This window comes from Pontibacter flavimaris (genome assembly GCF_001907195.1).
In the GTDB taxonomy this organism is placed as follows: domain Bacteria; phylum Bacteroidota; class Bacteroidia; order Cytophagales; family Hymenobacteraceae; genus Pontibacter; species Pontibacter flavimaris.
Genome location: NZ_LVWA01000002.1, coordinates 57,507 through 115,177, shown reverse-complemented (window position 1 = coordinate 115,177; position 57,671 = coordinate 57,507). Strand labels below are relative to the sequence as shown.

Sequence of the window (57,671 nt, the reverse complement as noted above, 5' to 3'; positions counted from 1 at the left end):
TTCGAGAAGTTGTCGTCCACTTTTTCGGGCTGGTAGTGGCCGGAACTGAGGCCCTGCATCAGGGCCTTGATCAGGATCTCGTTCTTACCCTCGGGTGTGCTGCCGTTTTTGTAAAGTATGAAGGAGCCCGTCACGAGGATGACGGCCAGTACCGACAGTATGATTTTAAAGCGAGTTGTCAAAGATATCATCTATTTATTACGTTGAACTACAGGTTAGATTGCAAAAGTGATGCCGCATACGTGCTTTGGCATGGTTAAGAGTGTAATGTAGGGGAAAAAAAACTTTTATCATAGCTGCTTAAGGCGTCATTCCACACCAGAGGCTGCCTTTAAGGATACTATACGTGGCGCGGCGGCTGATATCATAACTGCCGGACGGCTTTTTTCGTTTCCGTAAGTATAAACCAAAATGTAACAGCTATGAATAACAACGAAAGAGCCATTGATGTTTTACAGGAACTGAATCAGTTCGTGAACGACAGGATAGAGGGCTACAAGCATGCCGCAGAACTCACGAAAGACCCGGCGCACCAGTCTTACTACAAGGACCTGATGAACCAGAGCCGCCAGTTCTCCAGCGAGATCAACAGCACCATCAGCCAGATGGGCGGCAACACCCAAAACAGCACCACCGCGAAAGGCAAGCTCTACCGTGGCTGGATGGATGTGAAGAACACCATCGCCGGCAACGACGAGGAGGAAGTGATCAAGTCGAACATCACAGGCGAGGAGTGGGCCCAGAAAGCCTACAACGATGCCCTGGACCACAGGGCGGAGCTGCCGCAGAACGTGGTGCAGATGGTAGAGAAGCAAAAGCAAGCCTCCATGGCCACCTACGAGCGCCTGCGCCAGATGGACAGAGCCGCCGACTAAAGTATAAAGCGAAGTATAGGAGAGGGTTGCCAGCCAATGGCAACCCTTTTTGCTTTAGAAAGTATGGCAGGATGGTTGCTGAACATGGAAGGGAAAAGAAACGACATGAAGAACATACTTATTTTCGGCGACAGCCTGACAGCCGGCTATGGTTTGCCCGCCGCGAGCGCGTACCCCAGCCTGCTACAGGAGCAGCTGCGGCAGGAGGGGTATACGGACTATAAGGTTTTAAACGGCGGCCTCAGCGGCGACACCACGGCCGGAGGCGTGCACCGCATAGACCGCTGGCTGCACCAGCCCATCGACATCTTTATACTTGCCCTGGGCGCCAACGATGGCCTGCGCGGCATCCCCGCCCGCGAAACCAGCCAGAACCTGCAGGAGATCATCTACAAGGTGCGCCAGAAGTACCCGGAGGTGAAGATCATACTTTCGGGGATGGAGATACCGGACATTGTGCCGGGGCGTTACGCGGCAGAGTTCCGGAAGCTGTTCAGGGAGCTGGCGCTGCAGCATAACACCCACTTTATACCCTTTCTGCTGGAGGGCGTGGCCGGTAACCGCCTCCTCAACCTGCCCGACGGGGTGCACCCAAATGCGCAGGGGCAGAAGCTGCTGGCCCGGCACACCTGGACCAAACTGAAGGAGTTGCTGTGAAAAGTATAAATCGGATGCGGCCGGGGATTCTGTTTCCCCGGCCGCATCCGATTTATACTTTATAAGTGTGAAGTATACTTAGTTATCCAGGTTCAGGCCCGTGTCGCGGCGCTTGAGCTCCACTTCCTGGCCTTTGGCCTGCTCGTACTGCGCACGCAGCTCTTTGAGGGTATTGCGGGCCCATACCGAGAAAGCGGAGGCGTCGGTTTCGTCCACATCCTTCAAGCCGTCGTCGAATTCATCTATGGCATCCTGCTGGGCTTTTGTCAGCCGGTTCCAGTACTCCTCGTTAAAGTTCTCAGCCTCGCGCAGTTTGGTCAGGTGCTCGTTGTCCTCGTCCTCCAGTTGCTGTGGCAGGGTAACGTTATACTGCTGCGAAAGCTCCTGCAACTCCTCCTGCTTCGTCGTGTACCAATCCACCAGATTCTGGCCATAGGTCTTTACGGCGTCTGAGGTGCCCTGCGCGGCTGCCAGCTTGCCCAACTCTACCTGCAGCATGTTGTTGCGGGCCGCAAACTGCATCAGCTCCTGCTTGTCCTCCGTGAGGGTGGAGTCAGTGCCGGCTACCGTGGCTGTCTCGGTGGAGGTGGTGTCGGCGGTGGTGGTGGTTTCTTCGCCGGATCCTGAGCCGCAGGAGGCAAACATAAAGGCGCCTGCTGCGCACCAGATGGCTATCAAAGTGTTTCTCATAGTTCTTTATATTAGGATATGATATTGTTATACCCTAAGCATACGAAACTATGGTAAATTGTTTTCTGCGCGGGTGCTGTCCTGCAGGGCAAGTATGCTGTTAAGCGTGGGGATAGAGAGCGGCTTGGTGATGAAGCCGACCACCACTTCATACTTGCGGGCGCGCTGCAGCAGGTCCTGCTCGTCGTAGGAGGTGAACATGGAGATAAACGTTTTGTGGCGCGCGTTGTACCCCAGGGCATAGTAGCGGTCCAGAAAATCGAAGCCATCCATGGAGGGCATGCTGATGTCCAGCAGGATGAGGTCGGGGAAAGGGGTTTCCTCCATGGTTTCGGCGGCACGCAGAAAATCGAGCGCCTCCGGAACGCTTTGGCAGGTGGACACTAAGCTGCTCACATCGGCATCCTCTAAAATAATCTGGGAGAACAAACTGTTGATCTGGTCATCGTCTATAATCAGGATGTGTTTTAGCTTATACATAAGGGTTCTTCTGCTTATAGGGTGTAGCCGTGTGCGCTCGCTTCAGTTCTTGGTCAGAGGCACAACATTAGGCGTGCCAAGCTTTCTGCGTTATTGTGTTATAACGACATTCTTCGAACGTACTGTATACGATGCGGACTGAATAAACTCTTTTAATTCCAACTTATACTCAAGGATAGGCATTTTATACTTGAAAGTAAACTACTTTGTACGGGCAATAGTAACTAATATTATTTATATAAAATATATAATATTATATATTGTTTTTGCATTTGATGGGTGGGAGAACGCAAAAGCGCCGGGTGCCGCCTCTACTTGGCAGCGCCCGGCGCTTATTATATGCGAAGTGCAATTATCTATTAATAATAGATATGCTCGCCTCTGTTGCTCTGGAAGTGTGTCTCAAAGTAGCGGGCATCCTCCGGGCTGTGCGGCTTAAAGCCCAGTACAATGTTACCCTCTTTCACGCCCGTCTCATATACCTTGGCTCTCTCCTCAGGTATACCGGCTCCGATCAGCGCACCGATCAGGCCACCTGTCAGGCCACCGGCACCAGCGCCTGCCAGGCCAGCTGCCAACGGACCAGCCACTACCAGGCCAAGGCCCGGAATCGCCACGGAGGTACCAATGGCAGCCACGGCACCTATAATGGCACCCAGGGTACCACCAATGGCCGAACCGGCACCAGTGCCCTCCAGCGACTTGTTACCAAGCTCTGTCGTGTGGTCCTTGTCCTCTCCGGCGAAGTGGCGCTTTCTGCCCTCCTCGGACATCACCACGTTTATCTCGTCTTTATCATAGCCGCGCGCACGCAGTTCGTCATAAGCGCGCTCGGCACTCTCTCTGTCTCTAAACATTGCGGTTAGCATGCCCGCTTTATCTGTTCTGTTTACCATAGCTTTTTTAGTTTTGGTTTATTTGTTCAAGTAATGCCGGCAGGTGCTTTACAGCTTTTGCCGGCGTGGTTATTTCTAACGGGTAAGCGTTGCCTATAGTTACGGCTTTGAATTTTAACCGGTTTTACTGCCCCGTGTTTTACGGAAGTACAAGGCGCTGCCGCCGGGCCTCCTAGCGCGGGGGCAAGGTAGAATCCATAGGCTTGACGAGGCGGTCCACCACGTGCATGACACCGTTGGAGGCCTTGACATCGGCTCTTACAACGGTGGCGCCGCCAAGTATAATGCCGGTGCTATCCGAGGCACTTACCGTTATAAACTCTCCGCCGCCGGTTTCGATGCGTTGTGTGTTTTTAAAGCTGGCAGAGAGCACCTCGCTGGTTAGCATGTGGGCCTGCAGCACCTTGATGAGCCGGGCCTTGTTCTCTGGCTTCATCAGGTTGTTCAGCGAGTCCTGTGGCCAGTTGGTGAATGCCTGGTTCGTGGGGGCAAGCAGCGTCAGGGGTTTTCCCGTCTTCAGCCCATCGGTTAGTTCCGCCTGGTCCAGCAGGGTGGAGAAGGTGGAGAGGTTCGGGTCCATTGCCGTCAGCTCGGCCAGCGTGTACTGTGCGGTGTTTCCCGCATCAGCAAACATCCGGCTATAATCAATCGCTGTCGTATCCGGCTCTGCCTCGGCTGCCGCCTGGCCTGCCATAGCTTCCATTTGGCTCATGGCTACCTCGCTATCTGTGCTTGCGGTGGTTGCTGCCGGGGCGCAGCCAGTAAGGCCGGCTGCTATCAGGATGTTGGCTAGTAATATATTTCTCATGGTTGATGCTCTTGTAAGGAAAAGTTGTGTACGCGCTATGCTTGGCGCATGATACCTGTAAATAAAGAAAGCTCTCTTATAGTATAAGAGAGCCTCCAGTAGGGGTAGTATGCTTCGGCAGGATTAGAACCCGATGGCGGAGTTTTCCTGCACGTCGCTGGGAAGTATAACACTGTCGATCACGTGGATCATACCGTTAGAAGCTTCAATGTTGGATTTTACAAGTTGTGCGCCGCCGATGCGGATGTCCGTGTTGTTCACACCCACCTCAACCGGGATATGGGAGTTCTCACCCACCTCTATAATTGAGTTATTCTCGAATTGCGAAGACGCTACTTTGTTCGGCAGCACGTGGGCCTGCAGTACTGATTTTAGAATGGCTTGATTATCAGACAGAACAAGTGCCTCCAGTTTGTCTTTCCCGAGTTTGGCGAAAGCCTCGTTTGTTGGGGCAAGCAGCGTAAACTCATCCAGACGATCCAGGTCGGCTTTAAATCCGGACTGCTCTACCAGCGTTACAAACGTGGAAAGGTTCGGCTCCATCTTGGCCAGCTCAAACGCATCATACTGCTCGGTGTCCTCCACGCTCTCGAACATCTGGTCGATATCGGTGGGGTCCTCCAGTGATAAAGTAGTCACGTCGAGCGTGGCTATAGGGGTCACTGCCACAACAGACTCTTCTATCACTACTGCGTCAGGGTCGTCACCGGCCATGGTCTGTGTCTCGCTCATGGTCATGTCATCATCCATGGCGGTGGTGTCGTTCATTGCATCGTTAGAACTCGCGCAGCCAAAACCAAACAGCATGGTGGCGGCAAGAGCCATAGGTATAATCATTCTCTTTTTCATAGCTTTCTTTTTATTTAATGATAGTTGCTCACTAATGGAGTAAAACTTACAACTATAATAATATAACTGGAAAGCGTTGAAAATGTTGAGGTTGTGGTTTTGTTTTTAGGCGCTTATACTTAGCTGATTTGCAGCTGTGCCAAAAGGTTTCAGCCTTTTACTAACTAATTATATACCTTCACTATAAATATATACTCTTTTAGTTTTTTGAGCTGCTGCGGCCTGCTTTGGGCAGAAAGTGCATTATTTTTGGGCAGGGTAAGAGGCTGCACCTGGCCGGCGTTTGCCAGTTCCTCAATCAGCTGCAGCAGGTAAGCCGACTTAATGGCGAAGGCAGCGCCTTCCTGCCCGGCTTGCTTGCCACTGATCACCCCGATCAGGTTGCCCTTGTCGTCCAGCAGCGGGCCGCCGCTGTTGCCCGGGTTAAGTGGAATGGAGATCTGATAGGCGGTGGTATCGCCTTCGAAGCCCGAGGCCGAGCTCAGCGAGCCCTCGCCAAACACAATGTCCTCGCGCGGGTAGCCAAGCGTGAACACGCGCTCGCCCAGGTCGCTCTCCGTGTCTTTGAAAGTATAAGGCAGCTTGCCGAAACCCTCAAAGCTTTCATCTGCTATTTTTAGGATGGAAAGGTCGTGTATCTCGTCGCGGTAAATTTCGCTCACTTTATACTTCAGGCCGGACTTATTCTCGATCATAATGGAATCAGCGCCCTCCACCACGTGCGAGCTTGTCACGACATACCCATCGGCGGAGATGGCGAAGCCGGTGCCACTAAAGGCAGCCGGGCGCGGGGCCACAGGCTTGCTGGCGTCGTTTATACCGTTCATGAGAGCAGTCTGGGCTTTCTTCAGGCGCTCCACCTCGCGGCGCAGCTCCACGTAACGGGCCGTTTGCTGCTTTACCGGCGCCTTCATCTGCTGCACGCTCCAGAGTGTGCCGAAAACCGATAGCAGCGAGACACTGGCGGCCACGGCAATTGTCTGCTTCTGGCGATTCCAGTATACTTTCCAGGGGTTCGGGGTAGTGGCCTGCCCTCCGGCCTCCATCTCACTGTGGATGAGGTTAAGCTGCTGGCGCAGGTGCTGGCGCTTGCCATAGCCTTTCAGTGCCTGCAGCATGTGCCGGTGCTCGCGTACCTGCTCTGCCAGGCGTACGTCGGCGTGCAGCAAGGCCTCAAAGCCAGCCTTTTCCTCAGCGGCCATCTGCCCGTTCAGGTAGCGTTCAATCTCTTCGTATGCGCGGTACTCTAACATCTTAGTCTTCTCCCAGAATAGTGTTCACCTGCTTATACTTCAGGTTTATAGGTAGCAAAAAATATCTTCTTCAGGCGTTGCAGGCATTTATACTTCTGGTTCTTGGCCGTATCGGTGTTGGTGTAGCCAAACTTGTCGGTAATGTCCTGCATGTTCTGCATGCGTATGTAGTAATCCTCGATCAGGCTGCGGCAGGGCTCCCCGAGCTGCTCCAGAGCATCGCCCATCACCCCGAACTGCCTTTCCTGCTCCTCGTGTTGCAGGGTGTCCTCCTCCACGGGCACAAAGCTGTCAGTCTCGTCGAGCCTGGTGGCGTAGCGGCCCTTCTCCGCCAGGCGCTTCAGCCAGAGCCTCCGGCACACCGAGTACAGGTAAGTCTTGATCTGGCAGGTCAGTTCCAGGCTGTTGTCCCTTGTCTTCTCATAAAACACGATGACGCCCTCCTGGTAAATGTCCTTGGCCTCGTCCTCGGTTCCGCTGTTGCTCAAAATAAAGTGAGAGATCATCGGGAAATATAGTTTGTACAGGTGGGCCAGCGCCCTTTCGTCGCTGCGCCGGATGCCTTCTATCACCGCCTCATCCGTCTCATACAAACGCTTCTTCATTCCAGTCAAATTTTAATACGCTAAGGGACGTTTTGTAACCCGCCGAAAAAATAATTTTAAAAATTTCAGAAAGCAGGGTTACCTCTGCCGGTTTTGGGTATGAAGTTCAAATCGAAACCAAAACACTTAATCACAAACACAAAAATGAAAAATTTATTCACTTTCGCTATCGTAGCCCTTGCTATTTCTTTCACTGCCTGCACTAACGAAGAAGCCACTACTGAGACTGAAGTTGTAGAGACTGAGGCTGTAGAGGAGACTCCAGTTGTTGAGGAAGAAGTAGTAGTAGAAGATTCTGCTGCTGTTGAGGCTGACTCTACTGTAATCGAGTAGTTGTAGCAGGAACGACGGCGAAAAGCTTATAGTTCTGAAACACACACCGGGCCTTGTGCATCTTGCGCAAGGCCCGGTGCTTTTTCAGGCCAGCTACTGCATGCTTCTCCTTGTTAAGCAGGAAGGCCGGCTAGGGTATAGCCGGCCTTCCTGCTTTTATTTCCTCGCCCTCTTGCGGCGCTCTATCTCGCTTTTGATCAGGCTGAACTCACGGCTGCTCTGGCCGGCTATGGCGGTGTTCTCGTTGGCGCGGCGCAGCAGGTAAGGCATCACCTCCACCACCGGGCCGTAGGGCACATACTTGGCCACGTTATACCCGGCCTTCGCCAAGTTGTAGGAAAGGTTATCGCTCATGCCATAGAGTTGGGCAAAGTATACGCGCGGGTCGTTGGGAGCGATGCTGTGCTCCTCCATCAGCTCCATCAGCAGGTAGCAGCTGGCCTCGTTGTGCGTGCCGTTGCAGAAGGCAATACGGTCGATGTGGTCCGCGCAGAAGCGCAGGCCGTTATCGAAGAGCTCATCGGTGGCTTCCTTTGTCGGGTTGATCGGGCTCGGGTACCCTTCCAGCTCGGCGCGCTTGCGCTCTTTCTCCATGTAGGCGCCGCGCACCAGTTTGGCACCCAGGAAGTAGCCGCCCTTAAGGGCATTCTCGTGGTCGCGCCGGAGCACCTCCAGCCTGTCGTGGCGGTACATCTGGTAAGTGTTGTAAATGTTGGCCTTCTCCCTGTTGTAGCGCTCCATCATCTCGTAGGTCAGGTTGTCGATGGTGTCCTGTATCCAGCTCTCCTCGGCGTCGATGAACACGCGCACGTCACGCTCGTAGCAATGCCGGCAAATGGCGTTCACGCGGTCGCGGCCACGCTCAAAGGCGGCGCGCTCATTGGCGGAAAGCTCCTGCTGCTTCTGCACCTTCTCCAGTAAATTGATGTCGATCAGGCCGGTGATCTTGAACACCGAGAACGGGATGTGCTTGTTGCGGTGCGCCTTTTCGATGGTGTGCAGCAGCTCGTCGCGGGTGGCGTCGAAGCTTTTCTCATCACCCTCACCCTCCACAGAGTAATCCAGAATGGTGCCGATGTTATACTTGCCCAACTCCTGTATGGCGCGCTCCGACTCCTCAATGGTTTCGCCGCCGCAGAAGTGGTTGAAGATGGTTGGCTTGACGATGAATTTTACCGGCAGGTGCAGGTTCAGGGCAGTGGTGAGCAGTGCGCCTCCGGCCTTCACAAAGGTGTTGCTGTTCATCGCCTTAAACAGCAGGTACATCTTATATAGTTCAGCGTCGGATTTGGATGAGAAAGCGACCGCTGTATCGTCAAAAGAGACTTTGGAAATCAGGTTCATGTAAGGTTGAAATTTGCGGTGCAAAGATAGTGCTTCGGGCCTAGTACACAACCATAAACACCGGCTGCGTTCGCTAAATTTATACGTTGCCGGAAGTATAAAACATGGTCGCCGTTTTGCTGTTTAACTAGGAAGGCATTGGCATGCGGGCGCGTCAGGTTAGTTTATACTTTAACGGGTGCCTTTTTGCACCGCAACGGCTACCTTTGTAACGATACATACGCTTGATGAAGTTTAATCCGACACAGTCTTTTTTCACGGAGCTGCGGGGAGGCCAGGGGCTCCCGCTGGTCATTGCCGGCCCGTGCAGCGCCGAGAGCGAGGAGCAGGTGTTGCAAACGGGCAGGGCGCTGCAGCAGCACATCCACTTATTCCGGGCCGGTATCTGGAAGCCGCGCACGCGTCCGGGTAGCTTTGAGGGCGTGGGCACGCAGGGCTTGGCCTGGCTGAATCGCGTGAAGCACGAACTGGGCATGAAGGTAGCCACCGAGGTAGCCACCGCCCGCCACGTGGAAGAGGCGCTGAGGCAGGAGATAGATGTGCTCTGGATCGGGGCCCGCACCACCGTGAACCCCTTTGCCGTGCAGGAAATCGCCGATGCGCTGCGGGGGGTAAACGTGCCGGTGATGGTGAAGAATCCCGTGAACCCGGACCTGGCACTATGGATCGGGGCCATCGAGCGGATTTACCATGCCGGGGTGACGGACCTGGCTGCTATTCACCGTGGCTTTTCGGCTTATCAGGAAACAAAGTATCGGAACATGCCGGTGTGGCAGATCCCGATCGAGCTGAAAGCCCGTTACCAGAACCTGCCGCTCATCGTGGACCCCAGCCACATTGGCGGTAAGCGCGAGCTGATCTTGCCGGTGTCGCAGAAGGCGCTGGACCTGGGCTACGACGGCGTGATGATAGAGACGCACCTGAACCCCGAAAAGGCCCTGAGCGACGCGGAGCAGCAGGTAACCCCCGGCGCTCTGAAAGCCATACTTGCCAAGCTGCAGGTGCGTAAAACAACCTATGATGATGCTGAGCTGGTGAACCGGGCCGAGGAACTGCGCCTGCAGATCGACGCCGCCGACCACGACATCATCGCTGCGCTGGCGCGCCGTATGGCGCTGGTGGAGCAGATTGGCGCGTACAAAAAGCAGAACAACGTGCAGGTGCTGCAGCTGGAGCGCTGGAAGGAGATCTTCCGGAGCCGCGGCGAGTGGGCCGAGGATGCCGGCCTTAACCCAGGCTTCATTGAGGAGCTCTACCAACTGATCCACGTGGAATCCATCCGCAAACAAACCCGGATTTTAGATGGGGTTTAACGCCGGAGTTGCTATATTGCCCGCTTGCGAATGTTTAAGCGTTAAATTGTGAAGTGGCCGGATGGTTAAATGATTGCCCGCTGCACGGGGATTTATACTTTCTAACCCTTCAACTCTTTAACTCCTAAACGCTCTAACCCCCAAACTCCCAGAGATGACCGAATCCATACATATCGGCAAGGATGCGCTGCAACAGTTGCCGGAACTGCTGAAGAACCGTGCTTTTAGTAAGGTGGTGGTGCTGGTGGATGAAAATACACTGCCTCACTGCTATTCCATACTCAAGCCATACTTGCCCGCGCACGACCTGATCCAGATAAAAAGCGGAGAGGAGCACAAGACCCTGCAGACCTGCGAATACATCTGGCAGCGCATGACCGAGCTAAACCTGGACCGCTGGTCGGTACTGGTGAACCTGGGCGGCGGCGTGATCGGCGACATGGGCGGCTTCTGCGCGGCTGTGTTTAAGCGCGGCATTTTCTTCGTGCAGGTGCCCACCACGCTGCTGGCGCAGGTAGACGCCAGCGTGGGCGGCAAAACCGGCATCGACTTCCACGGACTCAAAAACCATATCGGGGTATACCAGGAGCCGCAGGCGGTGTTTATTAACCCAGCTTTTCTGCAGACGCTGCCGCAGCGCGAGCTCAAGTCCGGTTATGCCGAGATCATCAAACACTGGCTTATTGCCGATAAGGAAGCCTTTCTGGAGCAGCGCCACATCGGCCTGTTCACCGAGGATTGGGAGGGCCTGATCCGCCACTCGGTAAGTATAAAATCCAGGGTAGTGGAGCAGGACCCGCTGGAGGGAGGCCTGCGCAAGATCCTGAACTTTGGCCATACGGTGGGCCACGCTGTGGAAAGCTTCCTGCTGGAGCAGCCGGGGCGGGCGCTGCTGCACGGCGAGGCCGTGGCGGTGGGCATGCTCTGCGAAGCCTGGATCAGCCGCAAACGTGAGCTGCTCTCCTCTGAGGAGCTGGATAAGATCGAGACCTTCCTGGCGACCATTTACGAGAAAGTGCCGCTCACGGAGCAGGACATCCAACATATAGCCCAACTGGCGTTGCAGGATAAAAAGAACACCCGCTCCACTATCAACTGCACCCTGCTGCAGGGCATCGGCAAAGCCGTGTACGACCAGCCCATCACGGTGCAGGAAATTGTTGAATCATTACGCTACTATACCTTACTATGAGCCAAAGCCTCACCCTGAGCCACCCTACCGGTAAACTGGCCGGAAGTATAAAACTGCCTGCCTCCAAAAGCGAAGCCAACCGCGCCCTGATTATTGCGGCGCTGTCGGGGCAGGAATCGCAATTGCATAACCTTTCCGAAGCCAACGACACCCAACTGCTCCAGCGCCTGCTGCAGAGCGATGCGGCAACCATAGATGCCGAAGATGCCGGCACGGTGATGCGTTTTCTGACTGCTTACTACGCCGTAACCGGCCAGCAGAAGCTGCTCACTGGCACTGACCGCATGTGCCAGCGCCCTATCAAAGTGCTGGTAGAGGCCCTGCGCGAGCTGGGAGCAAGTATAGCCTACGTAGGAGAGGAAGGATATCCACCCTTGAGAATTGGTGGGTTTAAGGGCAGTGGCCAGAAGCACCTGAAAGTGCGTAGCGACATCAGCAGCCAGTATATTTCCGCGCTGCTCATGATTGCGCCTTTGCTGCCTGAAGGGCTGGAACTGGAATTAGAAGGCAAGATCGGCTCCCGACCTTATATTGAGATGACGCTCTCGCTCATGCAGCACTTTGGCGTAACAGCTGATTTTACGGACAACACCATCACCGTGAAGCCGCAAAAGTATAAAGCCGCGGAGTTTACCGTGGAGTCCGACTGGTCGGCAGCCAGCTACTGGTACAGCCTGGTTGCGCTGGCGCAGGAAGCGGACATCACGCTGCTGGGTCTGAAAGAAAAGTCATTCCAGGGCGACCGTGCCATTGCCGACATCATGTACCGGTTGGGTGTGTATACTGAGTTTACCTCAGAAGGCGTGCGATTGCTGAAAAAAGAGCACGAGCGCCACATCTCCCTCGACTTCTCCGACTGCCCGGACCTGGCGCAGACCGTGGTGGCGCTCTGTGCCGGCATCGGTGTAACGGTGGATATGACCGGTCTGGAGAGCCTGCGCATCAAGGAAACGGACCGCATACAGGCCCTGCAGCTTGAGGTGCTGAGCCTGAATTCCTCCCTGCAGGAGATCACGCCGGGTGTGTTCGCGCTAAAGCCGGGTATCCTGCAGCACAAAGAGCTCACGTTCCGTACTTATCAGGACCACCGCATGGCCATGGCCTTTGCGCCGCTGGCCCTGCTGCAGCCTGTTACCATACAAGAGCCGAGCGTGGTGCGCAAATCGTACCCCAGGTTTTGGGAGGATCTGCAAAAAGTGGGCTTCGAGGTGAAGTATAACTAACGTATAACTTATGCCGGAACGGAAACTGTACGGGGATGCTAAACTTATAGAGGCGCTCTTGAGCCAAATGCAACTCATGGAAGAGGCGGCAGGTGGCTGGGCGGCTGTGTATAAGGATCCCGCTTCGGGCAGGTTCTGGATGAAGTGCTACACCACGGCCGGCGAGCAAAGTGGCGGAGGCTATCAGCTGCTCATCCGGCTTCCGCTGCCTTCTACAGAGGAACTTATCGGGGCAGCCATACTTTCCCCGCACGAAGACGAGGCTGTGGCCGCCATCATGCGCCTGCTGGAAGAAGAAGCGGTAGAGCAGAAAGACTTCCGGGAGCAGCTGCTGGAGCGGCTCGAAGGCCTGGATCTGGCAAGTATAAACGCCGATCAAAAGAAGCGGCTCCGGGAAATCATCACCCTCACCTCGCTGGCAGATCCGATGAACAGGCGGGAGGTATTCGGAAAAACAGCCGGGCAGTTAGAGGCGGACGTGGCCTACTTTGGGGCTATCTCAGAGCGGGCGCGGCAGCTGTTGCAAAAATTATAGAAAGTATAGGCGCGGGGTTAGTTCTGCTGATTGATCAGGTTCACAATTACTTTTATCATCGTTTCTTTCTCCGATGGATCGCTCTCAGCTATCAGCAGCGTCAGGGCTACCAGGGCGTTATCGGCAATACGTTTGCGGCCTTCCGTATCATAGAGCAATTGATTTTTCTCCATGAACCACACGAACAGGAAGGCAGCTATCCGTTTATTTCCGTCCGAAAAGGAGTGGTTCTTCACGACAAAGTATAGCAGGTTGGCCGCCTTTTCCTCTGTAGAAGGGTATAAATCCTCCCCGCCAAAAGACTGGTAAATGGTGTTGATCGAGCTCTGGAAGCTCTGGTCTTTCTCACGCCCGAATAGCTCAGAACCGCCGAATTTTTCCTTCAGCGTTCGGATAGCTGCCATGGCGCTTTCATAGGTGATCCTGAAGAGCTCCTGCCGGTGCGTACCGGTGATGGTCAGGCGTTGGTGGTCATAATCATCCAGCACATCCAGGGCATACGTATAGTCGCTGATGACCTGCAGTAAGCCAGCGCTTTCGTCGCCTGTTAGTTCCTTCCGCTGAATTACATTCTGCAGCAGCTTCACCGTTTGCTTCAGGTCGTTATACTTCTGAGCCTGCTCCATGAGGCGCTTCTCATTCAACGTATAGCCCTCTACCAAATGTCTGCGCAGCACGTTGGTGGCCCAAATCCTGAACTGCGTACCACGTTTGGAGTTAACTCTGTACCCCACCGAGATAATAACATCAAGGTTATAGTAGTCTACTTGGTAAGTTTTGCCATCCGATGCAGTTGTTGCAAAATTTGCAACAACTGCATCACGGATTAGCTCTTCTGACTGAAAAATGTTCTTTAGATGCCGTGATACGACGGACTTGTCTCTTCCAAATAGTTCAGAAAGCTGGTTCAGCGTCAGCCATACCGTTTCCTGCTGCAGGGTAACATCAATAGCGGCCTGACCAGCCTCTGTCTCATAGATGAATATTTCACCGATGCCGTTTCCTTCTTCCATAAAGCTGTAACGTATAAAGCGGATAAACTAAGATAGGGATTTTCTCGCCTCTTCCACCACCTGCTGCAAGTAGGGAGGCGCCTGGGCCAGCCGGCTGCCATACCAGCTGAACAGCTCGCCGTCCACCACTTTTATACTTGCCTGCGGGCACAGCTCCTGAAACTCGGCTACATGTTTCTCTTTGAAAGGGTAGGGCTCCGAGGATAAAAGTATAAGCTGCGGATTGGCCTGCTGCAGTTGCGCTGGTGTGATTTCGGGATAACGCTCCAGATCGGCAAAAACATTCTCAAAACCACAGCGGCCAAGCAAGTGGTCGATGATGTTGTGGCTGCCCACGACCATGTAAGGCTTGCGCCAGATGAAGTAGGCCGTTTTTATACCTGGCTGCACCGGCTGCAGTTTCTCAAAACCGGAGTTTATACTTTGCTCCAGTTCTGTGGCTCTGGCCTCCGTGCCTGTGAGTTGCCCCACTTGCCGTAGCATGTCCAGCGCATCTTCTAAAGTATAAATGTCACTCATCCATATTTTATACTTTGCCTGCAGCTGCTCAATGCCTTCCTTGTAATTCTCTTCCTTGTTGCCGATGATCAGGTCGGGCTGGAGCTGGTCTATGACATCAAACTTAAAATTCTTGGTGCCGCCAACAACCGTTTTATACTTTACCTGCTCCTTAGGATGAATGCAGAACTTGGTGACGCCTACCACACGGCCGGCTAAGCCTAAATCGAGTAAAAGTTCGGTTTGCGAGGGCACCAGCGATACAATGCGCTGCGGCGGCTGCAATAGCGTGATCTGGTGGCCCATCTGGTCGGTGAACGTCACGGCAATAAAGTATGAATGAAAGTATGAATGAAAGTATGAATGAAAGTATGAATGAAAGATATTACCTGAACATACGCAGGACAGGCCGGAAAAACAAAACCCTCACAGGCCACAAGGTTGTGGGCACCGCGAGGGTTTTCACTTGGCTAAAAGTGGTGGCTTAGGTCAGGTAGCGGAAATCCTGCTTGTCCTGAATCTTGAGTATGGTTTCGTAGATCATCTTGATCACGTTGTCCACGTCATCCTTGTGCACGGTCTCCACGGTGGTGTGCATGTACTTGAGCGGAAGCGAGATAAGCGCAGAGGCCACGCCGGCATTGGAGTAGGCAAAAGCGTCGGTGTCGGTGCCTGTTGCACGTGAAACAGCCGAGCGCTGGAACGGAATCTCCTTCTCCTGGGCAGTGCGGATGATCAGGTCGCGCACATTGTTCTGCACGGCCGGACCGTAAGCGATCACCGGGCCCTTGCCGCAGTGGATGTCGCCGCTGTTCTTTTTGTCATACATCGGCGACTGCGTGTCGTGGGTCACGTCGGTGATGATGGCCACGTCCGGCTTGATGCGGTGCGCGATCATCTCGGCGCCGCGCAGTCCGATCTCCTCCTGCACCGAGTTCACGATATAGAGACCGAAAGGCAGCTGGTTGCCATTCTCCTTCAGTTGGCGCGCCACCTCGGCAATCATAAAGCCACCGATGCGGTTATCCAGCGCGCGGCCCACGTAGTAGCGGTCGTTCATCACGATAAACTCGTCCTCGAAGGTAGCCACGCAACCTACATGGATGCCCATTTTCTCCACCTCCTCGCGGTTGCTGGCGCCACAGTCCAGGAACACGGTTTCGATGGTCGGTGCTTTGTCGTTCTCCACTTTGCGCACGTGGATGGCCGGCCACCCGAAAACAGCCTTTACAATGCCTTTGGCCGTGTAAATGTTCACGCGCTTGGATGGCGCGATCAGGGCGTCAGAGCCGCCGTTGCGCTTCAGGTAAATATAGCCTTCCGGTGTGATGTAGTTCACGAACCAGCTGATCTCATCGGCATGGGCCTCGATCACTACTTTATACTCGGCCTGCGGGTTGATAACGCCCACCACGGTGCCGTAAGTGTCCACAAAGTATTCGTCAATGTATGGCTTTACGTACTCCAGCCACAGTTTCTGGCCCTCCGACTCGAAGCCGGTAGGAGAGGAGTTGTTCAGATATTTCTGCAAAAAATCAAACGATTCTTGTCTCATATGTAAGGTGGTGGTTGTTAGGTTAGGGTTGATTCTGTGTCTGGCCTGTGCATTTTTAAACTCACCCCTGTGCAAAGGCTAAACGTGTAGTATAAGCTATAATTATAACGGAATGTTTCCGTGCTTCTTGCGTGGCAGTGTTACCGCCTTGTTTTCCAGCATCTTAAACGCCTTAATCAGTTTGGTCCTGGTTTCGGACGGCGTAATTACCTCGTCGATAAAGCCACGGTGGGCGGCACGGTACGGCGTGGCAAACTTCTCCTTGTACTCCTGCACCTTCTCGGCCAGCTTGGCCTCCGGGTCCTCGGCCTGCGCAATCTCACGCTTAAAAATGATCTCAGCGGCACCCTGCGCGCCCATGACGGCAATCTCAGCCGTTGGCCAGGCAAAGTTCATATCGGCGCCAATGTGCTTGGAGTTCATCACGTCGTACGCACCGCCATAGGCTTTGCGCGTAATCACCGTAATACGCGGCACGGTAGCCTCGCAGAAGGCATAGAGTAGTTTGGCTCCGTTGGTGATGATGCCGCGCCATTCCTGGTCCGTGCCCGGCAAAAAGCCCGGAACATCCTCCAGCACCAGTAGCGGCACGTTGAAGCTGTCGCAGAAGCGCACGAAGCGGGCGGCCTTGGTGCTGGCGTTAATGTCCAGTACACCGGCCAGTACGGCTGGCTGGTTGCCCACTATACCTATACTTCTGCCGCCGAGGCGGGCAAATCCCACTACAATGTTCTCGCCGAAGTTCTTGTGCACCTCAAAGAAAGAATCCGCGTCGATGATACCCTCGATCACTTCGCGGATGTCGTAGGGCTGGTTCGGGTTTTCAGGGATAATGGTATCGAGCACGGCACGTGTTTCGTCGGCCTGCGGCTCGTAGGGCAATGCTGGCGGCAGTTCCTCGCAGTTTTGCGGGATGTAGCTCAGCAGTTTCTTGAGGTAGGTGATGCACTCCACCTCGTTGGCGCAGGAGAAGTGCGTGACACCGCTCTTGGTGCTGTGGGTGCTGGCGCCGCCCAGTTCCTCGGAGGTTACTTCCTCGTGCGTCACGGTCTTCACCACGTTCGGGCCGGTCACGAACATGTAAGAGGTGTCCTCCACCATCATGATAAAGTCGGTGATGGCCGGCGAGTATACCGCGCCGCCCGCGCAAGGGCCCATAATGGCCGAGATCTGCGGGATAACGCCAGAAGCCAGCGTGTTGCGGTAGAAGATATCAGCGTAGCCACCCAGCGACACCACACCCTCCTGGATACGGGCACCGCCAGAGTCGTTGAGACCGATAACCGGGGCGCCGTTTTTCATGGCCAGCTCCATGATCTTGACGATCTTCTCGGCGTGGGTTTCGGAAAGGGAGCCACCCAGCACGGTGAAATCCTGGGAGAAGACATAAACAAGTCTTCCGTTGATGGTGCCGTAGCCTGTAACAACGCCATCGCCCAGGTAGTACTGTTTATCCAGACCAAAGTCCTTGGAGCGGTGCATCACAAACTTGCCGATCTCCTCAAAAGAGCCTTCGTCCATGAGTAAGTGGATACGCTCGCGTGCTGTCAGTTTACCTTTCTGGTGCTGTGCCTCAATTCTTTCCTTGCCACCGCCCAGCAGGGCTTCGGCGTTTTTGCGCTCAAGGGTTTCTAGCTGGGCCTGTCTGATGTCTCCTGCCATGTCTGGGTATAAATGTATGTACAGCTTTTGGGTTGTTTCCTCAAATTTATAAACTCTGGCGCTAATTATGGTATGGTTGTGGTATTTTTTGGATGTTGGGCTGCGGATGAGCTATAATGGTAGGGGCAAGTATAAAATATAGGGTGTGGGGATGGCGTTGAAAAGGCGCTGCCAAGGCGCCCAGAAGTATAAATCAACCGGGATTGGGGCATCGGATTTATACTTGTGGCAGGTATAACGGGCATTTTATGCGGCCTTCATTCTTAATTAACCGCAGATGTGCTATTTTTGGACTCTCTAAAAGACGGTAGCGGAACCTTAACCCTGTTCCGCGCCTTTTACTTACACTATGGCCAATAAAGTCAATAACCCGACACCAAAGAGGGGGCGGAAGAAGAAAAGCGTGCTGGTGCCCAGCCTGATAGCGCTGTGTATGTTCCTGTTTGTGAGCTTCTCCTACTACGCCTACCAGATCGTGTACACGGCAAACGTGGACACGAAGGGGCGCGACGTATACGTGCTCATACCGACGGGCGCCACCTATGCTCAGGCCATGGACTCCGTGGAGGCCAGCGGCGTGATCGTGGACAGGCTCTCGCTGCGCTTTATGTCCAAGCTGATGGATTACGACAAGCTGGTGAAGCCGGGGCGCTACAAACTGGTGCACGGCTGGAACAACCGCCAGCTGATCGGGGTGCTGCGCCTGGGCGAGCAAACGCCCCTTAACCTGACTTTTAGCAACGTGCGCCTGCGCAGCCAATTGGCCGCCAAGCTGGCCTCTGAGGTGGAGGCGAGCGAGCAGGAACTGGACAGCCTGCTGAGCGACCCGACGTACCTGCAGACCCTTGGCTTCGACACGACCAACATCGTGAGCATGTTCATCCCCAACACCTACGAGGTGTACTGGACCATCACGGCGCCGGAGCTGATGCAGCGCATGAAAACCGAGTACGACAGGTTCTGGACGGCCGAGCGCAGGGTCAAGGCCGATCAGCTGGGCCTCACGCCGCAGCAGGTTTCCACGCTGGCCTCCATTGTGCAGGCCGAAACACTGAAAACCGATGAGAAGCCGCGCGTGGCCGGCGTGTACCTGAATCGCCTGCAGCGCGGCATGCTGCTGCAGGCCGACCCCACCGTGGTGTTTGCCGTGGGCGATTTCACGATCCGCCGCGTGCTCAACAAGCACCTGGCGCATGATTCGCCCTACAACACCTACAAGTATAAAGGGCTGCCGCCGGGGCCCATCAACGTGCCGGTTATCTCCAGCATCGATGCCGTGCTGAACCCCGAGCAGCACAAGTACATATACTTCTGCGCCAAGGATGATTTCTCCGGCTACCACGCCTTCGCCTCCACGGTGGCTGAGCACCAGGCCAACGCACGCCGCTTCCACCGCGCCTTGAACGCGCGCAACATTATGAAGTAAGCCTGATTGTTGGTTGTTAATTGCTGCTTGCTGGGGATCAGGTAAAGTATAAACTTGTACCTCTCCAGGCAGTTTTATACTTTTCCATAATAAATTAAGTCTCTCGTATAGTATTCAAACAATCACCTATCAGCAATCAACAATAAAACTATGTTTGAATCCGACATACAGCTGCGCGTGCGCTACGCCGATACCGACCAGATGGGCTACGTGTACCACGGCAACTACGCCGCCTACTATGAGGTAACGCGCACCGAGGTTTTCCGCCGCCTGGGCATCGAGTATAAGGAGATGGAGGCCACGGGCACCATGATGCCGGTGCTGGAGCTGAAAAGCAAGTTCATCCGCCCCGCCAGGTATGACGACCTGCTCACCATCAAGCTGTTTGTGAAGAGCAGGCCACACGGCACACGTATAAGGTTTGAGTACGAGGTGTATAACGAGGAGGACACGCTGCTGACCATTGGTGAAACGCTGATGGTGTTTGTGGACATGAAGACCGGCCGCCCCACCGAGATCCCCGCGCTCATACACGAGAAGTTAGACCCGTATTTTAGTTAATGAGGCTGAACCAGCAATACCTGAAGCGCCGCCGCGCCTACCGCAAGTTCATCGTTTTCCTCAAACGGTGGCGGTTCAACAATGGCAGGTTCTCGGTATACGATGTGGCTGATGTGCTGCTAGGAGAGCTGCGTCTGGACTCAATCACCAAGCGCGCCTCGTACATGGCCTTCAACTTTACACTGGCCACCTTCCCCACCATCATCTTCCTTTTCACGCTCATTCCCTACATCCCCAGCATCCTGTCGATGGACCTGGGCGTGAGCATCCTTGACTTCATCGCCGATGTGCTGCCCGAGGAGATGTATGCCGTGGCCTATGGCACGATCGAGGACATTGTGAACAAGCCCCGCGGCGGCCTGCTTTCCTTTGGTTTCCTGTTCGCGCTGGTGCTGTCCACCAACGGCATCATGTCCTTGATGGACGCCTTCGACAAGAAGTACCATACGTTCTACAAGCGCACTTACCTGCGCAAGCGCCTGATCGCCACCATACTTACCGTAGTGCTGAGTATGATCCTGCTGACGGCGGTGGCCGCCATCTTCTTCGGGCAGTGGATACTGGATGTGCTGGTGTTCTATGAGGTCGTGACGGAGAGCTATACGTATACCTTGCTGGTGATTCTCAAGTATGTGGCCATTGTGCTGCTCTTCCTGCTGGCAACTTCGCTTATCTACTACTTTGTGCCGGCCATAGAGGATAAATGGCCGTTCTTCTCGGCGGGTGCGGTGGTGGCCACGGCGCTGATCTTCCTGGTGTCGATGGCCTTTTCCCTCTACATCAGCGCTTTCGATACCTACAACAAGTTTTACGGCTCTATGGGTGCCCTGATCGGTTTGATGATCTGGCTCGACTTCGTGTCCATGATCCTCATACTTGGCTTCGAGATCAACGTCAGCATCGACACGGTGACCAAGCGCCTGGTACGCACCCCCACCACCCATTCAGGTAAAGTGGCAAGTATAAAAGCGTAGGTTTTATACTTGGCGCAGCGCAAATGCCGGAATAGAAATTTTATAATTTGAGGATCAACGCGTTGGCCATACCTGCCCTGAACTGAAGAAAAATTTTAGCGTATAGCTTTGAAAGTTCCGGGCGGTGCCCTACTTTTGTACACGAATTAAGACAGAGAGTTGGCGGAGTGGTCGAACGCGGCGGTCTTGAAAACCGTTGACTGTAACAGGTCCGGGGGTTCGAATCCCTCACTCTCTGCAAAGCCTGCAAACGAATAGTTTGCAGGCTTTTTTGTTTTTAACGGGTTTTCGATTTTTATACTTTTGGTGAGTTGTTCGGTGAGTTTCTGCGGGGCCTCCATCGACTCACCGAATACAGGGGTAACTAATTGGCACCAGGTGTACAGAAGCTGTGCCTCTTGACTGGGGTTGACTACAAGACTAAGACTTTCTTAAGGGAATTGACTTCCGGAAAATGGTAGGGTTGATCAAGTAAAGTTAAAGGCTCGTGGCCTTGCACATTGTCAACTGTGCAAGGCCACGAGCCTTTAGCCAATATAAGTTTGACGGTATAGGACTTATACTTCCACTTCTTTCATGGTCGGTGTCAGGAAGTGCATCAGCAACCACGCAGCTAAATAGGCAAAGCCACAGATCGTGAAAATTACATTGTAGCCGCCCACCAGGTTACCCGTTGCCTCATAGCTGGCAAGTATAAAACCCACCAGCGCCGGGAACATGAAACCGCCTATAGAGCCGGCCATGCCACCTATACCGACCACAGAGCTTACGGCACGCTTGGGGAACATGTCCGAGGCGGTCGTGAAAATGTTGGCGCTCCAGGCCTGGTGCGCAGCAGCGGCAAGGCTGATCAGCCCCACAGCCACCCAGATATCCGTGGCGTAGCGGGCTGCCATGATCGGCACCACGCAGAGGGCGAAAATGAACATGGCAGTTTTCCGCGCCTTAAACACCGGCCAGCCCTTTTTGATGAAGTATGAGGACAGGTAACCTCCGCCGATACTGCCAATTGTGGTGGCTGTATAAACTACCGCCAGGTGCAGGCTGGGCTTGGAAAGGTCGATGTGGAAGGTGGTGGAGAAGTAGGAAGGCAACCAGAACAGGAAAAACCACCAGATAGGGTCTGTCAGCAGTTTGCCTACCACAAAAGCCCAGGTTTGTCTTAGGGCAAGTAGTTTTTTCCAACTAACGGCCCCTGTCGGCTCCACGACCACCTGTTCGCTGTCGCTATGTATAAATGCGTACTCTTCCGCCGTCAACCGCTTTTGCCTGGATGGGATCTCATAAAACAACCACCAGAAGATTAGCCAGATAAATCCGATAGCGCCGGTGATGATGAACGCTTCTTCCCAACCATAGGCGCCTAAAATCCAGGGTACCAACACGGGAGCGGCCACAGCGCCAATGTTGGCGCCTGAGTTGAAGATACCTGTTGCCAGCGCTCTTTCCTTTTTAGGGAACCACTCCGCCACGGCTTTAATGGCCGCCGGGAAGTTGCCAGCCTCACTTATTCCCAGGGCTGCGCGCGCTACACCAAAACCTATGGTTCCTTTGGCTGCTGCATGGGCCATCGCAGCGACACTCCAAACCACAACCGAAATAGTATAGCCGAGCTTGGTGCCGATCTTGTCAATCAGCCGGCCGAAAAAGAGCAAACCCAGCGCGTAGGATCCCGAAAAGGCCATTACAATGTAGCTATAGTCTTGCTCGGTCCAGTTAAACTGCGCTTCCAGCGTGGGTTTGAGCAGTCCGATTACCTGGCGATCCAGGTAGTTGATGGTGGTGGCGAAGAAGAGCAGGGCGACCACAACCCATCGGTAATTGCCTGCTTTTTGCTGCTGTTGCTGCGGCTCCTGGGCCTTTTTAGGTGCTGTAATGTCTATCGTGGGCATAGCTGATAATTTAGGGGGTTAACTATAGATTTCGAGTAGTCTGGAGGAGGTGTAAGGCTTGCTTAGTGCGCTCTTCCAGCTTCTGGTATTGCTTCTCTTCCAGTATGTCTTTGGAGATGAGTTTACTGCCCATGCCGACGGCGCAGACGCCTGCGCTGAACCAGGCGCTGAGGTTGCCGGGATCGATCTCGACGCCACTGGTAGGCATGAACAGCTGACCGGGGAAGAGCTCTTTGATAGCAGAGACAAAAGCTGGCCCCAGGATGTTGGCAGGGAAAAGCTTGATGAGGGCCGCCTGGTGCTGCCGGGCCAGGTGTACTTCGGTAGGCGTAAAGCAGCCCGGGATCCAGAGCCGCCCGGCCTCGTGCACCAGGTCGCCCACTTGGGGACTTACAATCGGAGCCACGATGTAATCGGCGCCGGCCTGGAGGAAGGCCTTGGCCTCGTCTGTAGTTTTGATGGTGCCGATTCCCAACTGCAGGTCAGGGTGAGTTTGGCCCAGTTGCTGTTTGAGGTATGTGAAATTCTCAAGCGCCGCCTCGCCCCGGTTGGTGTACTCGAGCGTACGGATGCCGGCCCGGTAGAGCGCCTGGATGATGTGCAGGCTTACCTGTGGGTCCTCGTAAAAGAAGAGGGGCAGCAGTCCCTGTGCCAGGATGGCGTCAAGGGCTGTTTGTTTTGGTAACGTTTCTTTAGTTGGCATAAGCGCTCATGGTTTGCTGTATTTCGGCTACTGTGCTGGTCGTGGTATCGCTGGGTATAAATAGCTTTTTAAAGGCCGCGGCCGTGGCAAAGGCCAGGGTATCGGAGGGGGAGAGTCTGTTGTAAAAGCCGTAGATCAACCCGGCCATGAAGCAGTCACCGCTGCCCACCTTGTCGAGAATCTGTCTGGAGCGGTATTCGGGCGAGACTTCCAGTTCGTTTTGGGTATAGAGTGTGGTGTAGTAGCGAATCCCCTCCTCATAGTCGAACCTGAACGTGTTAGCGACCGTGCGGCAGCGGGGGAACCTTTCCAGGATGGCTTCAGAAGTGAGCCGGGACTGTTGCAGCAGGCTTTCCTTTTCTCCACCTTCAACTAAAGTGTCGTCCAGTGGTATGCCCAGCATTTTGTTTGCCGCCCAGATATTGCCCATGATCAGGTCGCAGTAACGGGCCAGTTCGGGCATCACTTCCACCGGCTCCTGGCCATACTTCCACAGCTTGGCCCGGTAGTTAAGGTCGAGGGAGACGAAGACGTTCCTCTCCTTGGCTGCCTGCAGGGCTTCGCGGCATACGTCGGCCACCGCCTGGTTCAGGGCCGGGCAAATGGCGCTCAGGTGCAGCCACGAGACTCCTTCCAAAGCCTTGTCCCAGTCGATGATGCCGGGCCTCAAACCGGCGAAGGATGATCCGGCGCGGTCGTAGATCACGCCCGTGTTCTTCAGGTCCTTTCCCTTGGGCAGGTAATACAGGCCCACGCGCTCGCCCTGCAACAAAATGGTGTCAGTTACTACCTTTCTGCTTTGCAAGTAGGCTACCAATTGGCTGGAAAGGAAGTTGTCGGGCAGGGCCGTCAGATAAGCCGAAGGCACTCCCCACAAGGCAAGGGCCGTGGCCACGTTTGCCTCGGCACCGCCCACGTAAAAGGGCAGATGGTTGTCTGCCAGCCACTCGCCCGCCTCATCGGGGCAGAGGCGCAGCAACAGCTCGCCAAAAGAGAGCACTTTGCCTGTGTTGGATAAGGTAGCCATCATGTTAGTCGAAGTTGAAGTATGATTTCGCGTTGTAATAGCAGATGTTCTCCACCAACTGGCCGATCCATTCCATCTCGCTGGCTGGTAGCTGGCCGCTCTCCACATCGTTGCCGATCATGTTGCAAAGTATGCGGCGGAAGTACTCGTGGCGCGGGTAGGAAAGGAAGCTGCGCGAGTCGGTGAGCATGCCCACAAAGCGGCTCAGCAAGCCCATGTTGGAAAGTGCGTTCAGTTGCTTCTCCATACCGTCCTTCTGATCCAGGAACCACCAGGCCGAGCCGTACTGTACCTTTCCCGGCGTGGTGCCGTCGTTGAAGTTGCCGATCATGGTGGCGTATACTTCGTTCTGGCTCGGGTTGAGGTTGTAAAGTATGGTCTTGGCCAGTTGGTCCGTGTTGTCCAGGCGATCCATAAGCCGGGAGAGTTGCGGGGCGATATCAAAATCACCGATAGAGTCGAAACCGGTGTCGGGGCCGAGTTCGCGCAGTTTGCGGGTGTTGTTGTTGCGTAACGCACCCAGGTGGAATTGCTGTACCCAGCCTTTGGAATGGTCCAGCAGGGCCAGTTCCACGAGCATGGCCGATTTATACTTTAGCCCTTCTGCTGCAGTCAGGCGTTGCCCGCTAAGCGCTTTCTGGAAAATAGCTTCAACTTCTTTCCGGGTGTAATCGGCTGCGTAAATGGTTTCCAGGCCATGGTCGGAGAGGCGGCAGCCGTTGACGTGGAAGAAGTCGTGGCGTTGTTTGATAGCTTGAAGAAGGCTTTGGAAGCTGTCAATCCTCACGCCTGAAGCTGCTTCCAACTGCTGCAGGTAGGGCAGGTATACTTCTGTGTTGTTGATAAAAACTACTTTATCAGCACGGAAGGTAGGCAGTACTTTTATTTCGAACCCATCAGCTTTGAGTTTCTGATGATGCTCCAGGCTATCAACCGGGTCATCTGTGGTACAGATCACCTCTACGTTCATCCTCTTAAGTATGCCGCGCACGCTGAACCCGTCAGACTGCAGCATTTCAGTGCAGGTGTCGTAGATTTCGCGTGCTGTTTCCGGCTTCAGGATCTTTTCTATTCCGAACGGACGCTTCAGTTCCATGTGCGTCCAGTGGTAAAGCGGGTTGCGCATGGTATAAGGCACAGTCTCGGCCCATTTCTCGAACTTCTCATAATCCGAAGCGTTGCCGGTGCAGTATTTTTCCGCCACGCCGTTGGTGCGCATGGCCCGCCACTTGTAGTGGTCGCCTTCGAGCCAGATCTCCGTCAGGTTTTTGAATCTGCGGTCCTGGGCAATGTCCTCGGGCGAGAGGTGGCAGTGGTAATCGATAATGGGTAGATCTTTGGCGTGCTGGTGGTAGAGCTGGCGCGCCGACTCCGTCTCCAAAAGAAAATCCTCGTCCAGGAAAGAAGCGGTTGTCGTAGCTTGCGTCGGTATGTTCATATTGTTTTAAGGCTTGTGCTTCAGGCAATTTTTAAAGTCGGCCAGCGATCCGGTATAGCTAATGATGCTTCAGGCAGCCAGGTTCTGCGGCTTTGAATTATAAAGTATCTATAGCGGAATTACTTCTCATTCAGCGGTTTCCCGATGGTGGCCAATATGCCGCCATCCACGTAGATGATCTGTCCGTTTATAAAATCGCTGGCTTTGCTTGCCAGGAATATGGTGGCGCCCGCCAGGTCTTCCGGGTCGCCCCATCTGCCGGCCGGCGTTCTGTTGATGATGAAATCGTGAAAAGGATGGCCGTCCACACGGATAGGTGCTGTTTGGTCGGTGGCAAAATAACCCGGGCCAATGCCGTTTACCTGCACATTATACTTTGCCCACTCGGTCGCCAGGTTTCTGGTCAGCATTTTCAGGCCGCCTTTCGCCGCTGCATAAGCCGAAACCGTGTCACGTCCCAGCTCGCTCATCATGGAGCAGATGTTGATGATCTTGCCTTCGCGGCGCTCTGTCATATACTTGCCCACCTGCTTGGACATGATGAAGGGGCCGGTCAGGTCCACGTCCAGAATCTTCCGGAAATCGGCTACTTCCATCTCCAGCGCCGGGGTGCGCTGAATCATGCCGGCATTGTTTACAAGTATGGCAATCGGTCCTACTTCCTGCTCTATGCGCGCCACGTTCTCTTTTACCTGTTCTTCGTCGGTAACATCAAACAAATAGCCTGTTACGTTAAGACCATTTTGCTGGTAGGCGGCCAGGGCGCGCTCCATTTTCCCGGGCGTATTGCCGTTTACCACCAAGGTAGCGCCGGCTTTACCGAGCGCAGTGGCCATGGCCATACCCAACCCGTGCGTGGCGCCTGTTACCAGGGCTACCTTTCCGGTTAAATCGAATAGCTGTGTCATCGGGCGTTTATTTTAAATCAGTGGTGGCTATCGGATCCATGTCGTTGTAATCTAAATTCTCGCCGGCCATGCCCCAGATAAAAGTATAATTGGAGGTGCCTGCGCCGCTGTGGATGGACCAGGGCGGACAAACGATCGCTTGGTTGTTCTTCACCCACAGGTGCCGTGTTTCATCCGGTTCGCCCATGAAGTGGCAGACCGTCTGGTTTTCAGGCAGATCAAAGTAAAAGTAGGCTTCCATGCGGCGGTCGTGGGTGTGGGCCGGCATGGTGTTCCAGACGCTACCCTTCTGAAGCTCGGTCAGGCCCATCTGCAACTGACAGGTTTCTACCACGGTGTTGATCAGTAGCTTTCGGATGATGCGGTGATTGGCCGTTTCCAGGGAACCAAGCTCCACTGTTTCGGCTTCTTCAAACGTAACTTTGCGGGTAGGGCAGGAGCGGTGCGCCGGAGCCGAGTTAAAATAGAAGCGGGTTTCGCCGTTTGCTGCCGGGTGGAATAATACTTCCTTTACACCTTTCCCGATGTACAAAGCTTCCTTGTTCCTCAGGGTAATTTCCTCCCCGTCGACGGTAATGCTGCTATCCGCCCCCACGTTGATGATGCCGATTTCGCGCCGGTCCAGGAAGTTCTCCGAGCGCAGGGTAGGGAAGGTGTCAAGCCGTACAGGCGCTGTTACCGGATGTGCACCTCCCACGATCAGGCGGTCATACAAGGTATACACCAGTTGAATGGTATCGGGCACAAAAAGCTGCTCCATCAGGAAATTCTCGCGCAGCCTGGTTGTGTCATAACTCTTAAAGTCAAGCGGGTGAATGGCATGTCTGGTCGTATGATGTACACTCATGGTAAGAAGTTTTATAAGTATGGGTAAAGTCTAAACTGCTCCTCGTCAGAGCCTGGTGAAATGTGAAGACTGGAACGGGTAGGGGTAACCCTCTCCAGTCTTCGCAACATGAAAGTGTTATGCTTTGGGCGCTTGCGTCGTTTGCGCTATTGATTCGGAAAGTTTCGATTTCTGCTCCATAAACCGCTCGATGGCCAACTGCAGGCCGCGGAGTTCCGCCAATCCCCGAAGCCTTCCGATGGCCGAGTAGCCGGGGTTGGTTTTCTTCGTCAGGTCGTCGAGCATCTTATGGCCGTGGTCCGGTCGGAATGGCATGCGCAGGTCTTTTCTTCCGGCGGCTTTCCTGGCGTTTTGTTCTTCCAGCAGCGCTTTCATGACCGCAAACATGTCCACGTCGCCATCCAGGTGATCGGCTTCATAGAAGTTGCCCTCCTCATCGCGGCGGGTGCTTCTTAAATGGATAAAATGAATGCGGTTGCCCAGGCGCTGTACCATACCCGCCAGGTCGTTATCAGGCCGTACGCCAAAGGAGCCGGTGCAGAAAGTAAGGCCATTGTTAGGGCTATCTACAGCCTCATACAGATCCATTATATCCTGCTCGGTGCTCACCACGCGCGGCAAACCAAGTATAGGGTAGGGCGGGTCGTCCGGGTGAATCGCCATGACAACGCCGGCTTCTTCGGCGGCCGGAATCACCTGGCGCAGGAAATAAATCAGGTTTTCCTTCAGTTCTTTCGGGCCGATGGTATCATAGGTTGATAGCACTTCCTGGAACGCTTCCAACGTATAACCCTCCTCAGAGCCCGGCAGGCCGGCAATAATGTTTTTGATAAGTATGGACTCCTGCTCATCAGTCAGCATTTCCAGGTATTGCTTTGCCTTTTGCTGTTGGGCTTCGCTGTAATGCTGCGCTGCCCCGGGTCTTTTCAGCAAGTATAACTCAAAGGCGGCAAAGGCTGTCGCGTCAAAGCGTAGCGCCGTGGAGCCGTCCGGCATCAGGTAATCCAGGTCGGTGCGCGTCCAGTCCAGCACGGGCATAAAGTTGTAGCACACGATGTCGATGCCACAGGTGCCCAGGTTGCGCAGGGTCTGCTTGTAGTTGGCAATGTACCGCTCGTAGTTGCCCGTTCGCTTTTTGATGTCCTCATGCACCGGCACGCTCTCTACTACCGACCAGGTGAGCCCGGCCAGTTCGATCATCGCCTTACGCGTCATGATCTCATCTACTGTCCATACTTCGCCGTTCGGGAGGTGGTGCAGGGCCGTAACAATGCCCGTGGCACCTGCCTGCCGGATATCTGCTAACGAGACAGGGTCTTTCGGACCATACCATCTCCAGGTTTGTTCTAAGCTCATAGTTCTTCTGTTTTTATACTCCGCTAAATGCACTGAATCCACCATCAATTGGCACGACCACCCCGGTCACAAACCTGGAGCCGCTGCCGCACAGCCATAGTAAAGTTCCTGTCAGGTCGTCGGGCGTGCCAAAGCGGCCCATCGGGGTGTGGGAGATGATCGTGTTGCCCCGCTCGGTCAGCTGGCCGTCTGAGGTAGTTAATAAAGTTCTGTTCTGCTCTGTCAGGAAGAAGCCCGGGGCCAGGGCATTGACGCGTATGCCTGCCTTCGAGAAGTGTACCGCCAGCCACTGCGTAAAATTGGAGATAGCTGCCTTGGCGCCGCTGTAAGCCGGAATCTTGGTCAGCGGCCGGAACGCGTTCATGGAGGAGATGTTGATGATGGTGGCGCCTTCTTTGCCGACCATATCCCTGGCGAAAACCTGCGTCGGCAGCAGCGTACCGATAAAGTTCAGGTCAAACACAAACTTGATTCCCTCCGGGTCCATATCAAAGAAGGTCTTCAGTTCCTCCTGCTGGTTATTCAGATCTTCCGGGAACAGGAAGTTCTTGGAAGTGGTCCCTTTCGGGTGGTTGCCGCCGGCGCCGTTTATCAGGATGTCGCAGGGACCCAGTTCTTTGGTTATTTGCTCATGCGCTGCCTGCAGGCTTTCTTTCTGCAGCACGTTGGCCGCTAAGCCTATGGCTTGGCCACCTTGCCGGCGGATGGCTTCGGCTACTGCTTCGGCTGCTTCTGCTTTTAAATCGAGTACTGCTATCCTGGCGCCGTGGGCAGCTAAGGCGTGTGCCATGGTAGAGCACAGTACGCCGCCACCGCCGGTTATCACGGCTACCTTTCCGGCTAAATCTTGCGTTGCTTTTTCCATCTTGTTTAATTCGATGTGAGGTGTTCAGCAATATAGATGCTTTACCCTGCAAGCCCGAAAAAGCGCCATGGGTAAAAGGTGTACAATCGTACAGGATTGGAGTATATTAATACAAGGGCCTTATAATCAATTTATTATGAAGGGATAGGATTGTGGATGATTAGGCTGGAGCCACGTACAACAAGGCATCTTAAAGTATAAAACCGCTCTGATGAGGCTGGGGCAACGGTGCAGAAAAGCTTTCGGAGACACAGGAAAGTATAAATCGCTTCCTGTTTGTAATTAGTCACTTACCCTATGTTGCAGATCTGATTTAATATTATCATCTTAGGATATGGCAAATACCCCATACTTGAGAAAGGCCCTGATCGGAAACGGCAGTTTTGCGCGGTTTATACTTTGCGTGCTGCTGCTTGCCATACTTACGCCCGCCCTCTCGCAGCGGCGTGATTTGTCTTTCCAACACCTGACAGCCTCCGAGGGGCTTTCCCAGAGCTCCGTAATCAGTATCACGCAGGATCATCGCGGGCTCATGTGGTTCGGGACAAGGGATGGGCTCAACAAGTATGATGGGAACAGGTTTACTGTCTACAGGCACAATGCCGCCGACCTGCAAAGTATAAGCCATAACGATATCATTGAGGTGATCACAGACACTAAGGGCGACTTGTGGGTGGGCACCTTTAATGGGTTGAACAAGTATGATTATGAGGATGATAAGTTTATCAGCTACTTTAACATAGCCGACGACAGCACCACTATTTCCGGGAACAGCGTGTGGGCCGTGCATGCGTCCAGCAGCGGGGATGTGTGGGTGGGCACCTCCAAAGGGCTGAACCGGTTCGACAGGGAAACCAATACCTTCCAGCGGTTCTACCATAACCCCAACGATGCTTACAGTCTCTCGGATAGCTATGTAAAGGACATCTTCGAGGACAGTGAGGGGTTTATCTGGGTGGCCACCACCAACGGGCTCAACAAGATGATCGTCAGCTCCAAAGGCCGTATCCGGTTCGATCGTTATCTGAACGAACCGGGAAACAGCGCCTCCCTGAACGATAACTTTACCCAGGTTATAACAGAGGATGCCAGGGGAGACCTTTGGATAGGTACCAAGAGCGGCGGCCTGAATAAACTGGACCGGAAAAGCAACACCTTCCGGGCGTATCAGCATCATCCCGCTGACCCGAACTCCCTGAGCGATAACGATGTAAGGGCATTGGCCTTTAATGAGCAGGGCGAGCTGCTGATCGGGACCTATGGCGGGTTTAATGTGCTGGACCTGCGAAACGAACGATTCCATCGCATGGTTAATAATAAGGACAACCCGGGATCGCTCAGTAAAAACTCTGTCAAGTCCATTTATGTGGATACCAACGGCTCCATCTGGGTTGGCACGTACTACGGCGGCATCAACATGGCCGACCCGCAGCATAGCAATTTCAGGAACTACAGGTATAAATCCGGCCCGGCAGGTATGAGCTTTGATGTGGTGAGCGCCATGGTGGAGGACAGGAAAGGAAACCTGTACATAGGCACGGAAGGCGGCGGCATCAATGTGCTCCACCCTGCTACCCAAACCTTCAGCTACATTGAAAAGGGGAAGAACTCCATTAGCAGCAACAACATCAAGTCGCTTTACCTGGATGCCGGCAATAACCTCTGGATCGGCACCTTTAACGAGGGCTTGGATATTCTGAACCTGCAGACCGGGGCTGTCCGCCACTTTGAACATGGACCGGACACTCGAAGCAGTTTGAGCGATAATAACATCTATGCCATCGTTCAGCAGGACGACAGCCTTTTCTGGCTGGGTTCCTATGGCGGCGGCCTCAACCTGTTCAATATCAGGTCCGGCCGCATCCAAAGTATCAGGGCCGGGGACGCCTGCAACCTGACCAGCAACCTGGTGCGCTCTGTCCTGAAAGACTCCAGGGGAAACCTGTGGCTGGGCACGCAGTACGGCCTGAACCGGATTCCTGTGGCGGAGGCGCTGGCCGGAAAGAGGCAATTTCAGCAGTACTTCTTTGGTGTTGGGGAAAGCGCCAGCGAGGACGTGACCGTGCTTTTTGAGGACAGCCAGGCAAGGGTTTGGGCAGGCACCAACAAGTCGGGCCTGAACCTGTTCAACCCTTCCACCGGCAAGTTCACTAACTATGACCTTTGTGCGATGACGGGGTCGGCCAGCAATATTATCCATGGCATTCTGGAGGATAAGTCCCGCAACCTTTGGATCAGCACGAACCAGGGGATACTTAAATTTAACCCCGAAACCGGGGCCTACAAAGTGTTCAGCGAGGCCGACGGGGTGATCTCCAATGAGTATAACAATAACTCCAGCCTCCGCACACGCAGCGGCCACATGTACTTTGGCAGCGTGGCAGGCCTTACCAGTTTCCACCCCGACAGCATTGTGGCCAATGCCTATACCCCGGCGGTGGTGCTGACCAATTTTAAGCTATTTGGCCAAACCGTAAAACCGGCAACCCCGGAAAGTGTGCTTCGAAAAGCGTTTTCTGAAACAAAGGAGCTCACGCTGGATTATGACCAGGCGATCTTCACCATCGAGTTTGCGATCCCTAACTTTATAAACTCGCAGAAGAACCACTACGCCTACCGGCTGAAAGGACTGGAGGAGAACTGGGTCTATACCAGCGACAACAGCGCCACCTATACCATACAACAACCCGGCACCTATACTTTTGAGGTAAAGGCCGCCAACAGCGACAATACCTGGAACCCTACCCCCACCACCCTGCAGGTCACGGTGGATCCTGCCCCCTGGAAGACCTGGTGGGCCTTCCTCCTCTATGGTTGTATCATCCTGATAGCCTTATACTTGCTGGTGAATATTATCCTATCCCGCTCCAAACTCCGGCATGAGCTGGAACTGGAACACCTGCAGCACGAGAAGCAGCAATCGCTTAACAAGATGAAGCTGCAGTTCTTCACCAACATCTCGCATGAACTCCGCACGCCGCTTACGCTGGTGCTGGGGCCGTTGGGGCAGCTGATCGAGAACTTTAAGGGCGAGAAGCGGGAGCAAAAGCAGTTGCTGGAAATAGAAAGCAATGCCAACAGAATGCTGCACCTGATCGACGAACTGATGGATTTCCGGAAGCTGGAAGACAAGCACCTGCAGTTAAAGGTGGCCGAGGAGGATCTGGTAAGCTTTGTGGAGGGTATCTTTCAGTCCTTCCGGCAGTACGCCGGTGTGCTTCAGTTTGAGTATACTTTTGAGGCGGCCACTAAACCCATAAATGTATGGTTCGACAGGGATAAGATGGAGCGGGTTGTCTTCAACCTGATTTCGAATGCCTTTAAGTATACGCCTCCCGGGGGGAAGGTGGCAGTGCGTGTAGATGCATTTGCCGACCACGTGGAAATAAAGGTATCCGACACGGGCATCGGGATCGATCAGGAGCATATAGGCAAAATATTCGACCGTTTTTACGAGGTGGACTCCCGCGACAGGCTGTTGGTCAACAAGTATAACAAGGGAACGGGCATAGGTCTGGCACTTGCCAAAGGCATTGTAGACCTGCACGCGGGCACTATCCGGGTCGATAGCAAAAAAGACGAGGGAAGTACTTTCATCGTGTCGCTCCCGGTGGGGCACCAGCACCTAAGCCAGAACCAGATGCTGTCTCATGTTGTCGGCAAGGGCCTTCACCTCGAAAGCGAAGTCAGGAATTTACTGCCTCTTGCCCAGGCGGAGGAAGGAGAGGAGATGGAGAAGGGGGTAAGGCATGAGGCGTCTATCCTGGTGGTGGAGGACAACGAGGAGCTGCGCCGGTTCATAAAGCAGCTGTTTCAGGATAACTACACGGTTTGGGAGGCTGGCAACGGCAGGGAAGGGATGGAGCTTGCCCTGGGGCATTCCCCGGATATGATCATCAGTGATGTGATGATGCCGGAAATGGACGGAATTGAATTCTGCTCGCGCTTAAAATCCGATATCCGGACCAGCCACATCCCGGTTATACTTCTCACGGCCCGCACCTCGCCAGATGCAAAGTTCGACGGCCTGGAAACCGGTGCGGATGATTATATAACGAAGCCGTTTGATGCCAGGGAACTGAAAATAAAAGTCCGGAACCTGGTGCAATCCCAGAAAAAACTGCGGGAAAGGTTTGCCAGCGAGTCTTTTATCAAACCCAGCGATATCACCATCACGTCTATGGACGAGAAGTTGCTGGAAAAAGCCCTGCAAATTGTGGAGGAAAACATCTCCAATGAAAATTTTGACATCGCTACCTTCTGCGAGGAGCTTGGCGTGAGCCGCACCATGCTGTTTACCAAGATCAAGGCATGGACCAACCTGACCCCGAATGATTTTATACTTACCATGCGTATGAAGCGGGCCGCGCAACTGCTGGAGCAGAACAAGCTCAACATATCGCAGGTAGGTTTCGAGGTAGGCTTTAAGAACCCGAAGTACTTTAGCAAGTGCTTCCAGCGTCACTTCTCCGAAACACCCACCGCTTACGCCAGAAAATTCCTGGATTCTGAGAAAGTATAGGGCAGGAACCCCTCTTGCGCACTTTATTACTCCCTTCTGAACTTCTGTATACCCATTTCCGGATTTCTGTTCGATGTGATCCTCCTAAATTTCCTTCCATAATCAGAAAGAAAATTTATGACGAGCAGGGATAGAGGATATGTGGCTGGATTGCTGGCACTCATCGTGTCGATGCTCCTTCTGATCATTTACCTTATCTGATTTTTGTGAGATCAGCGGCTCTGCCTGCAGCTTAGCTCCGTCTGGGCAACTGTTAGGCCATGGCTATTTAACCAAAGTACTTGGCGGTGCAGCCACGTCTTCTACCGCTCAAGAGGCATATATGTCTTAATGTATAAGTGATCAATCACATAGTTGTTTAAGGAATAAGGTTCACATAAATTATAAACGAAAAATTTACTGAATATGGAAAAGAGTATACGCAGGTTATGCCGAGATGGAGGAGAGGGTAGTTTTGCCCGCTTTAGCCATTTAAAGCCAGCAGTCTTCATATTGCTTGGATGCGCCTTGACCTTGACTGCCGCGCCGGTTGCACAGGCAAGTATGATGCGCGGGGCGAGCGGAGTGGCAAGTATGGAAATAAGCGGTGCAGCGGCAGGCGAAGCCAGCCTGCTGACGGAAAAGTATACGGTACAGGGTGTACAGGTGACAGGTACGGTAAAGGATGCATCTAACGGGGAGCCGCTGCCAGGCGTAACGGTGCTGGTGGAAAACTCCACAACGGGTACCGCCACAGGCGCCGACGGCACATTCCGGCTGCAGGCTACTTCGTCGGATGTTACCCTGGTTTTCTCCTTTGTGGGGTATGTCACACAGAAAGTGCCGCTTCAAAACCGCTCAGTTGTGAACGTTTCCCTGAAGCTGGACACGAGGGCGCTTGACGAGGTAGTGGTGGTGGGTTACGGTACGCAGAAGAAAAGCGACCTGACAGGCTCCGTTTCGTCCGTATCAGCCGATGAGATAAACCAGTACCCGGCGCTTAGTGCCACCGAGGCACTGCAGGGACGCTCTGCGGGTGTTTCGATTACGAGCAGTAACGGCGCCCCCGGCGCAAGCCCTCGCATTCGTGTTCGGGGTGGTACTTCCATTAACGCCAGCAGCGACCCGCTTTACGTGGTGGACGGCTTTGCAGGCGCCACGCCGCCACCGCCCGGGGATATCGCCTCAATCGAGATCCTCAAGGATGCATCCGCCACGGCCATCTACGGCTCGCGTGGTGCGAATGGTGTGGTGCTGATCACGACCAAAAGAGGAAAGTCCGGCAAGACCAGGGTAGAACTACAGACATCATACTCCACACAAGAGGTAGGTAAAAGAATGGATGTGTTGAACGCATCGCAGTTTGCCGAGATGATGAACGAAGTATACAAGGAGGAGCGCTACCCTAACCCGGCCTCCTATGGCGAGGGAACAGACTGGCAGGACGAGATATTCAGAACCGGCAACCTGCAGAACTACCAGGTGTCTGCCTCCGGCGGCTCTGAGAAGCTCAACTTCTATACTTCGGTGAACTATTTCGGGCAGGATGGCATCGTCATCAACTCGGACTACAAACGCTACTCCGGCCTTGCCAACCTGGACTTTGGTATATCGGAAAGGATCCGGGCAGGCGTGAAGTTGCTGGCAACCCGTTCTATCCGAAACGGAGTCAGGACCCAGGAAACCTCCGGTGGAGCCAATGGTGCGGGCGTTATCGGCTCTGCGCTGCGCTTCAACCCGATTCTGGGCATCTACGACGACCAGGGTAAATTCACCCGTGCCGATGTGGGCGACCCGATAGACAACCCTTACGCGGTGGCCACACAGCGCCAGAACGAGCGGGTGGTGGACATGCTGCAGAGTAACCTGTTTGTAGATGTCAATATTCTGGAAGGACTTGACTTCCGCACCACGCTGGGCGTGCAGACCAACAACGGACGCACCGGCAGCTTTATCCCGACCACGCTGAACGAAGGCGCCAATACAGGCGGAACCGGCTCTATCTCAGCGGATAAGAACACCAACATTATCAACGAGAACTATTTCTCCTTTAACCGTACGCTCAACGACATCCATACTGTAGGGCTTGTGGCCGGTTACTCTTACCAATCCTACAGAGGAGAGGACTGGGACGCCGAGAACCGCGGTTTCATCTCGGATAGCTTCTCTTTCTGGAACCTGGACGGCGGCTCGACATACCAGAACCCTAGCTCAGGCATGACGGAGTGGCAGATGTCGTCTTTCTATGGCCGCGCGAACTATAACTTCAAGGAGCGCTACCTGCTCACCTTTACCGGCCGTTACGATGGTTCCTCCCGCTTCGGAGCGAATAACAAGTGGGCTTTCTTCCCATCGGCAGCCCTTGCCTGGAACGTGAAGGAAGAACCTTTCCTGGAGTCGGCCCTGGCATGGACAAGCAACCTGAAGCTGCGCGGCAGCTATGGCGTAACCGGCAACACCGAGATCGGCTCCTACCAATCGCTGGCCCGTTTCTCCCCAACGTTTACCATTATCGGCGGAGTGCCTGTTAATGCGGTGCGCCCCACAGAGGTTCAGAATCCTGACCTGAGCTGGGAGAGCACCCAGCAGACAAACTTCGGTGTCGACCTGGGTCTCTTCAACAGCAGGGTAAGCCTGACAGCGGACTACTATTACAAGAAAACCGTGGACCTGCTTTACCGCATGCCGCTGCCTCCTTACTCCGGCTACACCAGCACCCTGCAAAACATTGGCAGCCTGGAGAACAAGGGATGGGAGTTCGGGCTGAACACCGTGAACGTCGACGGGGCAGCCTTCCAGTGGAACACGGACTTTAACATCACCTTTAACCGCAACAAGATCCTGAGCCTGCCAGCAGGGGAGATCATCGAGTCCGGAGTGCCCAGCCACCTGCTCAACAGGCAGTCGCACATCCTGACGGAGGGCCAGCCGGTGGGCATGTTCTACGGCTACATCTTCGACGGCGTGTACCAGCAGGGGGATGACATCAGCGCTGAAAAAGGAAAAGCACCCGGCGACGCCAAGTATAGGGACATTACGGGTGTGGATGAGAACAACAACCTGACCGGTGTGCCGGACGGCGTGGTGACCACCGCAGACCGTACCATCATCGGCAACCCGCATCCCGACTATATCTTCGGTTTCAACAACGATTTCAAGTATAAGAACTTCGACCTGTCGGTATTCTTCCAGGGAAGCGTGGGCAACGACATGCTGAACCTGACGCGCATGGAGATGGAGTGGATGTCTGGCAAGGGCAACGCTTCTACGGCGGCACTGGACAGATGGACACCGACCAACACCGACACCAACGTGCCGCGGGCAAGCATCAACAACTCCAACGCCGTGTCCAGCCGCTGGGTGGAGGACGGAAGCTATGTGCGGCTCAAGAACGTGGTGCTGGGGTATAACCTGCCGTCGGCTCTCACAGAGAAGTTCTTTGTCAGCAACCTGCGCCTCTACGTGAGCGCCCAGAACATTGTGACCTTCACGGACTACACCGGCTATGACCCGGAAGTGAGCTACATCGACTCGAACCGCAACATCGGACTGGACTATGGCAGCTATCCGAACGTGAAGTCCTACACTGCCGGACTGAACATCACTTTTTAAGCTTTTCTTCTCAACAGTAAACGGAGATTATTATGAAAACCAAGATACATACGATACTGGCCATGGGGTTGCTGGGCGTTTTCAGTGCCTGCACCGACCTGGACGAGGAACCTGTAGGACTGCTGGCCCCGGAGAGCTTCTTTAAAACCCACGGGGATGCCGAGGCCGCCGTGCTGTCCGGCTATGGCCTGATGGCCCGGGAAGAATACTACGGAAGAAGGCTGACCATGAGCCTGCAGCTGCTAAGCGACATGGGCACGATCGGGGACCAGGGAACGGCTGCCAGCCGCAGACAACTCGACAGGTTCATCTTCGAGGCGGGCAACGATAACATAGAGCACATCTGGAACAGCTCCTACGCTATTATCGGTGCGGCCAACGCGGCCATCGAAGGTATAAAGCGTGTGGAGATGCCGGAGGCCAACCGCAATGCTCTGGACGCAGAGGCCCGGGCGATCCGGGCGCTTGCCTACTCGCACCTGGTGCAGCTTTTCGGGGATGTGCCGAAGATCGACTATTTCATCGACACGCCTGAGGAGATCGAAGCGGTGAAGACCATATCCAAGAGCCCGGCGGCAGAAATCTACCAGCTGATCATCTCGGATCTGGAAAGCACCTACGACGCACTGCCCGATGGTTACGCCGGCGACGTCCGGTCACGGGCAACGAAAGGCTCTGCTCTAACGCTGCTGGCCTCGCTCCACCTCACGCTGGGGAACTGGGAGAAAGCCGCGGAGTACTCGCAGATGGTGATCAACAACAAAGGCAACTTCGGCTATAAGCTGATGGCGGACTTCAACGACCTGTGGGATGCCACAAACGGCGACATGGCAGAGCATGTATGGACGGTGGATTTCCTGGGCCAGGTGGGTACCAGCAACTTCAACGTGGATTACATAAGCGCCATCACCGGCGTGCGGGGCGCCAGCATGCAGGGCTGGAGCGTGGTGGTGGCCTCGCCTGGAGCCTACGACAGCTTTAAGGACGAAGACCTGCGTAAGGCGGCCACCTTTATCACGGAGGCAGCGCATGGGAAAAACACTAAGCCGTGGACCGATTTCCAGGACCCCTACGTGCATACGGCCAAGTGGGCACTGAAGCCCGGCGATGCGCAGTCAACCGGAGCCAGGTCCGACCACAACCTGGTGTTGTTCCGCTACGCCGAAGTACTGCTAATAGCGGCAGAGGCGCTGAACGAGGCCAATGGTGGACCTACGGCAGAAGCCTACGAGTATATCAACGAAGTACGCCGCAGGGCCGGCTATACCGAGGACCTGGCTGGCTTGTCGCAGGAGGAGTTCCGCGCCGCGGTGCGCGAGGAGCGCCGGGTGGAGCTGGCATTTGAGTGGAAGCGCTGGTATGACCTGAAGCGTTGGGACATGGTGCCGGAGGCTTTTACAGGACCGGACTCCTTTGAGCCACAGGCGAACGCACAGGAGTTTCATAAGCTGTTGCCCATTCCGCAGGCGGAGCTTTCCCGAAACAAGAACCTGTTGCCTCAGAACCCGGGCTACAATTAATCTGAGAGAGTTAAGTGGTTATTAGTTGCTCTTCTGCACCTGCCCGAAAGCGGGGCAGAAGGGCTCCTTTTGCCTACCCTACGCCTGAAACATACGTTGGGCGGGTGCATCAGCACCGCGGCCATACTTTCCTTTTACTCTACTTGCAATGATTTTAAGAATATCATACTTTATACTTTCCCTTTGCTTTGCGCTGCTGGTTTTACCCGTGCAGGCAAAGGCGGAGCAGCCGGGAAACAAAACCAGGCTGAACAGTGGTTGGGAATTCCTGAAAAGCGATCTGGGAGGTATCTGGGAGGCTGTAAGGCCAGCAAAACCGGGTTCCCCTGAAACCGTGCCGATCTGGGAGCCGGTCACGCTGCCGCATAGTTTTAATGCCACCGATGCCGTAGACCCCGATGTTAATTACTACCAGGGGCCGGGCTGGTACCGCACCAATCTGGAGATAGACAACAAGTATAAAAACGGCCGCACGCTCCTGCATTTCGAGGGGGCCGGACAGAAGACGGATGTTTACGTGTACACCACCAAGGTCGGCTCGCATGTGGGCGGCTACGATGAGTTCACGGTTGATATAACAGAAGCCGTTGAGGCTTTTAAGCAGACAGCAGCTTTCAAAGAGCAATTCAACGGCAAAATCCCCATCTCCATCCGCTGCGACAACTCCCGCGACCTGGAGATGATCCCCTCTGACCTTTCTGATTTCAACGTGTACGGCGGCATTTACCGCTACCTGAACCTGGTGCATGTGCCGGCGCTTTCCCTTGATAAAGTGTTCGCACATGCTACGGTAGACAAGGCCGGTAAACAAGGGCAGCTTTCCGTCAAAACCAGGTTCTATAATCCTGATAAAATAGAAAAAGCCCAGGTTACTCTTCGTCTGAAGGACCCGAAAGGAAAGGTAGTTGATCAGATGAAGGTGGAGGCCAACGCCACAGCAGGAGATGTTATGTTATGGCAGCCTACCGTGAAGAAGCCTAAACTGTGGTCAACGTCAAATCCTGCCCTTTATACTTTGGAGACAAGTATAACCACGCCTTCAGGCACCCATACCACCATAGAGAAAATAGGCTTCCGACACTTTGAGTTTGCAGAGAAAGGACCCTTTTACCTGAACGGCGAGCGCCTGCTCTTGCGCGGCACGCACCGCCACGAAGACCACGCCGGCGTAGCCAGTGCCATGTCCGAAGAGCAGATGCGCCAGGAAATGCAAATGATGAAAGACATCGGCATCAACTTCATCCGGCTGGGCCACTACCAGCAGTCGCGTATCATACTGGAGCTTTGCGATAGCCTGGGCATACTTGTCTGGGAGGAAATTCCGTGGTGCCGTGGCGGTTTGGGTGGCGAGATCTACAAAGAACAGGCCCGCGACATGCTCACCAACATGATCGAGCAGCATTATAATCATCCTTCGGTCATCATCTGGGGCCTGGGCAACGAAAACGACTGGCCGGGTGACTTCCCGGAATTTGACCAGCAGAAGATCCGGGAATTTATGAGTGAACTCAACGACCTGTCACACAAGCTCGACCCGTCCCGCCAGACAGCTATCCGCCGCTGCGACTTCTGTAAAGACATTGTGGATGTATACTCTCCTTCCATTTGGGCCGGCTGGTACCGGGGCACTTACACCGAGTATAAGAAGGAATCTGAAAAGGAATTTAACCGCGTAGACCGTTTCCTGCATGTGGAGTGGGGCGGAGACAGCCATGCACGTCGTCATTCAGAAGACCCCAACCATATATTGTCTGCTATACCTACGGGCAAAGGGACCGATGAAAGAGCCGGAGACGCCTCGCTGGTGGGTGGCGCTACCCGCGTGTCGAAGGATGGGGACTGGAGCGAAAGCTATATCGTGAACCTGATCGACTGGCACCTGAAGGAGCAGGAAACCATGCCGTGGCTAACGGGCTCTGCCTACTGGCCTTTCAAGGATTTTTCAACGCCGGTTCGCCCGGAAAACCCTGTGCCCTATGTCAACCAGAAAGGCATTATCGAGCGTGATTTTACCAAAAAGGAATCCTACTATGTGTTCCAGTCTTACTGGGCAGAAAAGCCAATGGCCCGCATCTACGGCCATACCTGGCCGGTGCGCTGGGGTGAGGAAGGTGAGGAGAAGATGATCAAGGTATACTCCAACTGCGACGAGGCCGAGCTGTTTGTGGATGGCAAAAGCATGGGCATCAAGAAGCGCAACAGCCAGGATTTTCCAGCGGCCGGCCTGCGCTGGATGGTGCCCATGACGAGCGGCAAGCACACCGTGAAAGTAATTGCCCGGAAAGGCAAAACGACTGTTGCCGATGAGCTGAGTTTTGAATACCAGACCGAGAAGTGGGGTGCACCTGCCCAAATGGTGCTGGAGAAATTGGAAGAGCAGAACGACACGGCCACGGTGCAGGTGAAAATGCTGGACAGCCAGGGCGTGCTTTGCCTGGATGCCGCGCAGAACGTGCGCTTTGCCTTAACTGGTGATGGCGAACTGATAGAGAATCAGGGAACCTCCACGGGCTCCAGTAAAGTGCAGTTGTACAACGGCCGCGCCATCATCCGCCTGAAAACCAACCAAGGCGAAAATGTGGTGAGCGTGCGCTCCGAAGGTATACCTACCGTGCTGCTCAACTTGAAATCCAACCAGGGAACTTCCTCGGGTGGAGCTGTAGGTGGAGCAGGGCAGTAGTCTGTTTCCTAAGAGCGCTTATAGTTTCTTCTTTCAATTCAAAAACGAACAGGCTGTATGATGATTTCGATTCTGTTTAGTTTGCTTTCCATTCTTTCCCCTTTGCAGGTTCCGGAAATCGAAAACGAGCCGGCGAAATCCTATGAAGAGATGGCAAGGCAGGTGCTACGGAAGCAGGTGCTGCAGGAGGCAGCCTGGGCGCTTGAGCTGCAGCCTGTTACGGTTACGGCCCATGTAGCGACGCGAAGCGCAGGCGGCATACATGATTTTTATTCAGAGGGGGATTACTGGTGGCCGGATCCTGCCAACCCGGAGGGGCCATACATTCAGCGGGATGGGATGACGAACCCGGATAATTTCGTGGCGCACCGGCAGTCCATGATCCGGTTCAGCCGCATCGTTGGAGCGCTTGCCTCTGCCTTTAAACTCACGGGGGATACCAAGTATAGAGACCACGCTTTTGTGCATCTGAATGCGTGGTTTGTGGATCCGGAAACCAGGATGAACCCTTCGCTGCACTGCGCGCAGGCCATAAAGGGAAGGGCAACAGGCAGGGGGATTGGCATTATCGATACCATCCACCTGATGGAAGTGGCGCAGGGAGTACGGGTGTTGGAAAATGCCTCCGGAACAGACCAGGTTTCGGTGAGGGCAATTAAGCAATGGTTCGCGGATTACCTGCAATGGCTCACTACGCATCCGTACGGGCAGGCCGAGATGAACTGGAAGAACAACCATGCGACCTGCTGGGTGATGCAGGTGGCCTCATTTGCCAGGCTTACTCAAAATGAGGAGCTGCTGGATTTCTGTCGAAAGCGCTACAAGGAAGTGCTGCTTCCCAACCAAATGGCCCAGGATGGCAGCTTTCCGCTGGAACTGGAAAGGACAAAGCCCTACGGCTACTCCCTCTTTAACCTGGACGCGATGACCATGGTGGTGCATCTCCTTTCCGATGAAATGCACAACCTCTGGGAGTACCAGACGGAAGACGGAAAATCAATCAGGAAAGGGATAGCGTTCCTGTACCCCTATGTGGCAGACAAGAACAGGTGGCCTTATAGCAAAGACGTGATGTATTGGGATAACTGGCCTGTGGCGCATCCCTTCCTTTTGATAGGGGCACAGCGCTTTAGCCAAAAGGATTGGTTTGCCACCTGGAAAACACTGGAGCACGCTCCGCAAGAGGAAGAGGTATTGCGAAATCTACCAATACGGCACCCACTCATCTGGATGTGATCTGCGAGCGATTCATTTTATACTTGAAAAACATCAGCTAAAAGAGCTTATCCTTTATACTTAAAATACGATACCATGCTACATAAATCTACATCTCTGTTCCTGTTTATACTTTGTTTTACCCTAGCCTGCGCCGCGCAGAAAGTGCCGGTAAACGAAGCCTTCGACCATGCTGCCAAACAAACGAAGGTATTGCTGAAGGAAACGGAAAAAGCAACGAAAACAGCCAAGCCGGGAGCCGTATCACCGCGCACTATTAACGATAAGGGAGAGCTGCAGCTGGTGGCCCCCAAGGACTGGACAAGCGGTTTTTTCCCGGGAGTGCTGTGGTACTTGTATGAGTATACCGGCGATAAAGTATGGCTCATCGAAGCTAAGAAGTATACGGCCAACCTGGAAAAGGAAAAGCTGAATAGCGGCACCCACGACATGGGCTTTAAGATGTACTGCAGCTACGGCAACGGCCTGCGCCTGACTGACGACCCGCAGTACCGCGACGTGCTGATTCTATCCGCAAAGACACTGGCTACCCGCTTTAACCCTACCGTTGGGGCTATCCGCTCCTGGGACCATAACACGGACAAGTGGGATTTCCCGGTCATCATCGATAACATGATGAACCTGGAACTGCTTTTCTGGGCCACCCGCACCACCGGCGACTCTACCTACTACAACATTGCAGTTGCCCATGCCAACACCACGCTCCAGAACCATTTTCGGGATGATTACAGTAGCTTTCACGTCATTGGCTACAACCCGGAGACAGGTGCTGTAGAAAAGAAAAACACCCACCAAGGCTACAGCCACGAATCTACCTGGACAAGGGGACAGGCCTGGGGCTTGTATGGCTATACCATGAGCTTCCGCGAGACAGGAAATAAAGCGTATTTAGAGTTGGCTGAGAACATCGCCAAATACATGCTGGAGCACCCACAAATGCCAGACGATATGGTGCCGTATTGGGATTATAATGCGCCGAACCTGCAGAACGAGCCCCGCGATGCCTCGGCAGCAGCCGTGATGGCATCGGCGCTGTACGAGCTCAGCACTTACTCCGAAAATAAGGAAGTATACCGGAAGGCTGCAGATAAAATGCTGCAGAGCCTGTCGCAGAAGTATACTTCGCCGGTTGGCCAGAACAAAGGATTCATCCTGCTGCACAGCACCGGCTCCAAACCGCACAACTCCGAAATTGATGTGCCCCTGACCTACGCCGATTACTATTACCTGGAAGCCTTGCTGAGACAAAAGCAGCTGGCAGCTAAAGGCAAACTGTTCAACTAAGTCCTGCTTTATAATTTGGCTGGCTATACTTTATACTTGGCTGGGGAGATTTTTAATATCAAAGCTTATTGCAAATGAGTACAATCAACTTCAAGTCGCTTCTTCGTTTTCTATACTTCGGTTGCTTGTTGCTGCTTTCGGTGCCAGTGCTGGCTGCCGGAAACGGCCGGCTAAAGATCAGCGTGAACGAAGCCTGGCAGTTTTACAAAGGCGAGATCCCACAGTTTCCGGCCAAAGTCGCAGCTGTGGATTGGGAAACCGTTTCGCTGCCGCATACCTGGAATGCCGAGGATGTGATGGACGACAAACCGGGTTACTACAGGGGCGTGGGCTGGTACCGGAAAATGCTCCATATCAGTCCTTCTTACAAAGACAAGGATGTGTTTTTATACTTTGAAGGAGCCAACCAGGAAGTGGAGGTATACGTGAACGGGCAGAAGGCCGGGGAGCACATCGGCGGCTACACCCGCTTTAGCGTGCCCATCAAGAAGTACCTGAAATTCGGCAAGGGCGAGCAAAACGAGATTGCGGTGAAAGTGAACAACCGCTTCAACGAGGACATCCCGACACTCACCGCCGACTTCACCTTCTTTGGCGGTATTTACCGCGACGTGTATCTGGTAGTGACCGACCCGGTGCACATCGATTTGACCGACTACGCCTCCAGTGGCATTTACATCACCACCCCGGAAGTATCGAAAGAGAAAGCAACGGTAAAGGTGGCGGGCAAACTGGTGAACAGCTCTCCCCAGAAACGCAGGATAAAAGTTGTTACTACGGTAAAGGACAAACAGGGCAAAACGGTTACTGAAAAGGCAACTGTGGTTCAATTGGCTGCCGGTACACGCACCACTATAAACCAGGATTTAAAACCGGTGAAACAGCCGAACCTGTGGTCGCCGGAAGACCCTTATCTGTACACGGTAGCTACAACTGTATACGACGCTGCCACTGGTAAAGAACTGGATCAGGTGCTCAACCCACTGGGATTCCGCTGGTTCAGGTTCGACCCGAAAGAAGGCTTTTTTCTGAACGACAAGCACTACAAGCTGATAGGCGCCAGCCGCCACCAGGATTTCAAAGGATTGGGAAATGCCGTGCCGGACGCACGCCAGATTCAGGATGTGAAGCTGCTGAAAGAAATGGGCGCCAACTTCCTGCGCGTGGCTCACTATCCGCAGGACCCTGTTATTTTGGAAACCTGCGACAGGCTGGGTATACTCACGGCCGTGGAAGTGCCTATTATCAACCGGATTACTGAGTCGGAAGCATTTGCCGACAACAGCAAACGCACCCACCTGGAGATGATCCGGCAGAACTATAACCACCCGAGCGTCATCATCTGGGCGTACATGAACGAGATTCTGCTTCGCCCCAGGTATAAAGACGAGCCGGAACGCCAGCAGGTATACTTCCACAACATTGCCAAACTGGCCCAGGAAATCGAAGACCTGACACGCAAGGAAGACCCCTACCGCTATACCATGATTCCGAACCATGGGGCGTATGAGCTTTACAACAAAGTAGGCCTCACGAAGATACCGATGCTGGTGGGCTGGAACCTATACCTGGGCTGGTACAGCCGAAGTGTGGACGATTTTGGCCCGTTCCTGGACCAGCACCACCGCGATATGCCCGAGAAGCCGGTGCTGGTAACTGAGTACGGCGCCGATGCCGATCCGCGGATACACAGCTTTACGCCGGAGCGCTTCGACAAGAGCGAAGAGTACGCCAGTATGTTCCACGAAGTATACCTGCGCGAGATGATGAAGCGTCCGTTTGTGGCGGCAGGCATGATCTGGAACCTGGCCGATTTCAACTCCGAAACCCGCGGCGAAACCATGCCGCACATTAATAACAAAGGCGTCACCACTTTGGACAGAGTTCCGAAGGCGCCCTACTATTACTACCAGGCACACCTGCGCCAGGATCCTTTTCTGAAAATAGCTTCCCGCAACTGGACCCTGCGCGGCGGCATCGCCGACAAAGCCGAAGGCACGGCAAGTATAAAACCCGTTGCCAACGGCCAGGCAGGAAACTCGGTGAGCACGCAGCCATTTAAAGTATATACCAACCTGTCGCAGGCAGAGCTGATCGTGAATGGCGTGAAGCTGGGTATGCAGAAGGCGGTGGGAGGAGTTAGTGAGTGGCAGGTGCCGTTTGCTAATGGTATCAATCAAATAGAGGCTGTTGCTGAAGATGCTGGCAACCTATACAAGGATTTCATGGAAGTTGATTTTCGTCTGGTGCCTTACCAGCTAAATGCGAACGATGTGCCTTTCGAAGAACTGAATATCCTGTTAGGTTCCAAACGCATGTTTATCGATGAGCTGAACCAGCAGGTATGGCTGCCCGACCAGGCCTACCGCGCCGGTGGCTGGGGCCATGTGGGGGGAGAGATCTTTACTTTCAAAAGTAACCGCCAAAGCTACGGAACTGACAAAAGCATCTTCGGTACCGATAACGACCCCATTTACCAGACACAGCAAGTGGGCATTGAAAAGTATAAGGCCGATGTGCCGGACGGACAATATGAAATAACGCTCCATTTCGCGGAGCTGACAGGCGGGGAACCTAAGGAAGCGCTCCCTTACAACCTGGGCGGTACCGAAGCGGAGGAGGAAAAAGCGGAAGAACGGATTTTCGACGTGTATGTGAACGGACTGCTCGTGCTGGAAGACCTGAACCTGGCCAGGGAGTACGGTGTGGCCCGGGCGGTTGCTAAAAAAATGCCTGTCACGGTTACCGGAAGCAAAGGTCTGGAAATCACTTTCGAAGCCAAAAAAGGCAAGCCGGTACTGAACGGCTTCCAGCTCCGCAAGCTATAGTTTACACGAATCGGCGCAAAATAAAGAACATGATAAGATTACAAAATATAGCGAAGGCCATTGGCGGAAGTATGTTGCTTGGTGCCGTACTTCTGTCCGGTTGCCAGCAACCTGCTAAGAGTATTGAGTTTAAGGTCATGAACAAACTGGCCCTGGACCGCCCGGCCGAAACGGTGAGTATCCCGGTAGCGAAGGTGGCGGAATTGGTGCAACAGTATGGGGTGGAGAATCTACTCCTGTACGATGTCGCCACGGATAGCCTGCTGCTAACCCAGCCGCTGGACACGGATGCGGACGGCACGATAGACGAGATTCTCTTCCAGACAAGTATAAAAGCCAACGAGGAGAGGAAGTTCACTCTGAAGGGAGCAGAAAATGGTGCGTCGCAACAACCGCAGAGCAAGTTACAAACCTACTCCCGGTTTGTGCCGGAGCGCACCGATGACTATACCTGGGAGAACGACCGCGTAGCTTTCCGCACGTACGGCCCTGTGGCCCAGCAAATGGTGGAGCAAGGTATAAAGGGCGGCACGCTTACGAGCGGCATCGACGCCTGGCTGAAGCGGGTAGAATATCCCATCATCAACAAGTGGTACGAAGGCTATAAAGAGAACAGCAACTTTTACCACGTGGACCGTGGCGAAGGCTACGACCCTTACCACGTGGGCATCAGCCGGGGCATTGGCGGAATTGGGGTGCTGGTAGACGACTCGCTTTACGTTTCCAGGAACTTCACGGAGTATAAAACAATTGCCGAAGGACCGATCAGAACGGTGTTTGAGCTGACCTACGCGCCCTGGCAGGCCGGTAACCAGCAGGTGCAGGAGACAAAGCGCATCAGCCTGGACCTAGGCAGCAACATGGCCCGCATAGAAGAGGTGCTGGAGTCGGAGAAAGCCTTACCAAACCTGACCATCGGCATCACGCTGCACGACAAGAAAGGAGAGGTGAAGGCCAACCAGGAGCAGGGCTGGTTCCGCTATTGGGAGGTTATGGATGATTCTAACCTGGGTACCGGCCTGGTGGTGGACCCGCAACAAGTAAAGGAGTTTAGAGATCACCGCGTGGCGGCAAAAGACCAAAGCCATCTGTATGTAGTTACTGCTCCAAAAGATAATGCGCTGGTATACTATGCTGGCTTCGGTTGGGATAAGAGCGGCCAGTTTAAATCAGCAGAAGAATGGGACCAGTACCTGGCGGATTTTGCCAGACGCCTGGCATCACCCTTAGAAGTTAAGTTTTAGTTTGAGAGTAGGGAGTTTTTGCAGGAGATGGTTGATGCCTTTCAGCCATCTCCACTACGCACCTCAGAGAATAAAATTTTTGTAAAGCCTCAGGAGGCACCCCTTGTAAGGTATTGGGGTGCATCAACAGGATTCGATCCAGGCTATACTTTCACCTGTCACTAAATCACTTACATATGAAAAAAATAATTACGCTACTGTTATCTTTTTTCGTCATTGTGCTAGATGTGGCAGGGCAGGCTCCGCTTGTTTCGCTGCAGGACGGAAAACTCAAATACACGCTGTATGCCAACCAGGGGCAGGAAAATGCTGTGAACCAGGTGCCTGATTTCTCCAGCGCGGGCTACCGTGGCGGTGGGGTTAAGCTGCCTGATGTGCCGGTAAAGGAAACCATCTCGCCTGATACAGGCGACGTTCGGGCGCTTATTCAAGGCGCCATCGACCGGGTGGCCGCCCTGCCGGCCGATGCCAACGGGTTTCGTGGAGCGGTTCTGCTCAAAGCTGGAATCTACCACGTAGAAGGCGCCTTGTTTGTTCGGGAGAGCGGCGTGGTGCTGCGCGGCGAAGGTAATGGCCTAAATGGTACGGTGCTGATCGCCACGCAACGCGCGCAGCATAACCTGATCGAAGTACGGGGAACCGGCAGCGGCTTTGGCGAGGTAACTGGCACGAAGGTTAGAATCACTTCGGCTTATGTTCCCACAGGTGCGAAGACTTTTTCTGTGGCTAATCATACCTTCAAGGTGGGCGATGAAGTGGTGGTGCAGAAAACGCCCAACGATGCCTGGATTAACGCGCTGGACATGGCGCAGTATGGTTGGGTGGCTTCTGACTATAAAACACAATTTGAGCGGAAAATAGTGGCTGTAAACGGAAACGCTATCACACTGGATGCCCCCATCGTGGACCCCATCGAAACGGTGTATGGCGGCGGTGAAGTATATAAGTCTAACGTAGCGGGCCGCATCTCGGAGACGGGTGTAGAGAACATGCGCCTGGAGTCTGTTTTCAGAAGCAATAGCGATGAATCCCATGGCTGGAATGCGGTGCAGTTCAACCGGGTGGAGAATTCGTGGGTGAAGAACGTGGTGGTGAAGTACTTCGGCTATTCAGCTGTCCGGCTCTCCAACATGTCGCGCTTCAACACCATTCAGGACTGCGCCATGATCGACCCCAAATCCCAGACGACCGGGAGCCGGAAGTACTCCTTCAACCTGGAAAGCAACAGCTCCAACAACCTGTTTCAGCGCTGCATGACCTGGGGCGGGCGCCACGATTACGTGACCGGTTCCCGAGTGCCAGGTCCCAACGTGTTCCTGGATTGCTTCTCCGACAACACCCAGGCCGACATCGGGCCGCACCACCGCTGGGCTACCGGCTTGCTGTTCGACAACGTGTACGGCGGTCAGATCAGGGTACGAAACCGCGGTGCTTCCGGAACCGGGCACGGCTGGTCAGGCGCGCAGTCCATGTTCTGGAACAGCCAGTCTTATAAGAGTGATTTCCTGGTGGAGAGCCCGCCGACAGCCCGCAACTGGGCCGTTGGGTCTATTGGGGTAACACAAGGTGTGGGAGAGGACCCCGCGCATAACGGCTACTGGGAAAGCTGGGGCACGCATGTGCCGCTGCGCAGTTTATACTTGCAACAACTGCGGGAGCGACTGGGAGAGCAAGCCGTGAACAACATCGTGATTCCGGAGCAGCTGCAGGGTAATTTGTGGGCAGCACTGCGTGTGCGGACAGAGCAAATCCTGGCCGAAGAGCCGGTGTACCAGGAGCCCGCCCGCGAAGGAGACCCGGAAGCGTTTGACCTGACCGACAACGGCGGCATTTTAACTTCCCAGTATGAAAGCAACAGGCCTGATGAAGGTTTCAAGAACATTATCGACAACGACACCAACACCAAGTATTATCAGAACGGCAAAAAAGCGCTGTGGGTGCAGTACCAGTCGGCGGTGCAGGCCATCGTGACCAGCTATACTATTACTTCGGGCAGAGATCAGGAAGAGCGTGACCCGAAAGACTGGAACCTGAAAGGCTCCAACGACGGCAAAACCTGGACAACCCTGGATACCCGCTCAAACGAGGATTTCCCGACCCGTAAACAAACCCGCACGTTCTCTATTGCGGATAACACGCAGTCGTTTGTTTATTACCGCCTGAACATTACCATGAACGGGAATAACAACAACACGCAGTTTGCCGAGTGGGAATTGTTCCAGCGGAAAACGCAGGAGATCAGTTTTGGCGAGATCACCGAGGTTACCTATGGCGATGACCCGTTCCAGTTTGTTGCCAGCGCCAGTTCGGGGCAGCCAGTTACGCTTGCTGTCCTTTCGGGCCCCGCTACGATAGAAACGAATGACGGGGAAGATTACCTGCGCATCACAGGTGCCGGCACCGTTACCGTGCAGGCCACACAGGCCGGCGACGAGAAGTACTTTCCGGTAACGGCCTCGCAAACTTTTGTAGTGAATAGGGCGGCGCAGGAGATCACTTTTGAAGCTATCACGCCCAAAAATGCAGGAGAAAGTATCACCTTGTCCGCTGTTTCTTCTGCCGGTCTGCCGGTTTCTTATAGCGTGGTGTCTGGTCCGGGAAGTGTAGCGGGGAATACCCTCACCTTCTCCGGCGATGGCCAGGTGCTGGTGCAAGCCGATCAGGCTGGAGATGATAACTACGAAGCCGCGGCCCCGGTGCAGCAAACCATACTGGTGTTCGTGGAGGATGCAAAGAAAGACGGACTGTTGCTTGTCGCTTACCCGAACCCTACCCAGGGCCGGTTTAAAGTGAAGCTGGATAACCGCAAGGACAAGGAATATACCTTCGCAATCTACGACAGCAATGGCAACCTGGTCACCTCTTCTGTTTTAGCCAAGAGCCACAAGATGTTCGAGATCGATTTTAATTTACAGCAAAACCTGGATGGCTACTATTACCTGCACGTGTCGGATGGCACCGAAGTATGGGTAAGAAGGATCCTGAAAAGGTAATAGCTGGATTCCTGTAAACTTCTGGTTCGCTATACTTATGCGGTAGCGGACCAGAAGTTTATACTTTATAACCCAAGTTGCGATTTACTGATGCAGTGCAGGTATAAACCCACCCCTAACCCCTCCGAGGAGGGGAATCACCTGCTCTTCTGCAAAATTCCCCTCTTGGGAGGGGCAGGGGTGGGTTAATCGCAACTTGAGTTTTATAAAAGCACATCAGCTTAAAGTATGGCCTACATGATTTCAAAGATAAAGCATCTCGCCCTGCTTGGCCTTCTGGCCGCAAGTACGCTGGCCTTTCAGATTCGGGAGAAAGCAGTGTGGCAGTCGAAGTATGTAAGTATAGCGAAGGATGGTACGCTGCACTACACACCCGATGCGCAGGGCAACGTAATTCCGGACTTCAGCCGGGTCGGCTACCAGCAGGGTGATCGGGAAATTCCGGATATTCGGGTACGAAAAACCGTCAGACCGGCCAGATCGGGCAGCAGCCAGGAAATCATCCAGCAGGCCATTGATGAAGTGGCTATCCGCAAGCCCGACAAGTATGGCTTCCGGGGAGCCATCCTGCTCAAAAAAGGCACTTACTCTATTCCCGGCACACTCCACATCAGGCAGAGCGGCATTGTGCTGCGGGGAGAAGGGGATGGCGAGAATGGCGAGAAGGGTACTGTCCTTGTCGCTTCCGGTGCAGGCAAGCGTACGTTGCTGGAAATAACAGGCCAGGGAGACAGAAAGGAGATACCGGGCACAAGAAGAAAGATTACAGATGAATTGGTGCCAACCGGAGCCATGTCTTTTATACTTGAATCAGCTGACGGACTGAGAACAGGAGATAACATCATCGTTTACCGTCCCGGAACCGACAACTGGATCCGGGATATTAAGATGGACCAGATCGAGGCGCGGCACAATACCAAGCAATGGCAGGCCCAGGAGTATAGTTTGGCGTTTGAGCGCACCATCACAAAAATAGATGGAGACAAAGTATACCTCGACAACCCTATCGTGATGACCATGGAAAGCAAGTACGGCGGGGGCGAAGTATACAAGTATACTTTTGAGGACAGGATTTCGGAGGTTGGCGTGGAGCACATACGCTTTGAGTCGGCGTACGCCAGCGACACCGACGAAGACCACGGCTGGATGGCAGTAAGTATGGACAAGGTGGAAAATGCCTGGGTACGAAATACAACCTCCCGCTACTTTGGTTACGCGGCTGTCAGCCTGGGGAGTTTGGCCAAACAGATCACCGTCAGGGATTCCAGGAACTTCGAACCTAAATCGCTTATTCATGGCGGCAGGCGCTACGCATTCGACAACAACGGGCAACTAAACCTGTTCATGAACCTGAAAGCCACCGAAGGTCGCCACGACTATATTACGGGTGCCAAAACGCTGGGCCCGAATGTATTCTACAACTGCACTGCCCAAAATACGCACGCCGACATTGGCCCGCACCACCGCTGGGCAGTGGGCACCCTCTACGACAACGTCACCACCGACGGTGAGATCAATGTGCAGGACCGCGGTAACTGGGGTTCCGGGCATGGCTGGTCGGGCGTAACGCAGGTGCTCTGGAACTGCACGGCTAAAAGCACAACGGTGCAAAGCCCCTGGGCATCGGGTAAAAATTATTGTATCGGCTTGCAGGGAGAAAAAACTTTAGGACGCTTTCCGGACAGGCCGGACGGGGAGTGGGAAGGGCAGAACCAACCAGAGTTGAACCTGCCATCGCTCTACCTGGCGCAGCTCAAGGCCCGCAGGAGCCTGAAGAAATAGCCTGTTCCGATTGTATACTTCCAGCCATACTTACAAAAAAGCATTCACCTAGTTTCCAGCTGTACATGAGATCGATTATACTTTTAGCCTTTTTTAGTTTATACTTTACATTCACCTCACACGCGCAGGAGCGCCTCTCCAGCACGATCAACAGCAACTGGCTTTTCCTGAAAGGAGATACTACGCAGGCTGGCGCTGCTGCAAAATGGCAACCGGTGTCGGTGCCGCATACCTGGAACGCCCAGGATGTGCTGGACGATGAACCGGGCTATTACCGGGGCACCGGCTGGTACAAGAAAACGCTGTACATCCCTGCCGACTGGAAAGAGAAAGAAGTATACCTATACTTTGAAGGAGCGGCGCAGGTAGCAGAAGTATTCATCAACGGCAAACCAGTGGGCAAGCACATCGGCAGCTATACCTTTTTCTCCTTCCCGATCAGCCGGTTTCTAAAGTATAACGCTGCCGGAAATACGCCTAACCAACTTGTAGTAAAAGTTGATAACAGCCACAACAAAGACATTCCGCCCTTAACGGGAGATTATACTTTCTTTGGGGGCATTTACCGCGATGTATACCTGCAGGCGCTGGATAAAGTACACTTCGACGCAGACAACCACGCGACGAACGGTATTTTTATCGCTACCCCAAAAGTGACCGGTGATAACGCCGAGCTACGTATAAAGGGGGCCTTCGTGAATAAAAGCAATCAAAAGAAAAAGCTGCTCGTGCGTCATCAGCTATTAGACGCTGATGGCAACGTGTTTCAGGAACTGAAGAAGAACTTTAGCGCCAGCCCCGGCCAGAAAGTGAGCTTTGATCAGGAGCTAAAGCACATCAAAAAAGCACGTTTATGGTCGGTTGATGATCCTTATTTATACCGCGTGGTTTCTACTATTTCGGAGGCTGGGAGTAGTACTGTATTAGATGAAGTGACCAATCCGCTGGGCTTCCGGTGGTTCTCTTTTGATGCCGCAAAAGGGTTTTTCCTGAACGGTGAGCCGCTGAAATTAATCGGTGCCAGCCGCCACCAGGATTTCAAGGAAATGGGCAATGCCTTAAGTGATGCCATGCACGTGCGCGATGTAGGGTTACTGAAAGCCATGGGTGGAAACTTCCTCCGGATCGCCCACTACCCGCAGGACCCGGCCATCCTGCAGGCCTGCGACCGTTTGGGTATTCTGGCCATTATCGAGACCCCGATGGGCAACCACATCACCGAAACAGAGGCTTTTGCTGTAAACGCCGCCAATATACAGCGGGAAATGGTGCGGCAGAACTATAACCACCCGAGCTTGATCGTGTGGTCTTACATGAACGAAGTGCTGCTGCGGCCACAGCATGAAAAAGGCTCCGAGCGGCAGGAATTATACTTTAAAAATGTAGCCAAACTGGCCCAGCAACTCGAAGACCTGACGCGCAAGGAGGACCCGCATCGCTATACTTTGATCTCGAACAACGGTAATTTCGATCTCTACAATAGAACCGGCCTGACCAGAATACCCATGCTGGTGGGCTGGAATTTATACTTAGGCTGGTACACGGATACCTTTGAAGATTTTGGCGCCTACCTGGACCGGCATCACCAGGAACTGCCTGATAAGCCTGTGCTGGTAACAGAGTACGGCGCCGATGCTGACAGCCGCCTGCACAGCTTCGCGCCGGTTCGGTTTGATAAGACGGTGGAATATACCAACGCCTTTCATCAGGCCTACTTAAAAGCCATTTTAGAGCGCCCTTTTGTTGCCGCCGGTTTGATCTGGAACCTGGCTGAGTTCAGTTCGGAACACCGGGTGGAATCCACCCCGCACATTAATTCTAAAGGAATTCTAACAGGCGATCGCAAGCCGAAAGATGGTTATCGTTTCTACCAGGCCAATTTACTGAAGGATCCCTATATCCAGATCGGCTCGAAAGAATGGCAGCTGCGCACCGGCTTTGCCGCCTCCGAAACGAACCTGACCTGCACGCAGGCAGTGGTGGTTTTCAGCAACCAGCCAGCCGTAAGCCTGAAGCTGAATGGGAAGTTAGTTGGAACTGCTTCCACGGAGCAAGGTGTGGTCCGTTTTCATGTTCCGTTCATCAACGGACTTAACCGAATTCAGGCTTACGCCTCGTTAGATGGTGCTGAAATCACAGACCAAACGGATATTCAGTTTGATTTACTCTCTCAAAATCTGAGAAGCAACGCGTTGCCCTTCAAAACGCTGCATGTTAGCTTGGGTGATCAACGTATGTTTTATGATGAAGCAGCCGGGCAAGTATGGCTTCCGGAGCAGGCGTATCAGCCGGGAAGCTGGGGCTATGTTGGTGGGAAGGTTTATACCATGGAAAACACCACCCGCCATAGTTACGGATCGGATAAAAACATACTTGGCACCGCGCTAGACCCTGTTTATGCCACCCAGCGAACAGGTATTGAGCAATTTAAACTGGATGTGCCCGCTGGCGATTATGAAGTGACCCTACATTTTGCAGAGCTGGTTTCAGGTATAAAAAAGGAAGAGTTGGCCTATAACTTAGGAGATGGAAAGCAGACGGCAGAGGACTTTGAAGAACGGGTGTTTGATGTGAGCGTCAACAAAAAACGTATGCTTTCCGGGCTGAGCAATACCGGGTACCTGTACCCGGAACGCGCGGTTTCTTCAAAGATCAACGTTAGTGTAAAGCACAACGAAGGGATTACCATTGGTTTTAAGCCGCTGAAAGGAGAGGCTATATTGAATGGTATTCAGGTTCGGAAGATCAGGTAAGCAGCTATTTCATGCCATGTGCCGTAAGTACTCTGGCTGCCTACAGGTGGCCTGCCAGACAAGTATAGACAGGCTCGGATCCGGGAACTTTGGCAGGCCGGAAACCTTCGTTCCCGCAAATTGCCCGTAAGTAAAGTTTATACTTAAAACCGGAACAACCCTGTAGGCAAGCGGCTATACTTCAGCTCACGTGATGACCCGTAAGGGGCAGCAGCCTTGATGCTGCTAGGCGCCTTTGCTAAAGATCAGCTACATTCCGCTGTGGACAAACCACCATGATAACAAGTATCAGCATCGTGATCCCCACCTACAACGAGGCCGAAAATATCGGGCAGCTCATCCGATACCTGCTGCATACCGGAACCGGGCCCGCGCCGGAAATAATCGTCTCGGATGGAGGCAGCACCGATCGCACCCCTGAGATTGCCCGAGTGGCCGGGGCTAAGGTTGTCTCGTCCCCCGCAAAGGGAAGAGCGGCCCAAATGAACGCCGGTGCCACCGTGGCCACAGGAGAGGTCTTATACTTTCTGCATGCCGACACGTTTCCGCCTGCCGATTATAAAGAGCAGATTGTGGCCAACTGCACTTCTGCGTGCGGTGCCGGTTGCTTCAGGCTGCAGTTTGATGCTGCCCATTGGTTCCTGCAGTTAAACGCGTGGTTCACCCGGTTTGATGTGGACAGCCTCCGCTTCGGCGACCAGAGCCTCTATATGCTTCGGCGTTGCTTCAGGCAAATCAACGGTTTTCGGAGTGAACTGCTGCTGCTGGAGGACCAGGAGATCATCCGCAGAATCAGAAAAGTGACCGGCTTTAAAGTCCTGCCGGCGGCAGTCACCACATCAGCGCGAAAATATCAGGAAAATGGCGTATACCGGCTGCAGTTCATCTTCTCGTTTATCTGGCTTTTATACTTCCTCGGGCTTCCGCAGCACAAACTGGCCGGTATTTACAACAGGCTGATCAGAAAATGAACGTCATAACCGCTGCTGACCTGTGCTGCCGATATTAAGCCCCCCTGGTGCGCAGCATTTGCCCCAGCCCGAAACACTGTCCGTATCTTTCGGTTTGAAGTATAGGATTGGTAGCTTTGCCAACGTATAAAGTATAACATCCGGAAAATAACGCACAGCTTGTATGGATAAAACGTATTATAACCCCGCCGATTTACCCAAGTTTGGCAGCATCACCGAGCTACAGCCAGAAATGGGGCGCAAGTTCTTCGATTACTACGGTGAGGTGTTTAAAGAAGGGGCCCTGACCGAGCGTGAGAAAGCCCTGATCGCCCTGGCTGTGTCGCATGCGGTGCAGTGCCCCTATTGCATCGATGCTTATACGTCGGACTGCCTGCAAAAGGGGGCCGACGAAAACCAGATGATGGAGGCCGTACACGTGGCGGCGGCCATTAAAGGCGGCGCGGCGCTGGTGCACGGGGTGCAGATGATGAACAAGATCAAAGAGCT

The 57,671-nt window shown here is 53.9% G+C and carries 44 protein-coding genes and 1 tRNA gene (2 of these 45 cut by a window edge); 24 read left to right on the top strand and 21 right to left on the bottom strand.

Features of this window, described 5'->3' with window-relative positions:
• Positions 1–191, bottom strand: the beginning of a protein-coding gene (locus tag A3841_RS00470; RefSeq protein WP_073850336.1) for a carboxy terminal-processing peptidase. It extends 1,918 nt beyond the left edge of the window; only the first 191 of its 2,109 coding nucleotides appear in the window; its start codon is at positions 189–191; its stop codon lies beyond the left edge, outside the window.
• 231 nt (positions 192–422) lie between these two features.
• Between A3841_RS00470 and A3841_RS00465 the strand changes: the two genes are divergently transcribed.
• On the top strand, positions 423–875 hold the full coding sequence (locus A3841_RS00465; protein ID WP_073850335.1) for a PA2169 family four-helix-bundle protein: 453 nt from the start codon (positions 423–425) through the stop codon (positions 873–875).
• A 63-nt stretch (positions 876–938) separates the two neighbouring features.
• The gene (locus A3841_RS00460; RefSeq protein ID WP_235861229.1) at positions 939–1,532 is read left to right on the top strand and encodes an arylesterase; all 594 of its coding nucleotides are present in this window, start codon (positions 939–941) and stop codon (positions 1,530–1,532) included.
• Between the two features lie 78 nt (positions 1,533–1,610).
• Here the strand turns inward: A3841_RS00460 and A3841_RS00455 are convergent, their stop codons facing one another.
• The 7 genes from A3841_RS00455 to A3841_RS00425 all read right to left on the bottom strand — a co-directional run bounded on the left by A3841_RS00455 (position 1,611) and on the right by A3841_RS00425 (position 7,113).
• Positions 1,611–2,222, bottom strand: a complete 612-nt coding sequence (locus A3841_RS00455; RefSeq protein WP_073850334.1) for a DUF4142 domain-containing protein — start codon at positions 2,220–2,222, stop codon at positions 1,611–1,613.
• A 48-nt stretch (positions 2,223–2,270) separates the two neighbouring features.
• A complete protein-coding gene (locus A3841_RS00450) occupies positions 2,271–2,702 on the bottom strand; it encodes a response regulator (RefSeq protein WP_073850333.1) in 432 nt (143 codons plus the stop codon).
• Between the two features lie 359 nt (positions 2,703–3,061).
• On the bottom strand, positions 3,062–3,559 hold the full coding sequence (locus tag A3841_RS00445; protein ID WP_235861228.1) for a hypothetical protein: 498 nt from the start codon (positions 3,557–3,559) through the stop codon (positions 3,062–3,064).
• A 211-nt stretch (positions 3,560–3,770) separates the two neighbouring features.
• A complete protein-coding gene (locus A3841_RS00440; RefSeq protein ID WP_073850331.1) occupies positions 3,771–4,406 on the bottom strand; it encodes a fasciclin domain-containing protein in 636 nt (211 codons plus the stop codon).
• A 123-nt stretch (positions 4,407–4,529) separates the two neighbouring features.
• Positions 4,530–5,255, bottom strand: coding sequence for a fasciclin domain-containing protein (locus tag A3841_RS00435; protein WP_083610092.1), 726 nt, complete (start codon positions 5,253–5,255; stop codon positions 4,530–4,532).
• 164 nt (positions 5,256–5,419) lie between these two features.
• Entirely contained in the window at positions 5,420–6,508 is a 1,089-nt protein-coding gene (locus A3841_RS00430; protein ID WP_073850330.1) for a S1C family serine protease, read from the bottom strand.
• Positions 6,509–6,540: 32 nt separating this feature from the next.
• Positions 6,541–7,113, bottom strand: a complete 573-nt coding sequence (locus A3841_RS00425; protein WP_073850329.1) for an RNA polymerase sigma factor — start codon at positions 7,111–7,113, stop codon at positions 6,541–6,543.
• Positions 7,114–7,212: 99 nt separating this feature from the next.
• Between A3841_RS00425 and A3841_RS00420 the strand changes: the two genes are divergently transcribed.
• Entirely contained in the window at positions 7,213–7,446 is a 234-nt protein-coding gene (locus A3841_RS00420) for a hypothetical protein (protein WP_206073055.1), read from the top strand.
• Between the two features lie 156 nt (positions 7,447–7,602).
• Here A3841_RS00420 and A3841_RS00415 read toward each other — a convergent pair whose 3' ends face one another.
• Positions 7,603–8,790, bottom strand: coding sequence for a proline dehydrogenase family protein (locus A3841_RS00415; RefSeq protein WP_073850328.1), 1,188 nt, complete (start codon positions 8,788–8,790; stop codon positions 7,603–7,605).
• 227 nt (positions 8,791–9,017) lie between these two features.
• On the opposite strand from A3841_RS00415, the gene A3841_RS00410 reads away from it, so the two are divergent.
• The 4 genes from A3841_RS00410 (at position 9,018) to A3841_RS00395 (ending at position 13,053) form a co-directional block, all read left to right on the top strand.
• Positions 9,018–10,103 (top strand): chorismate mutase, encoded by a 1,086-nt coding sequence (locus A3841_RS00410; protein WP_073850327.1) that lies wholly within the window; start codon positions 9,018–9,020, stop codon positions 10,101–10,103.
• 154 nt (positions 10,104–10,257) lie between these two features.
• Positions 10,258–11,295 carry a 3-dehydroquinate synthase gene (gene aroB, locus A3841_RS00405; protein WP_073850326.1) on the top strand — a complete coding sequence of 346 codons (1,038 nt, stop codon included), beginning with the start codon at positions 10,258–10,260 and terminating at the stop codon, positions 11,293–11,295.
• Positions 11,292–12,518, top strand: a complete 1,227-nt coding sequence (locus tag A3841_RS00400) for a 3-phosphoshikimate 1-carboxyvinyltransferase (protein ID WP_073850325.1) — start codon at positions 11,292–11,294, stop codon at positions 12,516–12,518. The genes aroB and A3841_RS00400 overlap by 4 nt, the downstream gene beginning before the upstream one ends.
• A 10-nt stretch (positions 12,519–12,528) precedes the next feature.
• The gene (locus A3841_RS00395; RefSeq protein WP_073850324.1) at positions 12,529–13,053 is read left to right on the top strand and encodes an Imm27 family immunity protein; all 525 of its coding nucleotides are present in this window, start codon (positions 12,529–12,531) and stop codon (positions 13,051–13,053) included.
• 17 nt (positions 13,054–13,070) lie between these two features.
• Here A3841_RS00395 and rhuM read toward each other — a convergent pair whose 3' ends face one another.
• From rhuM to A3841_RS00375, 4 genes are all read right to left on the bottom strand, one after another.
• Entirely contained in the window at positions 13,071–14,066 is a 996-nt protein-coding gene (gene rhuM / locus A3841_RS00390; protein WP_073850323.1) for a virulence protein RhuM/Fic/DOC family protein, read from the bottom strand.
• 27 nt (positions 14,067–14,093) lie between these two features.
• Complete coding sequence (locus tag A3841_RS00385; RefSeq protein ID WP_073850643.1) at positions 14,094–14,870, bottom strand: helical backbone metal receptor; 777 nt, start codon at positions 14,868–14,870, stop codon at positions 14,094–14,096.
• Positions 14,871–15,048: 178 nt separating this feature from the next.
• Entirely contained in the window at positions 15,049–16,119 is a 1,071-nt protein-coding gene (locus tag A3841_RS00380) for a M42 family metallopeptidase (protein ID WP_073850322.1), read from the bottom strand.
• Between the two features lie 102 nt (positions 16,120–16,221).
• Positions 16,222–17,781 carry an acyl-CoA carboxylase subunit beta gene (locus tag A3841_RS00375; RefSeq protein ID WP_073850321.1) on the bottom strand — a complete coding sequence of 520 codons (1,560 nt, stop codon included), beginning with the start codon at positions 17,779–17,781 and terminating at the stop codon, positions 16,222–16,224.
• A gap of 349 nt (positions 17,782–18,130) precedes the next feature.
• On the opposite strand from A3841_RS00375, the gene mltG reads away from it, so the two are divergent.
• From mltG to A3841_RS00355, 4 genes are all read left to right on the top strand, one after another.
• Positions 18,131–19,207 (top strand): endolytic transglycosylase MltG, encoded by a 1,077-nt coding sequence (mltG, locus tag A3841_RS00370; protein WP_073850320.1) that lies wholly within the window; start codon positions 18,131–18,133, stop codon positions 19,205–19,207.
• A 150-nt stretch (positions 19,208–19,357) separates the two neighbouring features.
• Positions 19,358–19,768, top strand: a complete 411-nt coding sequence (locus A3841_RS00365) for an acyl-CoA thioesterase (RefSeq protein ID WP_073850319.1) — start codon at positions 19,358–19,360, stop codon at positions 19,766–19,768.
• Positions 19,768–20,742, top strand: coding sequence for a YihY/virulence factor BrkB family protein (locus A3841_RS00360; RefSeq protein WP_073850318.1), 975 nt, complete (start codon positions 19,768–19,770; stop codon positions 20,740–20,742). The genes A3841_RS00365 and A3841_RS00360 overlap by 1 nt, the downstream gene beginning before the upstream one ends.
• Before the next feature lie 153 nt (positions 20,743–20,895).
• Positions 20,896–20,980 (top strand) — tRNA-Ser (locus A3841_RS00355).
• Positions 20,981–21,299: 319 nt separating this feature from the next.
• Here the strand turns inward: A3841_RS00355 and A3841_RS00350 are convergent.
• The 8 genes from A3841_RS00350 to A3841_RS00315 form a co-directional block, all read right to left on the bottom strand.
• The gene (locus A3841_RS00350; protein ID WP_083610090.1) at positions 21,300–22,634 is read right to left on the bottom strand and encodes an MFS transporter; all 1,335 of its coding nucleotides are present in this window, start codon (positions 22,632–22,634) and stop codon (positions 21,300–21,302) included.
• A gap of 22 nt (positions 22,635–22,656) precedes the next feature.
• On the bottom strand, positions 22,657–23,337 hold the full coding sequence (locus A3841_RS00345) for a bifunctional 4-hydroxy-2-oxoglutarate aldolase/2-dehydro-3-deoxy-phosphogluconate aldolase (protein ID WP_073850317.1): 681 nt from the start codon (positions 23,335–23,337) through the stop codon (positions 22,657–22,659).
• The gene (locus A3841_RS00340) at positions 23,327–24,367 is read right to left on the bottom strand and encodes a sugar kinase (protein ID WP_073850316.1); all 1,041 of its coding nucleotides are present in this window, start codon (positions 24,365–24,367) and stop codon (positions 23,327–23,329) included. Before A3841_RS00340 ends, A3841_RS00345 begins: the two co-directional genes overlap by 11 nt.
• A gap of 1 nt (position 24,368) precedes the next feature.
• Positions 24,369–25,802: a glucuronate isomerase gene (uxaC, locus tag A3841_RS00335; RefSeq protein ID WP_073850315.1), complete on the bottom strand. Its 1,434-nt coding sequence runs from the start codon at positions 25,800–25,802 to the stop codon at positions 24,369–24,371.
• Positions 25,803–25,921: 119 nt separating this feature from the next.
• Positions 25,922–26,710, bottom strand: coding sequence for a gluconate 5-dehydrogenase (locus tag A3841_RS00330; protein WP_073850314.1), 789 nt, complete (start codon positions 26,708–26,710; stop codon positions 25,922–25,924).
• 7 nt (positions 26,711–26,717) lie between these two features.
• A complete protein-coding gene (gene kduI / locus A3841_RS00325; RefSeq protein ID WP_073850313.1) occupies positions 26,718–27,557 on the bottom strand; it encodes a 5-dehydro-4-deoxy-D-glucuronate isomerase in 840 nt (279 codons plus the stop codon).
• A gap of 117 nt (positions 27,558–27,674) precedes the next feature.
• Positions 27,675–28,913 (bottom strand): mannonate dehydratase, encoded by a 1,239-nt coding sequence (uxuA, locus tag A3841_RS00320; RefSeq protein WP_073850312.1) that lies wholly within the window; start codon positions 28,911–28,913, stop codon positions 27,675–27,677.
• Between the two features lie 13 nt (positions 28,914–28,926).
• The gene (locus A3841_RS00315) at positions 28,927–29,778 is read right to left on the bottom strand and encodes an SDR family oxidoreductase (RefSeq protein ID WP_073850311.1); all 852 of its coding nucleotides are present in this window, start codon (positions 29,776–29,778) and stop codon (positions 28,927–28,929) included.
• Positions 29,779–30,112: 334 nt separating this feature from the next.
• On the opposite strand from A3841_RS00315, the gene A3841_RS00310 reads away from it, so the two are divergent.
• The 13 genes from A3841_RS00310 to A3841_RS00250 all read left to right on the top strand — a co-directional run.
• Positions 30,113–34,300 carry a hybrid sensor histidine kinase/response regulator gene (locus A3841_RS00310; RefSeq protein WP_083610088.1) on the top strand — a complete coding sequence of 1,396 codons (4,188 nt, stop codon included), beginning with the start codon at positions 30,113–30,115 and terminating at the stop codon, positions 34,298–34,300.
• A gap of 507 nt (positions 34,301–34,807) precedes the next feature.
• Positions 34,808–37,891: a SusC/RagA family TonB-linked outer membrane protein gene (locus A3841_RS00305; RefSeq protein ID WP_206073054.1), complete on the top strand. Its 3,084-nt coding sequence runs from the start codon at positions 34,808–34,810 to the stop codon at positions 37,889–37,891.
• 32 nt (positions 37,892–37,923) lie between these two features.
• Positions 37,924–39,411, top strand: a complete 1,488-nt coding sequence (locus A3841_RS00300) for a RagB/SusD family nutrient uptake outer membrane protein (protein ID WP_073850308.1) — start codon at positions 37,924–37,926, stop codon at positions 39,409–39,411.
• Between the two features lie 148 nt (positions 39,412–39,559).
• Positions 39,560–42,091 carry a glycoside hydrolase family 2 TIM barrel-domain containing protein gene (locus A3841_RS00295; RefSeq protein ID WP_073850307.1) on the top strand — a complete coding sequence of 844 codons (2,532 nt, stop codon included), beginning with the start codon at positions 39,560–39,562 and terminating at the stop codon, positions 42,089–42,091.
• A 57-nt stretch (positions 42,092–42,148) separates the two neighbouring features.
• A complete protein-coding gene (locus tag A3841_RS00290; protein ID WP_206073053.1) occupies positions 42,149–43,327 on the top strand; it encodes an alginate lyase family protein in 1,179 nt (392 codons plus the stop codon).
• 75 nt (positions 43,328–43,402) lie between these two features.
• Positions 43,403–44,611, top strand: coding sequence for a glycoside hydrolase family 88 protein (locus A3841_RS00285; protein ID WP_073850306.1), 1,209 nt, complete (start codon positions 43,403–43,405; stop codon positions 44,609–44,611).
• A 74-nt stretch (positions 44,612–44,685) separates the two neighbouring features.
• Positions 44,686–47,439, top strand: coding sequence for a glycoside hydrolase family 2 TIM barrel-domain containing protein (locus tag A3841_RS00280; RefSeq protein ID WP_073850305.1), 2,754 nt, complete (start codon positions 44,686–44,688; stop codon positions 47,437–47,439).
• Between the two features lie 29 nt (positions 47,440–47,468).
• Complete coding sequence (locus A3841_RS00275) at positions 47,469–48,683, top strand: DUF4861 family protein (RefSeq protein WP_083610084.1); 1,215 nt, start codon at positions 47,469–47,471, stop codon at positions 48,681–48,683.
• A gap of 176 nt (positions 48,684–48,859) precedes the next feature.
• Positions 48,860–51,676 carry a T9SS type A sorting domain-containing protein gene (locus tag A3841_RS00270; RefSeq protein ID WP_073850304.1) on the top strand — a complete coding sequence of 939 codons (2,817 nt, stop codon included), beginning with the start codon at positions 48,860–48,862 and terminating at the stop codon, positions 51,674–51,676.
• Positions 51,677–51,913: 237 nt separating this feature from the next.
• Positions 51,914–53,458 (top strand): hypothetical protein, encoded by a 1,545-nt coding sequence (locus A3841_RS00265; RefSeq protein ID WP_206073052.1) that lies wholly within the window; start codon positions 51,914–51,916, stop codon positions 53,456–53,458.
• Positions 53,459–53,523: 65 nt separating this feature from the next.
• Entirely contained in the window at positions 53,524–56,211 is a 2,688-nt protein-coding gene (locus A3841_RS00260) for a glycoside hydrolase family 2 TIM barrel-domain containing protein (protein ID WP_073850303.1), read from the top strand.
• A gap of 275 nt (positions 56,212–56,486) precedes the next feature.
• Positions 56,487–57,182 carry a TIGR04283 family arsenosugar biosynthesis glycosyltransferase gene (locus A3841_RS00255; RefSeq protein ID WP_073850302.1) on the top strand — a complete coding sequence of 232 codons (696 nt, stop codon included), beginning with the start codon at positions 56,487–56,489 and terminating at the stop codon, positions 57,180–57,182.
• Between the two features lie 163 nt (positions 57,183–57,345).
• A protein-coding gene (locus tag A3841_RS00250) for an arsenosugar biosynthesis-associated peroxidase-like protein (RefSeq protein WP_073850301.1) crosses the window boundary here: on the top strand, positions 57,346–57,671 show its 5' portion. Its footprint extends 10 nt past the window's final position; 326 of the gene's 336 nt are visible here — the first part of the coding sequence; its start codon is at positions 57,346–57,348; its stop codon lies beyond the right edge, outside the window.

Bases quoted from the DNA above. Each gene is read 5' to 3' on its own strand.
- A3841_RS00395 (WP_073850324.1), top strand. From the start codon at position 12,529: ATGCCGGAACGGAAACTGTACGGGGATGCTAAACTTATAGAGGCGCTC.
- A3841_RS00415 (WP_073850328.1), bottom strand. From the start codon at position 8,790: ATGAACCTGATTTCCAAAGTCTCTTTTGACGATACAGCGGTCGCTTTC.
- A3841_RS00465 (WP_073850335.1), top strand. From the start codon at position 423: ATGAATAACAACGAAAGAGCCATTGATGTTTTACAGGAACTGAATCAG.
- A3841_RS00270 (WP_073850304.1), top strand. From the start codon at position 48,860: ATGAAAAAAATAATTACGCTACTGTTATCTTTTTTCGTCATTGTGCTA.
- A3841_RS00440 (WP_073850331.1), bottom strand. From the start codon at position 4,406: ATGAGAAATATATTACTAGCCAACATCCTGATAGCAGCCGGCCTTACT.
- A3841_RS00380 (WP_073850322.1), bottom strand. From the start codon at position 16,119: ATGAGACAAGAATCGTTTGATTTTTTGCAGAAATATCTGAACAACTCC.
- A3841_RS00450 (WP_073850333.1), bottom strand. From the start codon at position 2,702: ATGTATAAGCTAAAACACATCCTGATTATAGACGATGACCAGATCAAC.
- A3841_RS00340 (WP_073850316.1), bottom strand. From the start codon at position 24,367: ATGATGGCTACCTTATCCAACACAGGCAAAGTGCTCTCTTTTGGCGAG.
- aroB (WP_073850326.1), top strand. From the start codon at position 10,258: ATGACCGAATCCATACATATCGGCAAGGATGCGCTGCAACAGTTGCCG.
- A3841_RS00365 (WP_073850319.1), top strand. From the start codon at position 19,358: ATGTTTGAATCCGACATACAGCTGCGCGTGCGCTACGCCGATACCGAC.
- A3841_RS00290 (WP_206073053.1), top strand. From the start codon at position 42,149: ATGATGATTTCGATTCTGTTTAGTTTGCTTTCCATTCTTTCCCCTTTG.
- uxuA (WP_073850312.1), bottom strand. From the start codon at position 28,913: ATGAGCTTAGAACAAACCTGGAGATGGTATGGTCCGAAAGACCCTGTC.
- A3841_RS00280 (WP_073850305.1), top strand. From the start codon at position 44,686: ATGAGTACAATCAACTTCAAGTCGCTTCTTCGTTTTCTATACTTCGGT.
- A3841_RS00300 (WP_073850308.1), top strand. From the start codon at position 37,924: ATGAAAACCAAGATACATACGATACTGGCCATGGGGTTGCTGGGCGTT.
- A3841_RS00285 (WP_073850306.1), top strand. From the start codon at position 43,403: ATGCTACATAAATCTACATCTCTGTTCCTGTTTATACTTTGTTTTACC.
- rhuM (WP_073850323.1), bottom strand. From the start codon at position 14,066: ATGGAAGAAGGAAACGGCATCGGTGAAATATTCATCTATGAGACAGAG.
- A3841_RS00265 (WP_206073052.1), top strand. From the start codon at position 51,914: ATGATTTCAAAGATAAAGCATCTCGCCCTGCTTGGCCTTCTGGCCGCA.
- A3841_RS00385 (WP_073850643.1), bottom strand. From the start codon at position 14,870: ATGGGCCACCAGATCACGCTATTGCAGCCGCCGCAGCGCATTGTATCG.
- A3841_RS00400 (WP_073850325.1), top strand. From the start codon at position 11,292: ATGAGCCAAAGCCTCACCCTGAGCCACCCTACCGGTAAACTGGCCGGA.
- A3841_RS00310 (WP_083610088.1), top strand. From the start codon at position 30,113: ATGGCAAATACCCCATACTTGAGAAAGGCCCTGATCGGAAACGGCAGT.
- A3841_RS00260 (WP_073850303.1), top strand. From the start codon at position 53,524: ATGAGATCGATTATACTTTTAGCCTTTTTTAGTTTATACTTTACATTC.
- A3841_RS00430 (WP_073850330.1), bottom strand. From the start codon at position 6,508: ATGTTAGAGTACCGCGCATACGAAGAGATTGAACGCTACCTGAACGGG.
- A3841_RS00455 (WP_073850334.1), bottom strand. From the start codon at position 2,222: ATGAGAAACACTTTGATAGCCATCTGGTGCGCAGCAGGCGCCTTTATG.
- A3841_RS00275 (WP_083610084.1), top strand. From the start codon at position 47,469: ATGATAAGATTACAAAATATAGCGAAGGCCATTGGCGGAAGTATGTTG.
- A3841_RS00295 (WP_073850307.1), top strand. From the start codon at position 39,560: ATGATTTTAAGAATATCATACTTTATACTTTCCCTTTGCTTTGCGCTG.
- A3841_RS00330 (WP_073850314.1), bottom strand. From the start codon at position 26,710: ATGACACAGCTATTCGATTTAACCGGAAAGGTAGCCCTGGTAACAGGC.
- A3841_RS00425 (WP_073850329.1), bottom strand. From the start codon at position 7,113: ATGAAGAAGCGTTTGTATGAGACGGATGAGGCGGTGATAGAAGGCATC.
- A3841_RS00345 (WP_073850317.1), bottom strand. From the start codon at position 23,337: ATGCCAACTAAAGAAACGTTACCAAAACAAACAGCCCTTGACGCCATC.
- A3841_RS00435 (WP_083610092.1), bottom strand. From the start codon at position 5,255: ATGAAAAAGAGAATGATTATACCTATGGCTCTTGCCGCCACCATGCTG.
- mltG (WP_073850320.1), top strand. From the start codon at position 18,131: ATGGCCAATAAAGTCAATAACCCGACACCAAAGAGGGGGCGGAAGAAG.
- A3841_RS00410 (WP_073850327.1), top strand. From the start codon at position 9,018: ATGAAGTTTAATCCGACACAGTCTTTTTTCACGGAGCTGCGGGGAGGC.
- A3841_RS00360 (WP_073850318.1), top strand. From the start codon at position 19,768: ATGAGGCTGAACCAGCAATACCTGAAGCGCCGCCGCGCCTACCGCAAG.
- A3841_RS00350 (WP_083610090.1), bottom strand. From the start codon at position 22,634: ATGCCCACGATAGACATTACAGCACCTAAAAAGGCCCAGGAGCCGCAG.
- A3841_RS00445 (WP_235861228.1), bottom strand. From the start codon at position 3,559: ATGTTTAGAGACAGAGAGAGTGCCGAGCGCGCTTATGACGAACTGCGT.
- uxaC (WP_073850315.1), bottom strand. From the start codon at position 25,802: ATGAACATACCGACGCAAGCTACGACAACCGCTTCTTTCCTGGACGAG.
- A3841_RS00420 (WP_206073055.1), top strand. From the start codon at position 7,213: ATGAAGTTCAAATCGAAACCAAAACACTTAATCACAAACACAAAAATG.
- A3841_RS00460 (WP_235861229.1), top strand. From the start codon at position 939: ATGGCAGGATGGTTGCTGAACATGGAAGGGAAAAGAAACGACATGAAG.
- A3841_RS00375 (WP_073850321.1), bottom strand. From the start codon at position 17,781: ATGGCAGGAGACATCAGACAGGCCCAGCTAGAAACCCTTGAGCGCAAA.
- kduI (WP_073850313.1), bottom strand. From the start codon at position 27,557: ATGAGTGTACATCATACGACCAGACATGCCATTCACCCGCTTGACTTT.
- A3841_RS00315 (WP_073850311.1), bottom strand. From the start codon at position 29,778: ATGGAAAAAGCAACGCAAGATTTAGCCGGAAAGGTAGCCGTGATAACC.
- A3841_RS00255 (WP_073850302.1), top strand. From the start codon at position 56,487: ATGATAACAAGTATCAGCATCGTGATCCCCACCTACAACGAGGCCGAA.